General features: G+C 71.1%; 45 protein-coding genes. 27 read left to right on the top strand and 18 right to left on the bottom strand.

Annotated elements, in window-relative coordinates; genetic code table 11:
• Positions 1 to 123: 123 nt before the first annotated feature.
• From ABZ934_RS31060 to ABZ934_RS31040, 5 genes are all read right to left on the bottom strand, one after another.
• A complete protein-coding gene (locus ABZ934_RS31060) occupies positions 124 to 879 on the bottom strand; it encodes an SDR family oxidoreductase (protein WP_361319487.1) in 756 nt (251 codons plus the stop codon).
• A 10-nt stretch (positions 880 to 889) separates the two neighbouring features.
• A complete protein-coding gene (locus tag ABZ934_RS31055; RefSeq protein WP_361319485.1) occupies positions 890 to 1,678 on the bottom strand; it encodes an SURF1 family protein in 789 nt (262 codons plus the stop codon).
• Between the two features lie 51 nt (positions 1,679 to 1,729).
• Positions 1,730 to 1,987: a hypothetical protein gene (locus tag ABZ934_RS31050; protein WP_361319483.1), complete on the bottom strand. Its 258-nt coding sequence runs from the start codon at positions 1,985 to 1,987 to the stop codon at positions 1,730 to 1,732.
• A 64-nt stretch (positions 1,988 to 2,051) separates the two neighbouring features.
• On the bottom strand, positions 2,052 to 3,029 hold the full coding sequence (locus ABZ934_RS31045; RefSeq protein ID WP_361319481.1) for a DEDDh family exonuclease: 978 nt from the start codon (positions 3,027 to 3,029) through the stop codon (positions 2,052 to 2,054).
• Positions 3,030 to 3,096: 67 nt separating this feature from the next.
• A complete protein-coding gene (locus ABZ934_RS31040) occupies positions 3,097 to 3,732 on the bottom strand; it encodes a TetR family transcriptional regulator (RefSeq protein ID WP_361319479.1) in 636 nt (211 codons plus the stop codon).
• A 136-nt stretch (positions 3,733 to 3,868) separates the two neighbouring features.
• Between ABZ934_RS31040 and ABZ934_RS31035 the strand changes: the two genes are divergently transcribed.
• The 7 genes from ABZ934_RS31035 (at position 3,869) to ABZ934_RS31005 (ending at position 11,229) form a co-directional block, all read left to right on the top strand.
• Complete coding sequence (locus ABZ934_RS31035) at positions 3,869 to 4,666, top strand: acetoacetate decarboxylase family protein (RefSeq protein ID WP_361319477.1); 798 nt, start codon at positions 3,869 to 3,871, stop codon at positions 4,664 to 4,666.
• Between the two features lies 1 nt (position 4,667).
• Positions 4,668 to 5,552, top strand: coding sequence for an SDR family NAD(P)-dependent oxidoreductase (locus tag ABZ934_RS31030; protein ID WP_361319475.1), 885 nt, complete (start codon positions 4,668 to 4,670; stop codon positions 5,550 to 5,552).
• A gap of 19 nt (positions 5,553 to 5,571) precedes the next feature.
• Positions 5,572 to 6,858, top strand: a complete 1,287-nt coding sequence (locus ABZ934_RS31025) for an amidohydrolase family protein (protein ID WP_361319473.1) — start codon at positions 5,572 to 5,574, stop codon at positions 6,856 to 6,858.
• Positions 6,855 to 8,075: an amidohydrolase family protein gene (locus tag ABZ934_RS31020; RefSeq protein ID WP_361319471.1), complete on the top strand. Its 1,221-nt coding sequence runs from the start codon at positions 6,855 to 6,857 to the stop codon at positions 8,073 to 8,075. The genes ABZ934_RS31025 and ABZ934_RS31020 overlap by 4 nt, the downstream gene beginning before the upstream one ends.
• 504 nt (positions 8,076 to 8,579) lie before the next feature.
• Positions 8,580 to 9,452, top strand: coding sequence for a sterol desaturase family protein (locus tag ABZ934_RS31015; RefSeq protein ID WP_361319469.1), 873 nt, complete (start codon positions 8,580 to 8,582; stop codon positions 9,450 to 9,452).
• Entirely contained in the window at positions 9,449 to 10,156 is a 708-nt protein-coding gene (locus tag ABZ934_RS31010; protein ID WP_361319467.1) for a lysoplasmalogenase, read from the top strand. Before ABZ934_RS31015 ends, ABZ934_RS31010 begins: the two co-directional genes overlap by 4 nt.
• A gap of 29 nt (positions 10,157 to 10,185) precedes the next feature.
• Complete coding sequence (locus tag ABZ934_RS31005; protein WP_361319465.1) at positions 10,186 to 11,229, top strand: zinc-dependent alcohol dehydrogenase family protein; 1,044 nt, start codon at positions 10,186 to 10,188, stop codon at positions 11,227 to 11,229.
• A gap of 99 nt (positions 11,230 to 11,328) precedes the next feature.
• Here the strand turns inward: ABZ934_RS31005 and ABZ934_RS31000 are convergent, their stop codons facing one another.
• Complete coding sequence (locus ABZ934_RS31000; protein WP_361319463.1) at positions 11,329 to 12,882, bottom strand: S8 family serine peptidase; 1,554 nt, start codon at positions 12,880 to 12,882, stop codon at positions 11,329 to 11,331.
• 283 nt (positions 12,883 to 13,165) lie between these two features.
• On the opposite strand from ABZ934_RS31000, the gene ABZ934_RS30995 reads away from it, so the two are divergent.
• The 3 genes from ABZ934_RS30995 (at position 13,166) to moaA (ending at position 16,323) form a co-directional block, all read left to right on the top strand.
• Positions 13,166 to 13,534 (top strand): DUF485 domain-containing protein, encoded by a 369-nt coding sequence (locus ABZ934_RS30995; RefSeq protein ID WP_361319461.1) that lies wholly within the window; start codon positions 13,166 to 13,168, stop codon positions 13,532 to 13,534.
• Positions 13,531 to 15,156, top strand: coding sequence for a cation acetate symporter (locus ABZ934_RS30990; RefSeq protein WP_361319459.1), 1,626 nt, complete (start codon positions 13,531 to 13,533; stop codon positions 15,154 to 15,156). Before ABZ934_RS30995 ends, ABZ934_RS30990 begins: the two co-directional genes overlap by 4 nt.
• 177 nt (positions 15,157 to 15,333) lie before the next feature.
• Positions 15,334 to 16,323, top strand: a complete 990-nt coding sequence (gene moaA / locus ABZ934_RS30985) for a GTP 3',8-cyclase MoaA (protein ID WP_361319457.1) — start codon at positions 15,334 to 15,336, stop codon at positions 16,321 to 16,323.
• A gap of 81 nt (positions 16,324 to 16,404) precedes the next feature.
• Here the strand turns inward: moaA and ABZ934_RS30980 are convergent, their stop codons facing one another.
• Together ABZ934_RS30980 and ABZ934_RS30975 are read right to left on the bottom strand one after the other, a co-directional pair.
• Positions 16,405 to 16,677 (bottom strand): hypothetical protein, encoded by a 273-nt coding sequence (locus tag ABZ934_RS30980; protein WP_361319455.1) that lies wholly within the window; start codon positions 16,675 to 16,677, stop codon positions 16,405 to 16,407.
• Between the two features lie 138 nt (positions 16,678 to 16,815).
• A complete protein-coding gene (locus ABZ934_RS30975; protein ID WP_361319453.1) occupies positions 16,816 to 17,094 on the bottom strand; it encodes a DUF3099 domain-containing protein in 279 nt (92 codons plus the stop codon).
• 232 nt (positions 17,095 to 17,326) lie between these two features.
• Here ABZ934_RS30975 and ABZ934_RS30970 point away from each other — a divergent pair, with 232 nt between their 5' ends.
• The gene (locus tag ABZ934_RS30970) at positions 17,327 to 17,608 is read left to right on the top strand and encodes a GlsB/YeaQ/YmgE family stress response membrane protein (protein ID WP_361319451.1); all 282 of its coding nucleotides are present in this window, start codon (positions 17,327 to 17,329) and stop codon (positions 17,606 to 17,608) included.
• Between the two features lie 82 nt (positions 17,609 to 17,690).
• On the opposite strand, the gene tyrS is transcribed toward ABZ934_RS30970, so the two are convergent.
• The 3 genes from tyrS to ABZ934_RS30955 are packed head-to-tail and all read right to left on the bottom strand — an operon-like array spanning position 17,691 to position 21,930.
• Complete coding sequence (gene tyrS / locus ABZ934_RS30965; protein WP_361319449.1) at positions 17,691 to 18,956, bottom strand: tyrosine--tRNA ligase; 1,266 nt, start codon at positions 18,954 to 18,956, stop codon at positions 17,691 to 17,693.
• A gap of 50 nt (positions 18,957 to 19,006) precedes the next feature.
• On the bottom strand, positions 19,007 to 20,407 hold the full coding sequence (locus tag ABZ934_RS30960) for a metallopeptidase TldD-related protein (protein ID WP_361319447.1): 1,401 nt from the start codon (positions 20,405 to 20,407) through the stop codon (positions 19,007 to 19,009).
• Complete coding sequence (locus ABZ934_RS30955; protein WP_361319445.1) at positions 20,407 to 21,930, bottom strand: TldD/PmbA family protein; 1,524 nt, start codon at positions 21,928 to 21,930, stop codon at positions 20,407 to 20,409. The genes ABZ934_RS30960 and ABZ934_RS30955 overlap by 1 nt, the downstream gene beginning before the upstream one ends.
• Before the next feature lie 185 nt (positions 21,931 to 22,115).
• On the opposite strand from ABZ934_RS30955, the gene fabG reads away from it, so the two are divergent.
• The 3 genes from fabG (at position 22,116) to ABZ934_RS30940 (ending at position 24,332) form a co-directional block, all read left to right on the top strand.
• Positions 22,116 to 22,835, top strand: coding sequence for a 3-oxoacyl-[acyl-carrier-protein] reductase (gene fabG / locus ABZ934_RS30950; protein WP_361319443.1), 720 nt, complete (start codon positions 22,116 to 22,118; stop codon positions 22,833 to 22,835).
• Between the two features lie 5 nt (positions 22,836 to 22,840).
• Positions 22,841 to 23,611 (top strand): enoyl-ACP reductase FabI, encoded by a 771-nt coding sequence (gene fabI, locus ABZ934_RS30945; RefSeq protein ID WP_361319441.1) that lies wholly within the window; start codon positions 22,841 to 22,843, stop codon positions 23,609 to 23,611.
• Positions 23,612 to 23,882: 271 nt separating this feature from the next.
• The gene (locus tag ABZ934_RS30940; protein WP_361319439.1) at positions 23,883 to 24,332 is read left to right on the top strand and encodes a hypothetical protein; all 450 of its coding nucleotides are present in this window, start codon (positions 23,883 to 23,885) and stop codon (positions 24,330 to 24,332) included.
• Positions 24,333 to 24,339: 7 nt separating this feature from the next.
• Here ABZ934_RS30940 and ABZ934_RS30935 read toward each other — a convergent pair whose 3' ends face one another.
• Entirely contained in the window at positions 24,340 to 25,011 is a 672-nt protein-coding gene (locus ABZ934_RS30935; RefSeq protein WP_361319493.1) for a FadR/GntR family transcriptional regulator, read from the bottom strand.
• Between the two features lie 96 nt (positions 25,012 to 25,107).
• On the opposite strand from ABZ934_RS30935, the gene ABZ934_RS30930 reads away from it, so the two are divergent.
• The 4 genes from ABZ934_RS30930 (at position 25,108) to ABZ934_RS30915 (ending at position 27,526) form a co-directional block, all read left to right on the top strand.
• Positions 25,108 to 26,391 (top strand): MFS transporter, encoded by a 1,284-nt coding sequence (locus ABZ934_RS30930; protein ID WP_361319437.1) that lies wholly within the window; start codon positions 25,108 to 25,110, stop codon positions 26,389 to 26,391.
• A 5-nt stretch (positions 26,392 to 26,396) separates the two neighbouring features.
• Positions 26,397 to 26,516: an SGM_5486 family transporter-associated protein gene (locus ABZ934_RS30925; RefSeq protein ID WP_361319435.1), complete on the top strand. Its 120-nt coding sequence runs from the start codon at positions 26,397 to 26,399 to the stop codon at positions 26,514 to 26,516.
• Positions 26,517 to 26,675: 159 nt separating this feature from the next.
• The gene (locus tag ABZ934_RS30920) at positions 26,676 to 26,897 is read left to right on the top strand and encodes a hypothetical protein (protein ID WP_361319433.1); all 222 of its coding nucleotides are present in this window, start codon (positions 26,676 to 26,678) and stop codon (positions 26,895 to 26,897) included.
• A gap of 107 nt (positions 26,898 to 27,004) precedes the next feature.
• Positions 27,005 to 27,526 carry a histidine phosphatase family protein gene (locus ABZ934_RS30915; protein WP_361319431.1) on the top strand — a complete coding sequence of 174 codons (522 nt, stop codon included), beginning with the start codon at positions 27,005 to 27,007 and terminating at the stop codon, positions 27,524 to 27,526.
• A gap of 98 nt (positions 27,527 to 27,624) precedes the next feature.
• Here ABZ934_RS30915 and serB read toward each other — a convergent pair whose 3' ends face one another.
• The gene (gene serB, locus ABZ934_RS30910) at positions 27,625 to 28,824 is read right to left on the bottom strand and encodes a phosphoserine phosphatase SerB (protein ID WP_361319429.1); all 1,200 of its coding nucleotides are present in this window, start codon (positions 28,822 to 28,824) and stop codon (positions 27,625 to 27,627) included.
• Between the two features lie 313 nt (positions 28,825 to 29,137).
• Here serB and ABZ934_RS30905 point away from each other — a divergent pair, with 313 nt between their 5' ends.
• Positions 29,138 to 31,642 (top strand): FHA domain-containing protein, encoded by a 2,505-nt coding sequence (locus tag ABZ934_RS30905; protein ID WP_361319427.1) that lies wholly within the window; start codon positions 29,138 to 29,140, stop codon positions 31,640 to 31,642.
• A gap of 139 nt (positions 31,643 to 31,781) precedes the next feature.
• On the opposite strand, the gene ABZ934_RS30900 is transcribed toward ABZ934_RS30905, so the two are convergent.
• On the bottom strand, positions 31,782 to 32,447 hold the full coding sequence (locus ABZ934_RS30900) for a transglycosylase SLT domain-containing protein (RefSeq protein ID WP_361319425.1): 666 nt from the start codon (positions 32,445 to 32,447) through the stop codon (positions 31,782 to 31,784).
• A 529-nt stretch (positions 32,448 to 32,976) separates the two neighbouring features.
• On the opposite strand from ABZ934_RS30900, the gene ABZ934_RS30895 reads away from it, so the two are divergent.
• From ABZ934_RS30895 to ABZ934_RS30885, 3 genes are all read left to right on the top strand, one after another.
• Positions 32,977 to 34,155, top strand: a complete 1,179-nt coding sequence (locus tag ABZ934_RS30895; RefSeq protein WP_361319423.1) for a GAF domain-containing sensor histidine kinase — start codon at positions 32,977 to 32,979, stop codon at positions 34,153 to 34,155.
• On the top strand, positions 34,148 to 34,795 hold the full coding sequence (locus tag ABZ934_RS30890; protein ID WP_361319421.1) for a response regulator transcription factor: 648 nt from the start codon (positions 34,148 to 34,150) through the stop codon (positions 34,793 to 34,795). Before ABZ934_RS30895 ends, ABZ934_RS30890 begins: the two co-directional genes overlap by 8 nt.
• Positions 34,796 to 34,933: 138 nt before the next feature.
• Positions 34,934 to 35,179 carry a chaplin gene (locus ABZ934_RS30885; protein ID WP_361319491.1) on the top strand — a complete coding sequence of 82 codons (246 nt, stop codon included), beginning with the start codon at positions 34,934 to 34,936 and terminating at the stop codon, positions 35,177 to 35,179.
• Between the two features lie 239 nt (positions 35,180 to 35,418).
• Here ABZ934_RS30885 and ABZ934_RS30880 read toward each other — a convergent pair whose 3' ends face one another.
• Positions 35,419 to 36,201: a hypothetical protein gene (locus ABZ934_RS30880; RefSeq protein ID WP_361319419.1), complete on the bottom strand. Its 783-nt coding sequence runs from the start codon at positions 36,199 to 36,201 to the stop codon at positions 35,419 to 35,421.
• 134 nt (positions 36,202 to 36,335) lie between these two features.
• On the opposite strand from ABZ934_RS30880, the gene ABZ934_RS30875 reads away from it, so the two are divergent.
• The 4 genes from ABZ934_RS30875 (at position 36,336) to ABZ934_RS30860 (ending at position 39,557) form a co-directional block, all read left to right on the top strand.
• Positions 36,336 to 37,130 carry an ABC transporter ATP-binding protein gene (locus ABZ934_RS30875; protein WP_361319417.1) on the top strand — a complete coding sequence of 265 codons (795 nt, stop codon included), beginning with the start codon at positions 36,336 to 36,338 and terminating at the stop codon, positions 37,128 to 37,130.
• A gap of 73 nt (positions 37,131 to 37,203) precedes the next feature.
• Positions 37,204 to 37,635: an NfeD family protein gene (locus ABZ934_RS30870; protein ID WP_361319415.1), complete on the top strand. Its 432-nt coding sequence runs from the start codon at positions 37,204 to 37,206 to the stop codon at positions 37,633 to 37,635.
• A gap of 84 nt (positions 37,636 to 37,719) precedes the next feature.
• Positions 37,720 to 38,697, top strand: coding sequence for an SPFH domain-containing protein (locus ABZ934_RS30865; RefSeq protein ID WP_329194115.1), 978 nt, complete (start codon positions 37,720 to 37,722; stop codon positions 38,695 to 38,697).
• 89 nt (positions 38,698 to 38,786) lie between these two features.
• Positions 38,787 to 39,557: a sulfite exporter TauE/SafE family protein gene (locus tag ABZ934_RS30860; RefSeq protein WP_361319489.1), complete on the top strand. Its 771-nt coding sequence runs from the start codon at positions 38,787 to 38,789 to the stop codon at positions 39,555 to 39,557.
• Between the two features lie 49 nt (positions 39,558 to 39,606).
• Here ABZ934_RS30860 and ABZ934_RS30855 read toward each other — a convergent pair whose 3' ends face one another.
• The 3 genes from ABZ934_RS30855 to ABZ934_RS30845 form a co-directional block, all read right to left on the bottom strand.
• Positions 39,607 to 40,110, bottom strand: a complete 504-nt coding sequence (locus ABZ934_RS30855; RefSeq protein WP_361319412.1) for an HNH endonuclease — start codon at positions 40,108 to 40,110, stop codon at positions 39,607 to 39,609.
• A gap of 149 nt (positions 40,111 to 40,259) precedes the next feature.
• Positions 40,260 to 40,793: a YbhB/YbcL family Raf kinase inhibitor-like protein gene (locus ABZ934_RS30850; protein WP_361319410.1), complete on the bottom strand. Its 534-nt coding sequence runs from the start codon at positions 40,791 to 40,793 to the stop codon at positions 40,260 to 40,262.
• A gap of 51 nt (positions 40,794 to 40,844) precedes the next feature.
• Complete coding sequence (locus tag ABZ934_RS30845; RefSeq protein WP_361319408.1) at positions 40,845 to 41,627, bottom strand: sporulation protein; 783 nt, start codon at positions 41,625 to 41,627, stop codon at positions 40,845 to 40,847.
• 131 nt (positions 41,628 to 41,758) lie between these two features.
• On the opposite strand from ABZ934_RS30845, the gene ABZ934_RS30840 reads away from it, so the two are divergent.
• On the top strand, positions 41,759 to 42,400 hold the full coding sequence (locus ABZ934_RS30840; RefSeq protein WP_361319406.1) for a DNA-3-methyladenine glycosylase: 642 nt from the start codon (positions 41,759 to 41,761) through the stop codon (positions 42,398 to 42,400).
• The last annotated feature ends 382 nt before the right edge of the window (positions 42,401 to 42,782 follow it).

Below are 42,782 nucleotides of genomic sequence, written 5' to 3'. Positions count from 1 at the left end.
GTCGGTGGAGTTGTTGCCCCGGGTGGCGGTGTGGCGGACCTGGGCGTGGATCTCGACCGGGCGGGCGTGCTCCCGGGGGTCGACCGACCGTGGCCGGCCGGCCACGGTCGTCGGGGACCGGCGTCAGAAGCCGTGGCGGGCGCCGCCGTCGACGGGCAGCATGACGCCCGTCAGGTACGACGCCGCCGGGGAGAGGAAGAACGCCGCCGCACGGCCGAACTCCTCCGGCGTGCCGTAGCGGCGCAGCGGGATCCGCGCCTCGTTCGCCGCGCGGGAGGCGGCCGCGTCACCGGACAGGGCGTCCAGCTCCCGCACCCTGTCCGTGTCGATGCGCGAGGGCAGCAGCCCGATGACCCGGATGCCGCGCGGGCCCAGGTCCACCGACAGGGACTTCGCGAAGCCGGCGAGCCCCGGGCGCAGGCCGTTGGAGATGGTCAGGCCGGGGATCGGTTCGTGGACCGAGCCGGACAGGACGAAGCCGATGACCCCGCCCTCGCCGAGTTCGGCCGCCGCCGCCCGGGCCAGGCGGACCGCGCCCAGGAAGACCGACTCGAAGGCGGTCGTCCACTGCTGGTCCGTGTTGTCCGCCGCCGCGCCCGGGGCCGGGCCGCCGACGCTGATGAGGATGCCGTCGAGGCGGCCGAAGCGTTCCACGGCCGTCGCGACGAGCCGCGCCGCCGTCTGCGGGTCGGAGTTGTCCGCCGCGACGCCCACCGCGTCCGGGCCCAGGGAGGCGGCGGCGGCAGCCGCGCGCTCCTCGTCGCGTCCGGTGACGATCAGCTTCGCGCCCTCGGCGGCCAGTTCGCGCGCGGAGGCGTGGCCGAGGCCGCGGGTGGCCCCGGTGACGATGTAGACACGGTCCTTCAGTCCAAGATCCATGCCGGACACGCTACGCCGAGGCGGTCGCCATCTCCGAGGCGGCCTTCGCCGCCGCCTCGTCGCGGTCCCGCTTCTCCCGGCGCACCAGGATCACCCACCCCACCGGCACCGCGGCGGCGAACAGCCACCACTGAACGGCGTACGCCATGTGCGGGCCGATCGAGTCGTGGTCGGGTTCGGCGACCGGCTCCGGGCTGCCCCCGGCCGGGACCGGCGCGGTGAGCTCCAGGTACCCGCCGAGCACGGGCTTGCCCAGGCGGGCCGTCTGCTGGGCGCTGTCGATCAGCATCACCTGGCGCTCCGGCAGGCCCCTGCGGTCCTTGATGCCGCTGTCGCCGCTCGTCTCGTCGGCCTTGAGCCGCCCGGTGACCGTCACCTCGCCCGTGGGCGCCGCCGGCACCGGCGGGTAGGCGCCGGAGTCCTCGCCGCTCGCCACCCACCCGCGGTTGACCAGCACCACCCGGCCGTCGTCCAGCTCCAGCGGGGTGACGACCTGGAAGCCGACCTTGCCGTCGTTGGAGGTCCGCATCCGGACGACCACCTCGTGGGCGGAGTCGTACGTACCGGTGGCGGAGACCGCGCGCCAGTAGTCGTTCCTCGGGACGGTGTGGCCGGGGGAGGTGAGTTCGCCCACCGGGACCGGTTTCCCGTACAGGTTCCGGGCGATCAGCTCGTTCTGCGCGACCCGGTGCTCATGGCGGTGGTACTGCCAGAACCCCAGCTTGATCATCGCGGGGATGAGGGCGAGGGCGATGAGGGTGAGGCACACCCACTGCCGGGTCAGCACAAAGCGGTACACGCCCACGACGGTACCCCCACCCGCGCGGACCCCGGCGGCCGGGTGGCGTCATCACGGGGCGCCGGCCGCGCTGCCCACCTTGTCGACGATCCCGGCCTTGCCCTCCGCGCGGGCGCAGTGCGCCCCGCAGTACCAGTGGCCGTCCGCCTCGACGCCCTGTCCGATGATCTGCACGCGACAGTGCTCGCAGATGGGCGCCATCCGGTGGATGGCGCAGGAGAAGGAGTCGAACACGTGCCGCGCACCGTCCTGGGTCTCCACGTAGAACGCCAGGTCGTAATCGTTTCCGCATACTTCGCAACGGGCCATGCGCCACAGGGTGGGACCGGACGGGTGGCCCGGGGAAGAGGGCGCGTGGCGAGTCGCGCGAGGGTCACCCGTCTGCCGGAGCCACGTCCCGCAGGAGCTGGGTGAAGGCGGCCTCGTCGACCACGGGCGTTCCGAAGGACTTCGCCTTCACGGTCTTCGACGTCGCCGAGTCCGGGTCGTTGGTGACCAGGAGGCTCGTGAGCCGCGACACACTCGTCGCGACGTGCAGGCCGGCCTCGACCGCCCGGTCCTCCAGGAGCTCCCGGTCCACGGAGGTGTCGCCGGAGAAGGCGATCCGCATGCCCTGCTTGAGCGGCTTGCCGTCCTCGAACCGGCCCGGGTTGGGGTGCGGGCACGGCGGGCGCTTGCGGGAGGGCCGCCAGCTCGTCGCGCCGAAGGGGCCCTGGTAGCCGACGCGGGGCGCGGCGGGCGAGTCCGACCACTCCGTCAACGGGCGGCATTCCAGCAGGGGCAGCCGGACGCCGTCCCGGGCGGCCGCGTGCAGCGAGGGACGGAACGCCTCCGCGAGGACGCGGGCGTCATCGAGCGCGTGGTGGGCGCGCTGCTGGACGACCCCGAAGTGGGCGGCGAGCGATTCCAGCTTGTGGTTGGGCAGCGGGAGGTTCAGCTCCTTCGACAGCGCGATGGTGCACAGCCGTTGACGGACCGGCGCCGCCGCGGCGGCCCGGGCGTACTCGCGGGCGATCATCTGCCAGTCGAAGATGGCGTTGTGCGCGACCAGCACCCGGTCCGAGAGGCGGCCGGCGAACTCCTCGGCGATGTCCTCGAAGAGCGGGGCGTCCCGGAGCACGTCGCTGGTCAGGCCGTGGATCCACACGGGCCCGGGATCGCGGCGCGGGTTGACCAGGGTGTACCAGTGGTCCTCCACGTTGCCCTGCGCGTCGAGCCGGTAGACGGCGGCGGAGACTATCCGGTCGTCGCGCGCGAGCCCGGTGGTCTCCACGTCGACGACCGCGTACCCCTGGGGGTACGCGGTCGGCCACATCGTCTCTGCGGTCGTTCGGTCGTCGAGCATGGTCACAGAGGATATCGGCCCCCGCTGACACCCGTGTCCCGATGGTGGAGGGTCGGGCGGCGGAACGGGGTGGTCAGCCGCGGCCGGGCGGCTCCGGCGCCAGCAGCGCCCGCGTCAAAGCGCGTACGGAGAGCAGGAACAGCCGCTCCGGGTCGGGCGGCCGGGCCAGGGCGCGCGAGAGCGCCGGGTCGCCGGGCGCCGCGGCCGGGTCCCAGAGCTCGCCCTCGGCGGGGGACTGGGCGGGGGAACGCTCGCGATTGCGCTCCACGAGCAGGAAGCCGACGATCTGGAACTGGACGGCCCGCACCGCGTCGGCGGCCCGTGCCCCCCTCAGCCCCGCCGCGCGGACCTCGTGCACCAGCGCCTGTTGGGCGGGCAGGAACATCCGCTCGGTCAGCCCCCGTTCGTGCACCATCGCGATCAGGTGCGGCCGCTCCCGCAGTTCGCGGCGCAGCAGCCGGGCCACGGAGACGATCCGCTCGGCCGGGGTGCGGCCCGACGGTTTGACGGCGCCCATCTCGCGTACGGTCCGCTCCACGAGGGCGTCGAGCAGCGATTCCCGGTTCCCGACGTGCCAGTAGATGGAGGTCACGGCCGTCCCGAGTTCCGCGGCGAGCCCCCGCATGGTGAGCGCCGCCGGGCCGTGCCGTCTGACCATGGACGCGGCCGCGTCCAGCACCTCCTCGCGGGTCAGCGAGCTTCGCGCCATGGGTGCGCCGCCAATCTGTCGGTCCGTCAGTTCTCTTGGTCGAGGGTCTTTACCCTTCATCGTCGGCGGTGTAACTGTGTTACAGAGCCGGTGCGGTCCCGGGACGGGGACGACCCCAGAGAAGGGTGGTACACCCATGGCACGCGTACGGTACGGAGCGCGCACGGAAGCCGAGATCGCGGCGTCGCGCGAGAAGAGTTCCCGACTCCCCGACATCTGGTCGACGGGCGTGGTGGCGGTCTGGGAGAGCGACCCGGACGTGGTCGCGGCGGTCCTGCCGCCTCCGCTGAAGCCCGCCGAACGCCCCCTCGTACGGGCCAACATCAGCAAGGTCGACCTGCCCGGATATCCGCTCGGCGCCGGGTCGGTGGCCGTCGCCGCCCGTCACGGCGAAGTCGAGGGCTGGTACCCGCTCGTCATGCCGATGACCCACGAACGCGCGCTGATCGGCGGCCGGGAGGTGTTCGGCGAACCGAAGAAGCTGGGCGAGGTCACCGTCGAGCGGGAGGGCCTGGTCGTACGGGCCTCGCTCGCCCGCCACGGCATCGCCTTCGTGGAAGTGCGCGGGGCCGTCGACGGCGCCCTGCCGCTGCCCGAACCCACCACCAAGACCGACTTCTACTTCAAGTTCCTGCCCTCGGTCGACGGCGGCGGCCTCGAAGCCGACCCGGTGCTCGTGCACTGCACGCGCAACGAGAAGGTCCGCAGGCTGGAGCACCTCACCGGCGACGTGGTGCTGCGCGAGTCGATGTTCGACCCGGTGGCCGACCTCCCCGTACGCCGCATCGTGGACCTCACCATCGGCGAGAAGACCACCGACCAGAAGGGCCGCGTCGCCGAACGCGTCAGCGCCCGGGCCCTGCTCCCGTACATCCACCAGCGCTACGACGACCCGCTCCAGATCCTCGACGGGCCGCCCGAAGGGAGCGTGTGAGATGCGCCTCGAACCGGGACAGGTCGCCGTCGTCACCGGCGCGGCCAGTGGCATCGGCCTCGCCATGGCCCGCCGTTTCGCAGCCGAGGGACTGAGGGTCGTCCTCGCCGACGTGGAGGAGGGCGCCCTGCGCGAGGCGGTCGCCGAACTCTCCGCCGAGGGCGCCGAGGTACTGGCCCGAAAGGTCGACGTCAGCGAACGCGACTCGGTCATCGCCCTCGCGGACGCCGCCTACGACGCCTTCGGCGCCGTCCACGTCCTCTGCAACAACGCGGGCGTCGGCTCCGGCGCCGAGGGCCGGATGTGGGAGCACGAGCCCAACGACTGGAAATGGGCCTTCTCCGTCAATGTATGGGGCGTCTTCCACGGCATCCAGGCGTTCGTCCCCCGCATGATCGCGGCCGGCGCCCCCGGCCACGTCGTCAACACCAGCTCCGGCGACGGCGGCATCGCCCCCCTGCCCACCGCCTCCGTCTACGCCGTCACCAAAGCCGCCGTGGTCACCATGACGGAGTCGCTGTACGCCCACCTCAAGGCGGAGGGCGCCGACGTCGGCGCCTCTGTCCTCTTCCCCGGACCGCACATGCTGCGCACCGGCCTGTGGGAGTCGCACCGCAACCGGCCCGACCGCTACGCGAAGCAGCGGCCGCGCAAGACCCCGTACCGCAGCCTCGACCAGTACGAGGCCGCGATGAAGCGGGCCGGCCACCAGGTGGAGTTCACCCCCGTCGAGGACGTCGCCGCGCACGTGGTCGACGGCATCCGCGCCGACCGGTTCTGGATGCTCCCGGAGAGCGAGCACAGCGACCGGCAGATCCGCGCCCGTTCGCGGTCGATGCTGGAGCGAGCCAACCCCGCCTACCTCGAAAGCTTCATCCTCGACTGAGGAGCAGAGGAGCCCTGCCGTGAACGCGTTCGAAGACCCGTACCTGATCATCTCCTCCGACTGCCACGCGGGACTGCCGACCGAGCGCTACCGCCCGTACCTCGACTCCCGCTTCCACGCCCGGTTCGACGAGTTCCTCGGACAGCAGGGCGCCCGCCGCGAGGAGGCCACCCGCCTCGGGGTCCGCAACGAGGCCTTCGCCGAGAAGTGGTTCCACGACCACGAGGAAGGACTCAAGGGCGGCTGGGACGTCGGGCAGCGCCTCAAGGAACTCGACGGCGACGGAGTGGCCGCCGAAGTCGTCTTCCCCGACGCGGACGCCGTCGACAGCCAGACCGCGGCCCCCTTCGGGGTCGGCCTCGGCCTCTCCGGCGACCAGGACCCGGAACTCGGCATGGCCGGCGCGCAGGCCCACAACCGCTGGCTGGCCGAGTTCGTCTCCGAACACCCCGAACGGCACTGCGGGGTCGCCCTGCTGCCCATCACCGGCGAACCGGCGAAGGTCGTCGCCGAGATCCACCGGGCGAAGGAGTCCGGGCTCGGCGCGCTGATGATCCCCTCCATGTGGGTGGACCAGGCGCCCTACCACGACCGCCGCTACGACCCGATCTGGGCGGCGGCGGCCGAGACCGCCATGCCGGTCGTCACCCACTCCGGGGCCGCGCCCCGCCACGAGTACGGGGACCACCTCGGCATCTACGTCTCCGAGGTCACCTGGTGGCCGGCCCGCCCCCTCTGGTTCCTGCTCTGGTCCGGAGTGTTCGAACGCCACCCGGGGCTCAGGTTCGGGGTCGCCGAGTCCGGCTGCTGGTGGCTGCCGAACCAGCTGTGGTTCATGGACCGGCTCTACCTCGGCGCGCACGGCGGCAAGAAGCTCTCCCCGTTCGCGGAGCTGAAACGGCCCCCGAGCGAGTACCTGGACCGCCAGGTCTTCATCTGCGCCACGAACACCAAACGGCGCGAGCTGGCCCAGCGCCACGAGATCGGCGTGGACAACATCCTGTGGGGCTCGGACTTCCCACACCCCGAGGGCACCTGGCCCGACACCCGCGGCTGGCTGCGCAAGACCTTCCACGACATCCCGGTCGGCGAGACCCGCCGGATGCTGGGCCTCGCGGCGGCCGATGTCTTCGGCTTCGACACCGCGAAGCTGGCCCCGCTCGCCCGGCGGATCGGCCCGACCCCGGCGGACCTCGGACAGAGCGCCGACCAGGCGTCGGTGGAAGCCTCCTGGGCCCGCTCCCGGGAGGTGGGCCGGCACTGGCTGACCGGCCACGACTTCCCGACGCTGGGGGTCTCGTCATGACGCCGGACCGCTACACGGTCATCTCGGCCGACTGCCACGCGGGCGCGGACCTGCTCGACTACAAGCCCTACCTGGAGAAGCGCCACCACGACGAGTTCGACGCCTGGGCCGCCCACTACGTCAACCCGTACGAGGACCTCTTGGCGGACACCGCGGACCGCAATTGGAACTCCGCCCGCCGGCTGGCCGAACTCGAAGCGGACGGCATCGTCGCGGAGGTCGTCTTCCCCAACACCATCCCGCCGTTCTTCCCCAGCGCGGCCCTGATGGCGCCCGCGCCGACGGCGGCCGAATTCACCCTGCGCTGGGCGGGGCTGCGGGCCCACAACCGGTGGCTGGCGGACTTCTGCGCGGATGCCCCGGGCCGCAGGGCGGGCGTGGTCCAGATCCTGCTGAACGACGTCGAGGAGGCGGTCGAGGAGATCCGCCGCACGAAGGAGGCCGGCCTGACGGGCGGCGTCCTGCTCCCCGGCGCCCCGCCCGGCTCCGGCGTCCCGGAGCTCTACTCCGCGGCCTACGACCCGATCTGGGCGGTGTGCGACGAACTCGACGTCCCGGTCAACCACCACGGCGGCTCGGCGTCCCCGCCCCTGGGCGACGAGCCGGCCGCCCGGGCGGTGTTCATGGTGGAGACCACCTGGTTCTCCCACCGCGCCCTGTGGCACCTGATCTTCGGCGGGGCCTTCCGCCGCCACCCCGGTCTCAGGCTGGTCCTGACGGAGCAGGGCTCGGGCTGGATCCCCGGCGTGCTGGACATGCTGGACTACTACCACGCCCGGTTGGTCGCCGCCTCGGCCACGGCGGAGGCCAAGTTCGGCGCGGGCCTCGCGGAGTCGATGGGCAAGGGCCCCGGCGAAGTCTGGCGCGACAACTGCTTCGTGGGGGCCAGCTTCATGCGCCCCCACGAAGTCCCGCTGCGGGAACGGATCGGGCTCGACAAGATCATGTGGGGCAGCGACTACCCCCACGACGAGGGCACCACGCCCTTCTCCCGCGAGGGCCTGCGCATCGCCTACGCGGGTCTGCCGAGGGAGGAGGTCGCCGCCATGGTCGGCGGCAACGCGGCCCGCGTCTACGGCTTCGACCTGCCCCTGCTGGACGCGGTGGCCGCCACGTGCGGCCCCCTGGTCTCGGAGGTCGCCCGGCCGCTGAGCGAGGTCCCGCCCGAGGCCACGAGCCCGGCCTTCGCCCGCGGCGGCTCGGTGCGCGTCTGGTGACATCGACCCGCCGGAGCGGCTCAGTTGACGTAGGTGAGCCGCTCCGGCGCGATCAGCTCGGGCGCCGGTGAAGGCGGACCTGTGGTCCGTCTCGATCCGCAGGGAACGCAGGCCGGCCGGCGGAGCCAGGTCCACGACGTCGGCGCATTCGACGATCCGCAGGGCGGTTCAGCTCCGGCAGGTCCGCCAGCGGTGCCGGCCCGCCGGGGCACCCGCAGCGCAGCAGCATCGGCTCGGTCAGCCTCCGGTAAGGGGCCGGCAAGCCGAGGTCCACCGAGACGGTGTGCCGGATCTGGAGCGACGTCAGGCCGGCGAGCGGCTGCCGCACCGCGAACTGCGCGGGTCGGCGACCGCGTCCAGGGCGGTCGGGCGTTCGCGGTCGGGCAGTCCCGTGGCTGCCCCGCCCTGGCCGACCAGTATGCGCGGTACCCCCGGTAACACGGTCGGATACCGATCGGTAACAACCTCTAGCGGCGCCCCCGGAGGCGCCTTTATGGTGCGGGCATGCCGAACCTGCCCGATGTCGTGCTGTGGTCCATACCCGCCTTCGTGCTGCTCACCGTCATCGAGTTGGTGAGCTACCGGATCCATCCCGACGAGGATGCCGCCGGGTACGACACCAAGGACGCGGTCACGAGCGTCACCATGGGGCTCGGCAGCATCGGGTTCGACCTGCTGTGGAAGATCCCGGTCGTCGCGGTCTTCACGGCGGTCTACGAACTCACCCCGCTCCGCGTGCCCTTCCTGTGGTGGACCGCCCTGCTGATGCTGCTCGCCCAGGACTTCCTCTACTACTGGCAGCACCGGCTCCACCACGTCATCCGCATCCTGTGGGCCTGCCACGTGGTGCACCACAGCAGCCGCAGGTTCAACCTCACCACCGCCCTGCGCCAGCCCTGGACCAGCGCGACCACCTGGTGGTTCTACCTGCCGATGGTCGCCCTCGGCGTCCACCCGGCCGCGATCCCCTTCTGCTACGGCCTCAACCTGCTCTACCAGTTCTGGGTCCACACCGAGCGCATCGGAAAGCTGCCGCGGGCCTACGAGTACGTCTTCAACACCCCCTCCCACCACCGCGTCCACCACGCCTCCCAGGGCGGCTACCTCGACCGCAACTTCGGCGGCATCCTGATCGTCTGGGACCGGATGTTCGGGTCCTGGGTGGGGGAGACGGAACGGCCCGTCTACGGGCTCACCAAGAACATCGACACCCACAACCCGCTGCGCGTCGCCACTCACGAATACGCCGCCATCGCCCGCGACGTGCGGGCCGCCCGCACCTGGCGCGAGCGCGCCGGACGGGTCTTCCGCGGCCCCGGCTGGCAGCCCGTCCCGACCGCCGCGCCCGCCAAGTCCCCGGCGGAGCAAGCCGCGTGAGCGCCGCCGACTCCCGTACCCCCTCCTGGGCCCGCCCCGTACCGGACGACACCCGGGGACGGACGCTGCTCGCCGCCTTCGCCGCAGCCGGCGTGCTCGACCTCGCCTCACTGCTCGCCGGTTGGCACCTCGGCCACGTCCTCGCCAAGCCGCTGCTCATGCCGTTGCTCGTGGCCTACGTCTGCTCGCGGCGTCAGGGGGGCACCCGGCTGCTGGTCGCGGCCCTGCTCTTCGGGTGGGGCGGGGACCTGGCACTGCTCTTCGACGCCCCCGCCGGCTTCCTGATCGGCATGGGCTCCTTCGCCGCGGGCCACGTCTGCTACCTCCTGCTCTTCGGCCGGGGCAGGACGAGCCCCGCGCTCGGGGGCGCGTACGCCCTGGTGCTCGTCGCCGTGGTCGCGCTGCTCTGGAACGACCTCCCGGCCGGGCTGCGGGTGCCCGTCGCCGGGTACAGCCTGCTGCTCACGGCCATGGCCTGCCGCGCCGGCGTCCTCGGGACGCGCGCGGCGATCGGCGGGGCGCTGTTCCTGCTCTCCGACACCCTCATCGCCACCGGCGTCGCCGAGTGGCCGCAGCCGCCCCGCCCGGACTTCTGGATCATGGCCACCTACCTCGCGGCCCAGTACCTGCTGGTCGCGGGCGTCATGGGCACGGGCGCACCCACCTCCCGGCAGGCGTACGGTAGGTCAGTCATACAAGACTGAACCAACCCGATCCGGAGGGCTGCACCACCATGCGTGCCACCGTCATCCACGCCCCGCACGACATCCGCGTGGAGGAGGTGCCCGACGCTGCGATCCAGCGCCCCGAGGACGCCGTCGTCCGCGTCCTGCGTGCCTGCATCTGCGGCAGCGACCTGTGGGCCTACCGCGGCGAGGCCGCGCGCGAGCCCGGCCAGCGCATCGGCCACGAGTTCCTCGGCATAGTCGAGGAGACCGGCTCCGCCGTCTCCGGCCTGCGCGCCGGCGACCTCGTCGTGGCCCCCTTCATGTGGTCCGACGGCACCTGCGACTACTGCTCCGAGGGCCTCTACACCTCCTGCGTGCACGGCGGCTTCTGGGGCTCGGTCGGTCACGACGGCGGCCAGGGCGAGGCCGTCCGCGTACCGCACGCCGACGGCACCCTCGTGAAGCTGCCCGCCGACGCCGCCTCCGACGACCACCTGCTGACCGCGCTGCTGGCGCTGTCCGACGTCATGGGCACCGGCCACCACGCCGCCGTGGGCGCCGGCGTCCGCAAGGGCTCCACGGTCGCCGTCGTCGGAGACGGCGCGGTCGGCCTGTGCGGCGTCCTCGCGGCCAAGCGGCTCGGCGCCGAGCGGATCATCGCCCTGGGCCGGCACGCCGCCCGTACGGACATCGCGAAGCTGTTCGGGGCCACCGACATCGTCGCCGAGCGCGGCGAGGCCGCCGAGGCGGCCGTCCGCGAGCTCACCGGGGGTCAGGGCGCCCACTCGGTCATCGAGGCCGTCGGCACCGAGCAGTCCATGCGCACCGCCGTGAACATCACCCGCGACGGTGGGGCCATCGGCTACGTCGGCGTCCCGCACGGCAGCGGCACCGGCCTCGACCTCGGTGTGATGTTCGACCGCAACATCACCCTGCGCGGGGGCGTCGCCCCGGTGCGCGCGTACATCCCGGAGCTGCTGGAGGACGTGCTGAGCGGCGCGATCGACCCGTCGCCCGTCTTCGACCGGGCCGTCGGCCTGGACGGGGTGCCGGACGGCTACCGGGCGATGGACGACCGCAGCGCCCTCAAGGTGCTGATCACGCCCTGACACGCGGTGCACGGACCGCGGGGGCCGGCCGGGGGAAACCCCCGGCCGGCCCCCGCGCGCATTCCGCGCCGGCTCGTGGCCGAGTACCGGGCCGCTCGGTTACTTGACGGCCTTGAGCGCGTCCACCACGCCGTAGCCGTAGTAGCCGGTCTGCCCCCACTTGCTCTGGCAGGTGGTGGCGTCGATCAGCGCGCCCGCGTCGTCGTAGATCTTGTCCGGGCAGGCCGTCTTCGTGGCCTGGGCCTTCAGCATCGCCTGGAGCTGCGCCGGCGTGGCCGTCGGGTGGGCGCTCTTGAGCAGGGCCGCGACGCCGGCGACGTGCGGGCCGGCCATCGAGGTGCCCTGCTTGTAGCCGTAGCCGCCGCCCGGAAGGGTGGACAGCACGCGGCCGTTGGCGTCCGGGGTGTCCGGTATCTGCCACTTGTCGCCGCCGGGCGCCGCCACGTCGATGACGCCGAGCCCGTAGCTGGAGTAGTAGGAGCGCACGCCCTTGTCGCCGGTGGCGGAGACGGAGACCACGCCCGGCAGTTGCGTCGGCAGGTCCAGGCAGTCGTGCGGGTCGATCGTGCGTGGCCCGGGGGTCCCGTCGTCCGGGCTCGTGTCGTCGACGATCGAGTGGGACGCCAGGTCCCAGTTCTCGTTGCCGGCGGACGCCACGTTGAGGACGCCCTTGCGCTCCGCGTACTTGCTCGCCCGGCCGAGGGCCTCCACCAGCGCCTTCTGGTCGTCGTCCGACTTGCAGTTGAAGTACCAGGGGTCGACGTAGTAGCTGTTGTTGGTCACCTCGATCCCCTTCTCGGCCGCGAACATGAAGCCGCAGACCACCGCTTCGGTGTAGAAGAGGCTGGTCCCGGGCTCGCTCACCTTGATCGCGGCGACCTTCGCGCCCGGCGCGACGCCGCTGACGCCGATGCCGTTGCGCGCGGCGGCGATGGTGCCCGCCACGTGGGTGCCGTGGTCACTGCCGTTCGGGTACGGGCGCCACGCGCCGTCCGTGGTGTCGGCGACGCCGCCGACGCAGTTGGCCGACTGGCTCTTGGAGAAGTTCGGGGCGAGGTCCGGGTGGGTGTCGTCGATACCCGTGTCGATGACGCCCACGGTGACGTCCGGGCTGCCGGCGTTGATCGCCTGCGCCTGGTCGGCCTTGATCGCCCGCAGGTCCCACTGGTTGGGCTCCAGCGGCTCCTGCCCCGGCTGCGCGGTCGCCGCCGCCTTGGCCGCGTCCGCCGCGCTGAGGCGCTGCGTGGTGCCCTCCTCGGTGGTCTGCACCGTCGCGAGGGGGGCGGTGCGGGTGGCGCCGACCGACACGAACAGGCCGCGCTGGGCCCGGAGCTGCTTGGCGAAGTCCGGGTTCTGGGAGTGGGCGACGATCACCCCGATCTGCTCGTACGAGATCACCACCGTGCCGCCTGCCCGCTCGACGGCCTTTTTGGCCGCCGTCACGGTGGCGTACGTGTTCAAATTCGCCACGTACGACAGCTTGGGCCCGGTCGTGTCGGGCTTCGCGCCGGCCGCCGCGTCCGCCGTCGTCCCCAGGGGCGCGGCGGAGGCCGCGACCGAGGGCAGGAAGGCGAGCGAGGCGGTGAGGGCCAGGGCGGCCGGTACGGCGAGACGGCCGTGCCTCTTGGGGGATCGTGACCCCAGCTGAGCCATGGGTTCTCCACATCATCCGTGAAAGGGCCGTCCGCGCGCGGTCGCGCGGGACGGCGGGTTCATGACAAGCGAACCTAGTGCCGGCCGTCACCTTTGCGCCATCAGTTCGAGGAATCGGGTGGAAGAGGAGCGGCGGGGAACGGGTCGCGGAAACGGAACGCGTTGAACCGTCCCGTCGCGCGAGCCGTGCCGTTGTCAGGGGGACCGGCGTTACCGCCCCCCACACGGAGGTTGTTGTGTCCGTACCCGCCCCCTCGCACCCGCGTCACAAGGAGAGCCCCCGGTGACAACCCAAGCAGCGGCGCAGCCGCCCGGCGGCGTCGAACCACGTCCGGCGGCCCCCACGGCCGAAGCGTTCGAACGCGTCCAGCAGAGCACGGAGTTCGCCGAACTGCGCCGCTCCCACCGCTCCTTCGCCTTCCCGCTCACCGTCGCGTTCATCGCCTGGTACCTGCTGTACGTCCTGCTCTCGAACTACGCGGGCGACTTCATGGGAACCAAGCTCTTCGGCAACATCAACGTCGCCCTCGTCCTCGGCCTCGCCCAGTTCGCGACGACCTTCCTCATCGCCTGGCTCTACTCGCGCCACGCCGCCACCGCGCTCGACCCCAAGGCGGCGGCCATCAAGGCCCGGATGGAGGCCGGGGAATGAGCACACCACTGCACCTGACGGTCGCCGCCGGCGCCACCGAGCACCGTCCGCTGATCATGACCCTGTTCGGGTTGTTCGTCGTCGCCACCCTGATCATCACCATCTGGGCCGGCCGACAGACGAAGGACGCCGCCGACTTCTACGCCGGCGGACGCCAGTTCACAGGCTTCCAGAACGGCCTGGCCATCTCCGGCGACTACATGTCCGCCGCGTCCTTCCTCGGCATCGCCGGGGCCATCGCGCTCTTCGGCTACGACGGCTTCCTCTACTCCATCGGCTTCCTCGTCGCCTGGCTGGTGGCGCTGCTGCTCGTCGCCGAACCGCTGCGCAACTCCGGCCGCTACACGATGGGTGACGTCCTCGCCTACCGGATGCGCCAGCGCCCCGTCCGGACCGCCGCCGGCACCTCCACCATCGTCGTCTCGATCTTCTACCTCCTCGCCCAGATGGCGGGCGCGGGCGTACTGGTCTCACTGCTCCTGGGCATCACCAGCGACGGCGGCAAGGTCGCCGTCGTCGCCCTCGTCGGCGTCCTGATGATCCTCTACGTGACCATCGGCGGGATGAAGGGCACCACCTGGGTCCAGATGGTCAAGGCCGTCCTGCTCATCGCCGGCGCCCTGCTCGTCACCTTCCTGGTGCTGCTGAAGTTCCACTTCAACATCTCCGAACTGCTGGGCAAGGCCGCCGAGAACAGCGGTCAGGGCGCCAAGTTCCTTGAGCCCGGCCTCAAGTACGGCAAGGACGGGATCACGAAGCTCGACTTCATCTCCCTGGGCATCGCCCTCGTCCTGGGCACCGCCGGACTGCCCCACATCCTGATCCGCTTCTACACCGTGCCCACCGCCAAGGCCGCCCGCAAGTCCGTCAACTGGGCCATCGGCATCATCGGCGCCTTCTACCTGATGACGATCGCCCTCGGCTTCGGCGCCGCCGCGCTGCTCAAGCGGGCCGACATCCTCGCCTCCAACAAGGCGGGCAACACCGCGGCCCCGCTGCTCGCCCAAGAGGTCGGTGGCGGCGCGGGTACCACCGGCGGCGCCGTCCTGCTGGCCGTGATCTCCGCCGTGGCCTTCGCCACCATCCTCGCCGTGGTCGCGGGCCTCACCCTGGCCTCGTCCTCGTCCTTCGCGCACGACATCTACGTCAACGTCATCCGCAAGGGCAAGGCCACCGAGAAGGAGGAGGTCCGCGCGGCCCGCTGGTCGACCGTCGTGATCGGCGCCGTCGCCATCGGACTCGGCGCCCTCGCCCGCGACCTCAACGTCGCCGGCCTGGTCGCCCTCGCCTTCGCCGTCGCCGCCTCCGCCAACCTGCCGACGATCCTCTACAGCCTGTTCTGGAAGCGTTTCACCACCCGGGGCGCGCTGTGGTCCATCTACGGCGGCCTGGTCTCCTCCGTCGTCCTGGTGCTCTTCTCCCCGGTGGTCTCCGGCAAGCCCACCTCGATGTTCAAGGACGCCGACTTCTACTGGTTCCCGCTGGAGAACCCCGGCATCGTCTCCATCCCCCTAGGCTTCCTCCTCGGGTGGCTGGGAACCCTCCTGTCGAAGGAGGAGGCCGACCCCAGGAAGTTCGCGGAACTCGAGGTCCGCTCCCTGACGGGAACAGGCGCGCACTGAAATACTCCAGACACCCGTCGTGGCCGTGTCGTATTTCCCTACGACACGGCCACGTCGCGTCTCGTTCATTCGGGCACCACAACAAGTCACAGGCGTCGCGTAGGCTCGAAAGCAGCGCACACATGTCTCATCCGAGCTGCGCGACCTCTATGAACCGGACAGGGGAGGGGGCCCACAGTGCTTCTCGACACTTACGGCCGCGTAGCCACTGACCTGCGCGTCTCACTCACCGACCGGTGCAACCTGCGCTGCACCTACTGCATGCCCGAAGAGGGCCTGCAGTGGTTGCAGAAGACGGACCTGCTCAGCGACGACGAGATCGTCCGACTGATCCGCATCGCGGTCACCCGGCTCGGCATCACCGAAGTCCGCTTCACCGGCGGTGAACCGCTGCTGCGGCCGGGTCTCGTCGGCATCGTCGAGCGCTGCGCGGCCCTGGAGCCGCGACCCATGATGTCGCTGACCACCAACGGCATCGGCCTCAAGCGCACCGCACAGGCGCTCAAGGCCGCCGGCCTGGACCGAGTGAACGTTTCGCTGGACACCCTGCGGCCCGAGGTGTTCAAGACCCTCACCCGACGCGACCGCCACCACGACGTCATCGACGGCATGGCCGCCGCCCGCGCGGCCGGCCTCACCCCGGTGAAGGTCAACGCGGTGCTGATGCCCGGCCTCAACGACGACGAGGCCCCCGACCTGCTCGCCTGGGCCGTGGAGAACGCGTACGAGCTCCGCTTCATCGAGCAGATGCCGCTCGACGCCCAGCACGGCTGGAAGCGCGACGGGATGATCACCGCCGGTGACATCCTCGCTTCGCTGCGCACCCGCTTCACCCTCACCGAGGAAGGCGCCGACGAGCGCGGCTCCGCCCCCGCCGAACGCTGGCTCGTGGACGGCGGACCGGCCACCGTCGGGGTCATCGCCTCCGTCACCCGCCCGTTCTGCGGCGCCTGCGACCGCACCCGCCTCACGGCCGACGGCCAGGTCCGTACCTGCCTCTTCGCCACCGAGGAGTCGGACCTGCGGGCGGCCCTGCGCTCGGGCGCCCCGGACGAGGAGATCGCCCGCCTGTGGCAGGTGGCGATGTGGGGCAAGAAGGCCGGCTCCGGCCTCGACGACCCGAGCTTCCTCCAGCCCGACCGCCCGATGTCGGCGATCGGCGGCTAGCCGCCCCACGCACGGCACGAGGCCCCGTCCGGCGACCGGACGGGGCCTCGTACCGTTTTACGGCGCGGCTGTGGCGCGCTTCTAGCGCTCGCGCTCCGAGCCCTCCGGTCGGACCCAGTCCGCCAGCTTCACGACGTCCTTCAGGAACCCGCGCACGCCCAGGAACTGCGAGAGGTGCTCGCGGTGCTCCTCGCACGCCAACCACGTCTTGCGGCGCTCCGGCGTGTGCAGCTTCGGGTTGTTCCACGCCAGGACCCAGACCGCCGCGGCCCGGCAGCCCTTGGCGGAGCAGGTGGGATCGGTGCCGGGCGCGCCGGTGTCCGTATCGGGGGAGTGCGCATCAGGGGAGTTCACGGCCTCAACCCTACAAACGGAAGGGCGACGCCGAGCAGCCACGGGGGGAGCTGCCCGGCGTCGGTCCGTCGCTCCGACGGGGGATGCGGAGCGCGTAGGCAGTATGTCACGCAGGACCCGGTGCGGTGCACCGGAACTTCATGATTGATCTGAGGTTTTCTTGAGGTTTCCCGCCTCCAGTGCCGGGTGCACAGGGGCGGGCAGGAAGTGCGAGGGCAGCGAGGGCGCCGACTCGCGTCCCGCGTTGGCGATGACCACCGCGACGTAGGGCAGCAGGGCGCCCGCCACCAGGGTCACGATCGCCACATGACGCTCCACGTTCCACAGGAAAACGGTCGCCAGGACCGACAGGGTCCTGATCGTCATGGAGATCACGTACCGGCGCTGCCGGCCCCGCACGTCCTCGCTGAGGCCCATTCGCGCTCCGGTGATCCGGAAGACCTCGGCCCCGTTCCGCTTCGACCGTTCCACGTTCCACCACCCGATCCACCCGCCGGGCGCTCCCGGCCCGGACCCTTCCACCGTACGCCGCCGTCATCGGGTCGAGGAGAGGGGGTGTCCCCCGAATGGCGCCGTCGGGCATGCGACCCCCGCGGGGCGGGCCGAAACTGGCCGCACCTGCGCACAACGCGCCACGAGGAGGCTCGACATGCATTGGTTGTGGGCGATCATCGTCGGTTTGGTGCTGGGGCTGATTGCCAGGGCCATCCTGCCGGGCAAGCAACACCAGCCGATCTGGCTGACCGTGATCTTCGGCATCATCGGAGGCGTCCTGGGCAACGCCGTGGCCACGTGGATCGGTGTGCACGACACCAAGGGCATCGACTGGATCCGGCACCTGCTCCAGCTCGCCGGCGCCGTCGTCATCGTCGGACTCGGCGACATGATCTACATGTCCCTGCGGGGCGACCGACGGCGTCAGACGACCTGACCTGACCCGGCGCCTCCCGGGGCGCGACGAAGGGGCCGGCCGGATCGAAGTCCGTACCGGCCCCTTCTCGCATGCCGGGACGTCAGCCGGCGACCTCGACCGCCGCGAGGTTCTTCTTCCCGCGGCGCAGCACGAGCCAGCGACCGTGCAGCAGGTCCTCCGAGGCCGGTACCGCGTCCTCCGAGGTCACCTTCACGTTGTTCACGTAGGCGCCGCCCTCCTTCACGGTCCGGCGGCCGGCGGACTTGCTGGCCACCAGCCCCGTCTCCGCGAACAGGTCGACCACCGGGCCGAGCTCGGCGACCTTCGCGTGCGGCAGCTCCGACAGGGCAGCGGCCAGCGTCGCCGGGTCCAGGTCGGCCAGCTCGCCCTGGCCGAACAGCGCCTTCGAAGCGGCGATCACGGCGGCGCACTGGTCGGCGCCGTGCACCAGCGTCGTGAGCTCCTCCGCCAGCGCCCGCTGCGCGGCGCGCGCCTGCGGCCGCTCGGCGGTCTGCGCCTCCAACTCCTCCAGTTCCTCGCGGGACTTGAAGGACAGGATCCGCATGTAGCCCGAGATGTCCCGGTCGTCCACGTTCAGCCAGAACTGGTAGAACGCGTACGGGGTGGTCATCTCCGGGTCGAGCCAGACGGCCCCGCCCTCGGTCTTGCCGAACTTGGTGCCGTCCGCCTTGACCATCAGCGGGGTCGCCATCGCGTGCACCTGCGCGTCCGGCTCGACCCGGTGGATCAGGTCGAGGCCGGCCGTCAGGTTGCCCCACTGGTCGGAGCCGCCCTGCTGGAGCGTGCAGCCGTGACGCCGGTACAGCTCCAGGAAGTCCATCCCCTGGAGGAGCTGGTAGCTGAACTCCGTGTAGCTGATGCCCTGGTCGGACTCCAGCCGCTTGGCGACCGAGTCCTTCGTCAGCATCTTGTTGACGCGGAAGTGCTTGCCGATGTCCCGCAGGAACTCGATGGCGGACATGCCCGCCGTCCAGTCCAGGTTGTTGACCAGGACCGCCGCGTTCTCGCCTTCGAACGAGAGGAACGGCTCGATCTGCGAGCGCAGCCGGTTCACCCACTCCGCGATGACCGCCGGATCGTTCAGGGTGCGCTCGGCGGTCGGACGCGGGTCGCCGATCTGACCGGTGGCCCCGCCGACCAGCGCCAGCGGCCGGTTCCCGGCCAGCTGGAGCCGGCGCATGGTCAGCACCTGCACGAGGTGGCCGACGTGCAGCGAGGCCGCGGTGGGGTCGTAGCCGCAATAGAACGTGACGGGACCGGCCGCGAACGCCTTGCGCAGCGCTTCTTCGTCGGTGGACTGGGCGAACAGCCCGCGCCACTTCAATTCGTCGACGATGTCCGTCACGGTCTTCCGACTCCTTCGAATGATGGGATTGCCGTCTCAGTCTATGGGGGTCAGACCCCCTTGCTGACCGAGCTCATGTTGAAGTCCGGGATCCGCAGGGCCGGCATCGCGGTGCGGGTGAACCAGTCGCTCCACTCGCGCGGGAGGGTCTTCTCGGTCCGGCCGGCCTCCGTGGCCCGCGACAACAGGTCCACGGGTGACTCGTTGAACCGGAAGTTGTTGACCTCGCCGAGGACCTCGCCGTTCTCCACCAGGTACACGCCGTCCCGGGTCAGGCCCGTGAGCAGCAGCGTCGCCGGATCGACCTCACGGATGTACCAGAGGCAGGTGAGCAGCAGGCCCCGCCCCCGGTGGCCGGTGCCCGCCACCATCTCCTCCAGGGACTTCTCGCCGCCCGCGTCCAGGATCAGGTTCCCGAAGCCGGGGGAGAGCGGGAGCCCGGTCAGGGCCGCGCTGTGCCGGGTCGTGGTCAGCCGGGCGAGCTCGCCCCCGCTGATCCACTCCGTGGGCGGGACCGGCAGCCCGTTGTCGAACACCGAGGCGTCGTCGCCGGAGCTGTGCGCGATCACGAACGGCGCGGACTCCAGGCCCGGCGCGTTCGGGTCGCTGCGCAGCGTCAGCGGCAGCTCCGACAGCCTGTCGCCGATCCGGGTGCCGCCGCCGGGCTTGGAGAAGACCGTCCGGCCCTCCACCGCGTCGCGGGCCGCCGCCGACCACATCTGGTAGATCAGCAGGTCCGCCACCGCCGTCGGCGGCAGCAGGGTCTCGTACCGCCCGGCCGGCAGGTCGAAGCGGCGCTCCGCCCAGCCCAGGCGTACGGCGAGCTCCGCGTCCAGCGCGGTCGGGTCCACGTCCTTGAAGTCCCGCGTGGCGCGGCCGGCCCAGGCCGAGCGCTGACGGTCCGGCGACTTCGCGTTCAGCTCCAGCGTGCCGTTCGGCTGGTCGTGCCGCAGCCGCAGCCCGGTGGAGGTGCCGACGTAGGTGGAGACCAGCTCGTGGTTGGCGAAGCCGTACAGCTCACGGCCGCCCGCGCGGGCCCGGGCGAACGCCTCGCCGAGGGCCGGGGCGAAGTCCGCGAACACCGCGGAAGAGGTCTCGGCGGGGGCGTCGGTGAAGTCCGGCGAGGCCGGGGTGCCGCTGATCAGGGCCTGGGCGTCCTCCGCCGGCGCCGCGTTCCGCGCGGCCGCCTCGGCGGCCCGCACCAGCGGCTCCAGGTCGTCCGACGTCACGGCGGAGCGCGACACGACCCCCGAGGCCGTGCCCTCCTTGCCGTCGACCGTCGCGATGACCGTCAGGGTCCGGCCGCGGGTGACGCCGTTGGTGGTGAGCGCGTTGCCCGCCCAGCGCAGGTTGGCCGTCGACTGCTCGTCGGCGATGACGACGCATCCGTCGGCGGTGGACAGCTCCAGGGCCCGCTCGACGATCTCGTGGGGCTTGGTACGAACCGACATCAGCGCCCGGCCTCCTGGGTCGTGTTCAGGATGTTCACGTCACGGAACAGCGCGGACGGGCAACCGTGAGACACGGCCGCGACCTGTCCCGGCTGTGCCTTGCCGCAGTTGAAGGCGCCGCCCAGCACATACGTCTGAGGACCGCCGACCTTCTCCATCGAGCCCCAGAACTCGGTGGTCGTGGCCTGGTACGCCACGTCGCGGAGCTGCCCGGCCAGCCGCCCGTTCTCGATGCGGAAGAACCGCTGCCCGGTGAACTGGAAGTTGTAGCGCTGCATGTCGATCGACCAGGAGCGGTCGCCGACCACGTAGATCCCGCGCTCCACCCCGCCGATCAGGTCCTCCGTGGACAGGCCGCCGGGATCCGGCCGCAGCGATACGTTCGCCATCCGCTGCACCGGCACGTGGCCCGGCGAATCGGCGAACGCGCAGCCGTTGGAGCGCCCGAGCCCGGTCAGCTTCGCGATCCGGCGGTCCAACTGGTAACCGACCAGGGTGCCGTCCTTGACCAGGTCCCAGCTCTGCGCCTCGACGCCCTCGTCGTCGTAGCCGACGGTGGCCAGGCCGTGCTCCGCCGTGCGGTCACCGGTCACGTTCATGATCGAGGAGCCGTACTTCAACGTGCCGAGCCGGTCGAAGGTGGCGAACGAGGTCCCGGCGTACGCCGCCTCGTAGCCCAGCGCCCGGTCGAGCTCGGTGGCGTGCCCGATGGATTCGTGGATGGTGAGCCACAGGTTGGACGGGTCCACGACCAGGTCGTAGCGCCCGGCCCGCACGCTCGGCGCCCGCATCTTCTCGGCGAGCAGGCCGGGGATCTGCTCCAGCTCCGCGTCCCAGTCCCAGCCGGTGCCCGTCAGGTACTCCCAGCCGCGGCCGGCCGGCGGGGCGATGGTGCGCATCGAGTCGAACTCGCCGGTGGAGGCGTCCACGGCGACCGCAGTGAGCTGGGGGTGGATCCGCACCCGCTGCTGGGTGGTGGAGGTGCCGGAGGTGTCCGCGTAGAACTTGTTCTCGTGGACGGCGAGCAGCGAGGCGTCGACGTGCGTCACGCCCTCGGCTGCCAGCAGTCGTGCGCTCCACTCCGCCAGCAGGGCCGCCTTCTCCGTGTCCGGCACGTCGAACGGGTTCACCTCGTAGGCGGAGATCCAGGTCCGGTCCGCGTGCACCGGCTCCGCGGCCAGCTCCACCCTCTCGTCGGAACCCGCCGCCTTGAGCACCTGGGCCGACAGCTTGGCCATGGCCACGGCCTGCGAGGCCACCTTGGCGGCGCCGTCCATGGTCAGGTCCACACCGGAGGCGAAGCCCCAGCTGCCGCCGTGCACCACGCGCACCGCGTAACCGAGGTCGGTGGTGTCCGAGCTGCCGGAGGGCTTCGCGTCGCGCAGCCGCCAGGAGGCGCTGCGGATTCGCTCCAGCCGGAAGTCGGCGTGGTCGGAGCCCAGCGCGCGAGCCCGCGCGAGCGCCGCGTCGGCGAGCGCCCGCAAAGGCAGCGCGGTGAAAGCCGCGTCGATGGAATGGGGCACGGAATTCCTCCCGGGGTCGGGGCCGGTCGCCCCGATCATGTCGCGCCCGGGGCCGTTGTGCACACTTCTTTCTGTAGAGACTCCACAGACGCTGCGGCAAGGCCCTGTCGGGCCCCGATTCTCCTTATCCGGGCCGGGACCGATAGGTTTTTGCCCATCACACAGCTAAGCGAAAGGGTGATCCGTTGAGCCGCTCGGTTCTCGTCACCGGAGGAAACCGGGGCATCGGCCTCGCCATCGCCCGCGTCTTCGTGGAGGCGGGCGACAAGGTCGCGATCACGTACCGGTCCGGCGAGCCGCCGCAGGAGCTCACCTCCCTGGGCGTCCTGGCGGTCCGCTGCGACATCACCGACTCGGAGCAGGTGGAGCAGGCCTACAAGGAGATCGAGGACAAGCACGGCGCGGTCGAGGTGCTGGTGGCCAACGCCGGCATCACCAAGGACACCCTGCTCATGCGTATGTCCGAGGAGGACTTCGCGTCGGTCGTCGACACGAACCTCACCGGTACGTTCCGCGTCGTGAAGCGGGCCAACCGCGGGATGCTGCGCGCCAAGAAGGGCCGCGTCGTCATGATCTCCTCGGTCGTCGGCCTGCTCGGCGCGGCCGGTCAGGCCAACTACGCCGCCTCGAAGGCCGCCCTCGTCGGTTTCGCCCGCTCGCTCGCCCGTGAGCTCGGCTCCCGCAACATCACCTTCAACGTCGTCGCCCCCGGATTCGTGGACACCGACATGACGAAGGTGCTCACCGACGAGCAGCGCGCGGTCATCATGCAGCAGGTCCCCCTCGGCCGCTACGCGCGGCCCGAGGAGATCGCGTCGGTCGTGAGCTTTCTGGCGTCCGAGAACGCCGCGTACATCACCGGAGCCGTCATTCCCGTAGACGGCGGATTGGGCATGGGTCACTGATCACCATGAGTGGAATTCTCGAGGGCAAGCGCATCCTCATCACGGGGGTGCTGATGGAGTCGTCCATCGCCTTCCACGCCGCGAAGCTGGCCCAGGAGCAGGGCGCCGAAGTCATCCTGACCGCCTTCCCGAGGCCGACGCTGACGGAGCGCATCGCCCGCAAGCTGCCGAAGCCGGCGAAGGTGATCGAGCTCGACGTCACCAACGACGAGCACCTGGCCCGCCTGGAGCAGCTCGTCCGCGACGAGCTCGGCGGCCTGGACGGCGTCGTCCACTCCATCGGCTTCGCGCCGCAGGACGCCCTGGGCGGCAACTTCCTGAACACCCCGTTCGAGTCGGTCGCCACCGCCATGCACGTCTCGGCGTTCTCGCTGAAGTCGCTCACCATGGCCTGCAAGCCGCTGTTCCCGCACGAGGGCGCGGCCGTCGTCGGCCTGACCTTCGACGCGCAGTTCGCCTGGCCGCAGTACGACTGGATGGGTCCGGCCAAGGCCGCGCTGGAGGCCACCAGCCGTTACCTGGCCCGTGACCTGGGCAAGGAGAACATCCGCTGCAACCTGGTCTCGGCCGGCCCGATCGGCTCGATGGCCGCGAAGTCCATCCCGGGCTTCTCCGACCTGGCGGAGGTGTGGAACTCCCGCTCCATGCTGGAGTGGGACATGAACGACCCTGAGCCCACCGGCCGGGCCATCGTGGCGCTGCTGTCCGACTGGTTCCCGAAGACCACGGGCGAGATCGTCCACGTGGACGGCGGCCTGCACGCCATGGGCGCCTGACCTTCCGCGCCGGAGCCCATCGGTCCGGCCCGTCGTCCGGTCCGATGGTCAGGCCCGTTACGTCCGTACGGCGGTGGCCGCGTTTTCCTCCGGGGAGGCGCGGCCACCGCCGTTTCGGCCCGTGGCGCGCGGGGTTTCACGGGGTGCGCGCGCGGGGGTCGAGCGGACGTTCGTCGGCCGACCGGATCTTCCCGAGTCGAAAACCGGGACGTATGCCTGCAAACTGACCGGGCCGGGATCTTCCCGGGTCCTTCGGGGAGGAGGTACGGGCGTGGGCGCGAGGCCGAACCGAGCGATGTCACTGCTGGTCACCTCGGTGGCCCTGGCCGCCCTGCTGATCCCCGGAGCCGTCGCGATCCCCGGAGCCGCCGCGCAGCCCGCGAGCGGCGAACCCGTGCCCGGAGCCCCTATGAACGGGGACGTCGGCGTCGTGGACCCGGCCGAGATCCCCGCCGAGCCGCCCGCGCAGTCCGCGTCGCCCGCCCGCGAGCTGTTCGGCGCCGACTGCGACACCGTGATCGAGGCGTCACAGGTGACGGCGTACTGCCAGAACAGGTTCCCGCGGACCGACCTGGTGCGGCTGCACGTCGAATGCGACCAGTGGTGGGACATCGACGGTGACGGCGCGGCCGTCGCCGTCGGGCCCGCCGGCCGGGTCGAGCTCGACGGCCGGTGCTGGAAGGAGGTCCGCTCGGCCTGGGTGAGCCACGAGCCCGGCTGAGCGACCGCTACCGCTCGCGGCGGCAGGCGAACGGGTACCCCGCGGCCTCCGACGCGGCCGTCTCCGCGTCCCCGCGCCGGATCGCCTCGATCAACCGGGCGTGGTCCAGGTGCGTCTGCGGACTCAGCTCCGGCCCGACGTCCGTCCGCAGCCAGTCGGCCACCAGGTCGCCCAGGTCCGCGTAGAGGCCGACCAGCACCTCGTTGTGCGAGGCCGCCACCACCGCCATGTGCAGGCTCACGTCCGCCGCGACGAACAGCTCCTTGTCCCCGCTGCGCCACGCTTCCTCGCGCCGGGCCAGCAACGCGTCCAGCTGGGCGAGGTCCCGTTCGGTGCGCCGCTGCGCCGCCAACCGCGCCGCCGAGGACTCCAGCGTCGAGCGGAGCTCCGCGATGTGCCGGGGGTCGGACGCGGCGAAGCGCCGGTGCATCACCCCGGCCAGCTCGCTGGTGGCGAGCACGTACGTACCCGAACCCTGGCGGATGTCGAGGAGGCCGTTGTGGGCGAGCGCCCGGACGGCCTCCCGGACCGTGTTGCGGGCGACGCCCAGCAGCTCGACCAGCTCGGGTTCCGTCGGGATGCGCGAGCCCACCGGCCACTCACCGGAGGTGATCTGGTTCCTGAGCTGGGCGATCACCTGATCGACGAGCGCGGATCGCCGGGGCGAGGTCAGCGGCATGCGGGCGGGTCCTCTCGGGACGTTCGACGCGTCGTCCTCGGAGGCGACGGATCGGGGACTGGACAACCAATCATCCCATGATTCTATGATGGAGCAATGTCCGAGGATGAGGTCCAGACCGTGAACCGGCCCCAGGCCGCCCGCACGGCGCCCCCGCAGCCCCGCACCACCCCTGCCACCCCCGAGCCGGCGTGGCTCGGGCCGGTGCTCATCGTCGGCATCGTGCTCGCCGCCCTCAACCTGCGGCCCGCCATCACCAGCCTCGGCGCCCTCTTCGAGGAGACCCGCACCGGTCTCGGCATGAGCGGCACCGTCGCCGGACTCGTCACCTCGGTCCCCGCCCTCTGCTTCGCCGTCTTCGGCATCACCGCACCCCGCCTCTCCCGCCGCTTCGGACCGGCCGCGGTCGTCTGCGCCGGCATGGCCGCCGTCGCCGCGGGCCTCCTGATCCGGCCCTTCGCCGGCAACGCCGCCGGGTTCCTCGCAGCCAGCGCCCTGTCCCTGGCCGGCATAGCGCTGACCAACGTGCTGCTCCCGGTGATCATCAAGCGCTGGTTCCCGGACCGGGTCGGCACCATGACCGGCCTCTACTCCATGGCCCTGGCCGCCGGCACCTCCCTCGCCGCCGCCGCGACCGTCCCGCTCACCTCCGCCCTCGGGGGCGACTGGCGCACCGGCCTGCTGGTCTGGGCGGTCATCGCCATCGCCGCCGTGCTGCCCTGGCTGCCCATCGCCGCGGCGGCCCGCCGCGCCCGGGACGCCGGCCCCGCGGCGGCCCCCGGCACCGGCCCGCGCGTCGTGCGAAGCCGCACCGCCTGGGCCCTGGCCGGCTACTTCGGCCTCCAGGCCACCAGCGCCTACGTCACCATGGGCTGGCTCGCGCAGATCTTCCGTGACGCCGGGGTCTCCGCCTCCACCGCCGGCGTACTGCTCGCCGTCACCATGTTCATGGGCGTCCCGCTCGCCTTCGTGATCCCCCGCCTCGCCGGCCGGATGCGCCACCAGGGCCCCATCGCCGTCGCCCTCGGCCTCTTCGGCTTCCTCGGGTACGCCGGTCTCTGGCTCGCCCCGGCGGGCGGCGCCTGGGCCTGGGCGCTTTTGCTCGGCGTCTCCAACTGCGCCTTCCCGCTCGTCATCACCATGATCGGACTGCGCGCCAAGTCACCCGCCGGGGTCGTCAAGCTCTCCGCCTTCGCCCAGAGCACCGGCTACCTGATCTCCATCCCCGGCCCGCTGCTCATCGGCGCGCTGTACCAGCACAGCGGCGGCTGGGACCTGCCGTTGGCGCTCATGGCCGGGCTGCTGGTCCCGCAGATCGTGCTCGGCGTGCTCGCCGGGCGGGACCGCACGATCGAGGGCGAATGCGGCATGGGAGACTGAGCGGCATGTCGCCCGTACTCGAACCGAACCCCCAGAACGGCCACAAGAAGCTCGGCCTCGTGCTCGGCGCGATGCTCGTCGTGACCGTCGTCATCGCCGTCATCGCCTCCGTCGTCTCCCCCTGACGACCGCCCCCCTCGGGGCCGGGGGTAGGGACAACCCCCGTACCCCTAGGGGGTCAGGCTCAGGGTGATCTGGGGTGTGCCCCGGATGGGAGCCGCGGTGTCGAATCCCTAGATTCGACACCGCGAGCCAGTCCCACCAGCACACCCACGGAGGCGGCCATGTCGGCCCCCACGCACGCCCCGTCCGGCTCCCGCCGTCGCACCCGCACCGCCGGTACGGGCGCCGACGCCCGGCTGCACTGGTGGGCGCTGGCGCTGCCCGCGCTCGCCTTCTGCCTCCTGCTGCTGCTCCTCGCGGGATCCGGCGAGGCACACGCCGTGAGCGGCGAAGGCCCCTCCCTCGTCCACGTCACCGCACAGCTCCTGCGCGCGGTCGGCTGACCGGCGCACGCCGGGGCGCACAGGGGGCGCAAGGCGGCGCCGCACCCCGGCCGGGAACCCCTCAACACCCCGCGCCCCATGGCTCATTTCATGCGAAGCTGGGCTTCATGAGCGCCGACACACCCCGCAGGATCGTTCTCCTCCGGCACGCCAAGGCCGAATGGTCGGACGGCACAGACCACGAACGCCCGCTGGCGGAACGCGGCCGGCACGACGCCCCGGCCGCCGGCCGGAAGCTGACCCAGACCGGCATCGACTTCGACCTGGCCCTCTGCTCGACCGCCGCCCGGACCCGCGAGACCTGGAAGCTCGCCGTCCAAGAGCTCCCGCACCGGCCGAGGACCACGTACGAGGAGCGGCTCTACGACGCCTCGCCGGGCGAGCTCATCGCCCTGCTGAACGAGACCCCCGACGATGTGGCCGACCTGCTGGTCATCGGGCACAACCCGGGGATGCACGCCCTCGCCGGCGCCCTGTCCGGAACGGCCCAGGGGGACACGCTCCAGCGGATGAACCGCACCGGCTTCCCCACCTCGGCCCTCGCCGTGGTCTCCTTCGCCGGTACCTGGAAGTCCGTGGAGCACGGCGTGGGCACCCTGCTCGACTTCTGGACCCCCTCGGACCACTGACACCCCCGGCCACCCGCTGACGTCCCGACGACCCGCTGACGCCGTGAGCCCGGCCCCGTCCTGCCGGCCGGGCCCGGTGCTGGTGTCACGGAGGCCCGTCAGGCCAGGTCGGCGGCTTCCACTTCCTCACGCGTGATACCGAGCAGGTACAGCACCGCGTCCAGGAACGGCACGTTCACCGCCGTGTCCGCGGCCTCACGGACCACAGGCTTGGCGTTGAAGGCCACCCCCAGCCCGGCCGCGTTCAGCATGTCCAGGTCGTTGGCGCCGTCACCGATCGCCACGGTCTGGGCCAGCGGTACGCCGGCCTCCGCCGCGAAGCGGCGCAGCAGCCGGGCCTTGCCCGCCCGGTCCACGATCTCGCCCGTGACCTTGCCGGTCAGCTTCCCGTCGACGATCTCCAACACGTTCGCCGAGGCGAAGTCCAAGCCGAGCCGCTCCCGAAGGTCGTCCGTGACCTGCGTGAACCCGCCCGAGACCACCCCGACCTGGTAGCCGAGCATCTTGAGCGTCCGGATCAGGGTCCGGGCCCCGGGGGTGAGGCGCACCTCGGAGCGCACCTTGTCCACGACGGAGGCGTCCAACCCCGCGAGCAGCGCGACCCGTGCGTGCAACGACTGCTCGAAGTCGAGCTCACCGCGCATCGCCCGCTCGGTGACCTCGGCGACCTCGGCCTCACAGCCGGCGTGCGCCGCGAACAGCTCGATGACCTCGTCCTGGATCAGCGTCGAGTCCACGTCCATGACGACCAGGCGCTGCGCGCGGCGGTGCAGCCCCGCCGACACCACCGCCACGTCGACGCCGATCTGTGCGGCGGCGGTCGCCAGCGCGGTCCGAAGGGGCTCGGTCTCCGCACCGGAGACGGCGAATTCCACGGCCGTCACCGGATACTTCGCCAGGCGGAAGATGCGGTCGATGTTGCCGCCCGTCCCGGTGATCCGGGCCGCTATGGCCGCCGTCGACTCGGCCGTCAGCGGGTGGCCCAGCACGGTCACGTGCGAGCGACCACTGCCGCGCGGCCGGTTGTCGCCGGTCCCGGAGAGGATCTCGGCCTGCATCTTGAGCGACTCGGCCCAGCTGTGGACGGTGGCCCGCAGCTCGCCTTCGGTGCCGCCGACGGGCATGGTGACGAGGGCGCACAGGACGATGCGGCCACGGGTGACGACCTGCTCGATGTCGACCACGTCGACGGAGTAGGCGGCCAGGGTGTCGAACAGCCCGGCGGTGATCCCGGGACGGTCCTTGCCGAAGATCTTGACGAGGAGGGTGGGGACGTCGGAGGTCTGCGAAGCGCTCATGGTCCTCTCACCGTATCTTGGCCACTCCCGGACCAGGACCCCCGTCCCACCCAGCGGTCACAAGCTTCCCCGCACGTTCTCCCGCGCGCCATCCGGACGTGGCGTCGGAGTGTCCCGGCACACCGTTCCGTACGGGGCTCTCCTGGTGGCTTTCGACCGGTCTGCGCCCCTACGTGTACGCCCGGCACGGCCCCGATTCCACATGTGGGCCCGGGCCTGAAATAGTTCCCCCGGATGTTCGCCATCCCTAGACTCCCTGACGTCGGACTCCCTGACGCCAGGGGGATTCTCGGGGGACTTAAGTGGGGCTGGAGTGCCGGAACTCGTACTGGAATTGAATGGCAGGACTTGGACGCTCGATCCGTCCAGGTCGTACTCGCTGGGGCGCGATCCCCAGGGAGACATGGTGATCGATGACGCCCGGGTGTCGTGGCGGCACGCCACCATCGCCTGGAACGGCCGTGGTTGGAGCCTTGAGGACCACGGCAGCACCAACGGCACCTACGTGCACGGGAGTCGGGTCCAGCAGACCGAACTGGTGCCCGGTACGCCGGTCCACCTCGGCAACGCGACCGACGGGCCGCGGCTGAATCCGAGCGCCGCCGTCGCGGCGGCGGCCACGGCGCCCGCGTACCAGGGACAGGCCCCCGCGTACGAGGCCCCGCCCCAGCAGCCGCAGCAGCAGGCGTGGCAGCAACAGGCCCGGCCGCAGCAGCCGCAGCACTTCCCGCAGCAACAGGCCCAGCCGCACTTCCCGCAGCAGCAGGCCGGCGGCGCCCAGCCGGCGCAGGCCGCGGCCCCCGGTTACAGCGACCGCAGCCCGACGACGTTCCACCAGATCGACGTCGGCCGCGTCATGCGCATCGGTCGTGCCCTGGAGAACGAGCTCGTCGTCTCGGACCTCCAGGTCTCGCGCCACCACGCGGAGTTCCGCTCCACCGGCGGTCGCTTCGAGATCCACGACCTGGGCAGCCACAACGGCACCTACGTCAACGGCCAGCCGCTGCCCAAGTCCGGCACCGCGCTGCTCGGCCCGAACGACATCGTCGGCGTCGGCCACTCGACGTTCCGGATCGTCGGGGACCGGCTGGAGGAGTTCGTCGACACCGGCGACGTCTCCTTCTCGGCCCGCCACCTCACCGTCACCGTCGACGGCGGCAAGCAGATCCTCAAGGACGTCACCTTCGGCGTCCCGGAGAAGTCGCTCATCGGCGTCATCGGTCCCTCCGGCTCCGGCAAGTCGACCCTGCTCAAGGCGCTCACCGGCTACCGGCCTGCCAACCAGGGCGACGTCCTCTACGACAACCGCAACCTGTACAAGCAGTTCGCGGAACTCCGCCAGCGCATCGGCCTGGTCCCGCAGGACGACATCCTGCACAAGGAACTCAAGGTCAGCACGGCCCTCAAGTACGCGGCCAAGCTCCGCTTCCCCGGCGACACCGCCGAGTCCGAGCGCGCGGCCCGTATCGACGAGGTGCTGCGCGAGCTCAAGCTCGACATCCACAAGGACAAGAAGATCACCTCGCTGTCGGGTGGTCAGCGCAAGCGCGTGTCCGTCGCCCTGGAGCTGCTCACCAAGCCGTCCCTGATCTTCCTCGACGAGCCCACCTCCGGCCTCGACCCGGGCATGGACCGCGACGTCATGCAGCTCCTGCGCGGCCTCGCCGACGACGGCCGCACCGTCCTCGTCGTCACGCACTCGGTGGCCGAGCTGTCCATCTGCGACAAGCTGCTGGTCATGGCCCCGGGCGGCTCGGTCGCGTACTTCGGCCCGCCGGCCGAGGCGCTGAACTTCTTCGGCTACTCCACCTGGGCCGACGTGTTCTCCGCCTTCGAGAACTTCCGCGACTACGACTGGGCCGGCCGCTGGAAGGGCTCGCAGCACTACCAGCTCTACGCCGCCGACATCGACGCGGTGGCGCCGCAGTCGGTCGCGATGCCCTCGCAGCAGCAGATGAACCCGCCGAAGCCGCAGGGCTGGGGATCACAGCTGTGGACGCTGATCCGCCGCTACGTCTCGGTGATCGCCTCGGACAAGGGCTTCCTGGCCCTGATGGTGCTCCTTCCCGCGGTCCTCGGCATCGTCTCCGTCGTGATCCCCGCGAAGTTCGGCCTCGCCCCGCCCACGCCGCCGAGCCGATTCAACGGCGACGCGGGCACGATCATGCTGATCCTCAGCGTCGGCATGTGCTTCTCGGGAGCGGCGAACTCGGTCCGTGAACTGATCAAGGAACGGGTCATCTACGAGCGGGAACGCGCGACGGGCCTGTCCCGGTCGGCGTACCTCATGTCGAAGGTGATCGTCCTCGGCCTCATCACGGCCATCCAAGGCGTGATCATCTGCGCCATCGGCTTCATCCCCCGCAAGCTGCCGGCCGAGGGCCTGTTCATGTCCCCCGCGGTCGAGCTCTGCATCGCGGTCACCTCGCTCGGCTTCACCGCCATGATGTTCGGCCTGGTGATCTCCTCACTGGTGAAGACCGCCGAGAAGACCATGCCGCTGCTGGTCATGTTCGCGATCGTCCAGGTCGTCTTCACCGGCATCCTCTTCCAGCTCTACGACAAGATCGGCCTGGAGCAGTTCGCCTGGCTGATGCCGTCGCGTTGGGCCGTCGCCGCCGCCGGCACCACCCTGAACCTCGGCAAGTTGATGGCGCCGTGGGATCCGGAGAACCCCACCAACACCGACCCCCTGTGGGACCCGAGCGCCGGCCAGTGGTTCCTGGACATCTTCGTCCTGCTGGCCCTCGGCGTCGCCTGCGGCTTCGCGGTGGCCCGCCTGCTGCGCCGCCACGAGCCCGAGGTCATGCGCAACTAGCGCGACCCGCGCGCGAAGCACCGCGCACGAGCGCGAGCATGGGCGAACGCGAACGCCTCAGGGCGGCACCCGGAACACCGGGGGCCGCCCTGAGGCGCATGGGGGCTGCTCTGCCGCCAGGACCAGCTCGGACGGGGTCCTAGTAGGCGCTGTTGACGTTGTCCATCGAGCCGTAGCGGTCGGCCGCGTAGTTGCAGGCGGCGACGATGTTCGCGACCGGGTCGTACAGGTCGAACTTCGTGCCCTTGACGTGGTAGGTGGCGAAGGTCGGCTGGATGACCTGGAGGAGACCCTTGGACGGGATGCCGTTCTGGGCGTTGATGTCCCAGTTGTTGATCGCCCGCGGGTTGCCGCTGGACTCACGCATGATGTTGCGGTGGATGCCGGCGTAGGTGCCCGGGATGCCCTCGCGCTTCATGATGGACAGGGCTTCCTTGATCCAGCCGTCCAGGTTGTTCGCGAAGACCGGGGTGCGAATCGCGGAACGGCTGGCGGCGGCCTTCTGCTCGCGCGCCTTCTTCGCCGCGGCGGCGGCGTCGACCGCGACCTTGGCCTTCGCGTTCTTGTCGGCGATGGCGAGCTGCGTGCCGAGGTGCGCCTGCACGGTCTTCGTCTGGGCGCCGTCCACGACCTTCGTCCACGCCACGGGGGCGAGGGCGACCGTCGTCCCGCTCGTCTCGGCGGCGTTGGCCGGAACGAGGGAGAAGGCGAGCGCGGCGGCGCCGAAGGTGGCGATGCCGGCGAAGGAGAGCTTCTGGGCCTTGGTCAGACGAAGACTGTGGCCGGGGGTGCTGGTCTCGGACATGCGTGAGCAACCTCTTCGAATAGCGGGGGCCGCAGGAAAGCGCCGCGGGATCCGGGGATCCGCGGCGCTGTGCGACGTCGACATTCTTAGCGGTGGCAAAAAGGCATGGCAAAGGTGTGACGTACGATCCCGCTTAGTGGATCAGGGCCGCCCGATCACGCCCGATCCGAGCCGGCGCCACTAGGCGGAGCAGTGCTGACAGCCCCTTTAGGTACGTACTACGCGGCTTCGTAAGTGACCTGCGTCCTATGCCGGGGCTCACATCGGGCAGGTGGCGGTCTCACCGTGCGTTGCCGTTGCAATGCATTCGGTGAACGGCCTCATCCCCAGGCGGCAGGCGAAGGGCCCGAACCTCCACCCGGAGACGGAGCCGACCCCCTCGCCGGCGGTCCCACCCGCAGGCCCCCGTACCCCCGTACCCGACGCGCATGCGCCCGGACCGAACGTCTCGCGGACCACCGGGACGAGTCCCCACGACCTACGCCCGAGGACCGATCCCGCAGGTCAGGGGCGCCGGTACGGTGAGCCCATGCACCCCGACGGACCCTGCACCGGACTGGCCGCCGTCAGTACCGCGCTGCTGGCCATGAGCCGCCGCCTGGAGGTCCACGACGTCCTGCGGACGATCGTCGTCTCCGCACGCGAACTCCTGGACGCCGAATACGCGGCCCTGGGCGTCCCGGACGACCACGGCGGCTTCGCCCAGTTCGTCGTGGACGGCATCAGCGAGGAACAGTGGCGAAGGATCGGCCCACTGCCCCGCCAGCACGGCATCCTCGCCGCGATGCTCCACGACGAGGGCCCCGAGCGGCTCACCGACGTACGCCGGGACCCGCGCTTCGGCGGCTGGCCCGCCGCCCACCCCGACATGTCCGACTTCCTCGGCATGCCCATCCGGGACGGCGAGGAGACCCTCGGCGCCCTCTTCCTCACGAACAAGCACGACAAGGGCGTCAATGGCGACAACGGCGACAAGGGCGGCGCGCCCGGCGGCCGCGGGTTCACCGACGAGGACGAGGAACTCCTCTCCCTCCTCGCGCAGCACGCCGCCATCGCCCTCACCAACGCCCGCCTCCACGAACGCAGCCGCGAGCTCACCATCGCCGAGGAACGCTCCCGCCTCGCCCACGAGCTGCACGACGCCGTCAGCCAGAAGCTGTTCTCCCTGCGCCTCACCGCCCAGGCCGCCGCCGCGTTGGTGGACCGCGATCCCGCCCGGGCCAAGGACGAACTCCAGCAGGTCGCCGCCCTCGCCGCCGAAGCCGCCGACGAACTGCGCGCCGCCGTCACCGAGCTCCGCCCCGCCGCCCTGGACGAGGACGGGCTCGTCGCGACCCTGCGCGACCACGTCCGCGTCCTGGACCGCGCCCACGCCGCACACGTCACCTTCACCTGCGACGGAATACGGGCCCTCCCCGCGAGCCAGGAGGAGGCCCTCCTCCGCGTCGCCCAGGAGGCCCTCCACAACGCCCTGCGCCACTCGGGCGCCGACCGTGTCGAGGTCGCCCTGACCCGGCACGCCGCCGGCGCGCTGCTGGCCGTACGCGACAACGGCCGCGGCTTCTCGCCCCGGGCCGTGCGCACCGCCGGCCGCCACCTCGGCCTCGTCTCCATGCGGGACCGGGCCGGCGGCGTCGGAGGCCAGCTCGAAGTCCGCTCGGAGCCCGGAGCGGGCACCACGATCGAGATGGAGGTCCCCGGTGGCTGACACACCCATCCGCGTTCTGTTGGTCGACGACCACCAAGTGGTCCGGCGCGGACTGCGCACCTTCCTGGAGGTCCAAGAGGACATCGAGGTCGTCGGCGAGGCCGCGGACGGCGAGGAGGGCATCGCCCGCGCCGAGGAGCTGCGCCCCGACGTGATCCTGATGGACGTCAAGATGCCGGGCACCGACGGCATCGAGGCGCTGCGGCGGCTGCGCGACCTCGCGAACCCGGCGCGGGTCCTGGTCGTCACCAGCTTCACCGAACAGCGGACGGTGGTGCCCGCGCTGCGGGCGGGGGCCGCCGGATACGTCTACAAGGACATCGACCCCGACGCCCTGGCGGGAGCCATCCGCTCCGTCCACGCGGGGCACGTCCTGCTCCAGCCGGCGGTCGCGGAGGCCCTGCTGACCCAGGAGGACCAGCCCTCGTCCTCACCGCGCGCCGGCGCCCTGACCGACCGGGAACGGGAGGTCCTCTCCCTCATCGCGGACGGCCGCGCGAACCGGGAGATCGCCCGCGCGCTCGTCCTGTCCGAGAAGACGGTCAAGACGCACGTCTCGAACATCCTGATGAAACTGGACCTGTCCGACCGCACGCAGGCCGCCCTGTGGGCGGTCAGGCACGGGATCGTCGACGCCTGAGCCCCCGGTTCGGGCCGGTGTGAGATTCATACGGTCGGGTGTATGTCGCCCACATGGCGTATCCCGACGGAGGAGCGGCCGTTCTCCATGCATGCCGCGGCGGCCGGCCGCGGCGGACGTACTGGAGGAAAGAAGAACGTGAAGAACTTCAAGAAGGCCACTGCCGTCACCATGATCGCGGGTGGCCTCCTGGCCGCCGGCGCGGGTGTCTCCTCGGCGCACGGCGGTGCGTCGGCGGCGGGCGAGGCCCAGAACTCGCCGGGCGTGGCCTCGGGGAACCTGGTCCAGGCCCCCGTGAACGTCCCCGTCAACGTGGTGGGCAACTCGGTCAACGTGATCGGCCTGCTGAACCCCGCCTTCGGCAACACGGGCAACAACGCCTGACCCACCCGCTCCACCGACCCCGCTTCCCCTTCTCCCCGGAAGCGGGGTCTCCCCACTCTTCCGCCGCCGGCTCCCAGGCCATCCCAGCCTCGCCGGGGCTTGCCATTCCAGCCTCGCCGGCGTTTGAGGCGTGGGGTCCGGGGCGGAGCCCCGTAAAGCCCGGCGCAGCCGGTGCCGCGCCGCGCAACGGCGCCGCACCCGGCCCCCGGAGGGCCCCGCCGAACCCCCGGAGCGCCCGGTCAGCCCCGCTCCCGCTCCTCCACCGCCGCGTTGTACGCCGCGACCAGCGCCCGCCGCGCCACCCGCTCCACGGGCCGCAAGGCCTCGCCCCGCGCCGCCATCTCCGAGGCGGCCACCGCGCCGCCGTGCCCGTTCTCGTACGCCAGCGACACCATCAGGTCCACCCGCTGCGCCAGCGACAGCACCCGGACCGCCCGCGCCGGGTACCCCGGGGCCAGCACCTCCCGCCCGGCCTCCGCCCGTGCCCGGTACGCCGACAGCGCCGCCTCCGCCATCGGTCCCGACCCCGCCACGTCCAGCCGGGTCAGTACCTGCGTCGCCTCGCGCAGCGCCTCCGCCAGCTCCCGCTCCGCCTCGCCGAGCGACGGCACGTCCGCCGGCGGGGCCTCCCGTACCGGCAGACAGTGCCAGACCACCTCGACGTGCACGTCCCCGGCCGGTCCCGCCTCCGTCACCTCCGGCACCAGACCCATCGCCGCCCCCACCGCGACCACCGCCTCCTCGGCCTCCAGCGCCCGCGCGTTGAACTCCGGCGGCCCGCTGAGCCCCAGCGGGTGGCCCGGCGCCGGCAGCGCCACCCGCAGCCCGGTCACCCCCAGCGCCCGCATCCGGCCCAGCGCCAACGTGAGCCCCACCGGCCCGGACTCCCCGGGCAGCCCCGCCACCCGGTGCACGGCGTCCTCGCCCACGATCGACAGCACGGCCTCGTCGGGCGAGACCAGACCGGCCAGCAGCGCGTTCCCCCAGGCGGCCAGCCGCCCTGAACGTGGTTCGAAAAGCATCCCCCCACTTTACGGATCAGCCCGGGGGACCGGCCTGGCGCCCGGACCCCTCCGCCAGTGGCGTAGGTTTTCCCCTGGGGCTGCGCCTACCGGTGCACAGACGAACCGAGACTGCAAGGGGAGACAACACGCTCATGAGCGATGTTCTGGAGCTGGTGGACGTATCCGTGGTCCGCGAGGGCCGGGCGCTGGTGGACCAGGTCTCCTGGTCGGTGAAGGAGGGGGAGCGCTGGGTGATCCTCGGCCCCAACGGCGCCGGGAAGACCACCCTGCTCAATGTCGCCTCCAGCTACCTCTTCCCCACCACGGGCGGGGCCACCATCCTCGGCAGCACCCTCGGCAAGGTCAACGTCTTCGACCTGCGCCCCCGTATCGGAGTCGCCGGCATCGCGATGGCCGACAAGCTCCCCAAGCGGCAGACCGTCCTGGAGACCGTCCTCACCGCCGCCTACGGCATGACGGCGACCTGGCAGGAGGAGTACGAGGACATCGACGAGCAGCGCGCCCGCGCGTTCCTCGACCGCCTCGGCATGACGGACTACCTCGACCGGAAGTTCGGCACCCTCTCCGAGGGCGAACGCAAGCGCACCCTGATCGCCCGCGCGCTGATGACCGACCCCGAGCTGCTGCTCCTCGACGAGCCCGCCGCCGGTCTCGACCTCGGTGGCCGCGAGGACCTCGTACGGCGCCTCGGCCGCCTCGCCCGCGACCCCCTCGCGCCCTCCATGATCATGGTCACGCACCACGTGGAGGAGATCGCGCCCGGCTTCACGCACGTCCTGATGATCCGCCAGGGCAAGGTCGTCACCGCCGGCCCCATCGACCTGGAGCTGACCTCCCGCAACCTCTCGTTGTGCTTCGGCCTCCCGCTCGTGGTGGAGCGCAACGACAGCGACCGCTGGACCGCCCAGGGCCTCCCGCTCCGCTAGGCACCGTCGCCGGACCCGGCCGGCCCGCACCGCACCCTGTCCCGACCGCGCCCGCCAGACCTACCATGACCATGTGACCAACATCGACGCATGGGTGTGGTGGCTCATCGGCGCGGTCGGACTGGGCATCCCCCTGGTCCTCACGGCGATGCCCGAGTTCGGCATGTTCGCCGTCGGCGCGGCCCTCGCCGCCGTGACGGCCGCGCTCGGCGGGGGAGTGGTGGCCCAGGTACTGGTGTTCGTGATCGTGTCGATCGCGCTCATCGCCGTCGTCCGTCCCCTCGCCAACCGCCACCGCGACCAGCGCCCCCAACACCGAAGCGGCATCGAGGCGTTGAAGGGCAGGAGCGCCGTCGTCCTCGAACGCGTCGACGGACGCGGCGGCCGCATCAAACTCGCCGGCGAGATCTGGTCCGCCCGCACCCTCGACTCGGACACCAGTTTCGAACCCGGCCAGTCCGTCGACGTCGTCGACATCGACGGGGCGACCGCGGTCGTCATGTGACAACCACCCGACTCGCGGCCCCAGGGTCTGCGAGACTCCGATCAACGGGGCAGCACAGACAGCCGGAAGGGCACGGGGAACCGCATGCAACCGATCATCATCGTCCTGATCATTTTGGTGGTTCTGGTCTTCATCGCACTGGTCAAGACGATCCAGGTGATCCCGCAGGCCAGCGCCGCCATCGTCGAGCGGTTCGGCCGCTACACCCGCACCCTCAACGCGGGCCTGAACATCGTCGTCCCGTTCATCGACTCGATCCGCAACCGGATCGACCTCCGCGAACAGGTCGTCCCCTTCCCGCCGCAGCCCGTCATCACCCAGGACAACCTGGTCGTCAACATCGACACCGTCATCTACTACCAGGTCACCGACGCCCGGGCCGCGACGTACGAAGTGGCCAGCTACATCCAGGCCATCGAGCAGCTCACCGTCACCACCCTGCGCAACATCATCGGCGGCATGGACCTGGAGCGGACCCTCACCTCCCGCGAGGAGATCAACGCCGCCCTGCGCGGCGTCCTGGACGAGGCCACCGGCAAGTGGGGCATCCGCGTCAACCGCGTCGAACTGAAGGCGATCGAGCCGCCGACCTCCATCCAGGACTCGATGGAGAAGCAGATGCGCGCCGACCGCGACAAGCGCGCCGCGATCCTCCAGGCCGAAGGTGTCCGCCAGTCGGAGATCCTGCGCGCCGAAGGCGAGAAGCAGTCCTCCATCCTGCGCGCCGAAGGTGACGCCAAGGCGGCCGCCCTGCGCGCCGAGGGCGAGGCCCAGGCCATCCGTACGGTGTTCGAGTCCATCCACGCCGGCGACGCCGACCAGAAGCTCCTCGCCTACCAGTACCTCCAGATGCTCCCGAAGATCGCCGAGGGCGACGCCAACAAGCTCTGGATCGTGCCGAGCGAGATCGGTGACGCCCTCAAGGGCCTCTCCGGCGCCATGGGCAATTTCGGTCCCATGGGCGGCGGTTCCGGCTTCAACCCGGCGGGCTCCGGCAAGGACGGCGCGAGCGCGGCCGACAAGGCCGCCGCCGACCGCCGCGAACAGCCCCCCATCGACTGACCGCGCGCCGCTTCCTGCATGATCAGTGAGGCCCCCCGACCTTCATGGCGGGGAGGCGACCCACTCATGCGAAGGGGATGGCAATGTCCATGTCCATCTGGGAATCACTCGCGGTCTTCGCCGCAGGTGTCGGAGCCGGCACCATCAACACCATCGTCGGCTCCGGCACCCTCATCACCTTCCCCGTCCTGCTCGCCACGGGACTGCCGCCGGTCACCGCCAACGTGTCCAACACCCTCGGCCTCGTACCCGGCTCGATCAGCGGCGCCATCGGCTACCGCAAGGAACTCAAGGGGCAGCGCGCCCGCATCATGCGCCTCGGCGCCGTCTCCCTCGTCGGTGGACTCGGCGGCGCCATCCTGCTCCTCACCCTGCCGTCGGACTCCTTCAACACGATCGTGCCGGTCCTCATCGGATTGGCCCTCGTCCTCGTCGTCCTCCAGCCCCGCCTCGCCGCCGCCCTGCGCGCCCGCCAGGAAGCCGCGGGCGGCGACACCGGCCACCCCGACGGCGGCCCCGCCCTGCTGACCGGAATGCTGATTTCCAGCGCCTACGGCGGCTACTTCGGCGCCGCCCAAGGCGTGCTCTACCTGGGCCTGATGGGGCTCCTGCTCCACGAGGACCTGCAACGGATCAACGCCGTCAAGAATGTCGTCGCCGCCCTCGTCAACGGCATCGCGGCCGTCTTCTTCCTCTTCGTCGCCGATTTCGACTGGACGGCCGTGGTCCTCATCGCCGTCGGCTCCACCCTCGGCGGCCAGATCGGCGCGAAGGTCGGCCGCCGACTGCCCCCGACGGTGCTCCGCGCCGTCATCGTGGCAGTCGGCCTCATCGCCATCGTCCAACTGCTGCTCCGCTGAACTGCGTAGCGAACCTACGCAGCCCGACGAACCCGCCTACCCCGACCGGCTAGGCGGTCCGCGCCAGCCACTCCGGCAACGCCTCGCGCCCACCCGAACCCAGGGCGAGCAGCATCGCGTCCGCCGGCGACGGAACGAACGGCTTGCGCAGCAACGGCATCCCCGCCTCCTCCGGAGTACGGGCCGCCTTGCGGTGGTTGTCCTCCGCACAGGACGCCACCGTGTTCAGCCAGGTGTCCCCGCCCCCCTGGGCCCGCGGCAGCACGTGGTCCACGGTCGTCGCACGCTTCCCGCAGTACGCGCACCGGTGCTGGTCGCGGGCCAGCACCCCCCGCCGCGACCAGGGAGCATGTCTTCGGAACGGCACCCGGACGTACCGGCAGAGCCTGATCACCCGCGGCATCGGAAGCTCCATGGTGGCCGCCCGGACACGCAGCTCGGGATGCGACTGTTCGACCACGGCCTTGTCCTGGAGCACCAGCACCACAGCCCGGTTCAACGTCACCGTCGACAGCGGCTCGAAGCTCGCATTCAGCACCAGCGTGTCCCGCATCTCGCCCACCTCCCGTGTGCAGGCCCGCGACCTCCCTGGCGGCAAGGCCCGGAACCACTCTGGCCGCGCGCGCCACGCGGGACAACGCAATAAAAATGCCCGGTCCTGGCCGTCTTTAGACCAGGACCGGGCAAACGCTCGGGAAACGATCAGCCCGCCGGAGCCTCGTACTCACCGATGAGCTGAGCACGGCCCAGCGTGTGGAACCGCAGATTGAACCCGACGACCGCCGGTGAGACGTCCGAACCCGGACCGAGCTTCTCCCGGTCCACCGCGTACACGGTGAACACGTACCGGTGCCGCTCCCCGGCCGGAGGCGCGGCCCCGCCGAAGTCCTTCGACCCGTAGTCGTTGCGCACGTGCACGGCCCCGGCCGGCAGCCCCTCGAACTTCCCGCCGCCCGCACCGGCCGGCAACTCCGTCACCGAGGCCGGGATGTCGAAAAGCACCCAGTGCCAGAACCCGCTGCCCGTCGGAGCGTCCGGGTCGAAGCACGTCACCGCGAAACTCTTCGTCCCCTCCGGGAACCCCTCCCACCGCAGGTGCGGCGAGCGGTTTCCGGCCGACTGGACCTGCGCCTCTCCCAGCTCCGCGCCGGGCGCCAGGTCATCACTCACCACGGAGAACGCGGGCACATCCGGGTGGAAGTCGTGCGGAAGCGGCGCCCTGCTCTGCTCGGCCACTGCTGAACCTCCTGATCGCTGAACCAGTACCGCCCCGAGCGTAGACATTGCTCAGAACCAGTTGCGCTGCGAACCCACGGAGGCGATCCACTGGTTCAAATACGCCGCCCAGTCGGTCCCCTCGTACGACTGCAGCCCCACCTGGAAGCAGCGGTAGGTGTCGCTGCCCTCGGAGAAGAGACCGGGCTTCTTGTCCATCTCCAGGACGACGTCCATCTCCCGCCCGTCCGAGACGAACGTCAGCTCCACCTGGTTCAGCCCCCGGTACTGCGACGGCGGCAGGAACTCGATCTCCTGGTAGAAGGGCAGCGTCTGCCGCGTCCCCCGGATGTGCCCGCGCTCCATGTCCGCCGAGCGGAACGAGAACCCGAGCCGACGGAACGCGTCCAAGATCGCCTGCTGCGCCGGCACCGGATGCACGTTGATCGGGTCCAGGTCACCCGCGTCCACTGCCCGCGCGATCTCCAGCTCCGTGCTCACCCCGATGTTCATCCCCCGGAGGTGCTGCCCCTCGAAGTGGGTGATCGGCGTCTCCCACGGGATCTCCAGCCCGAACGGCACCACGTGCAGCGCCCCCGGCTGTACCTGGAACGCGCCGCCCAGCCGCTGCTTCGTGAAGACGATGTCCTGCTTGTGCTCCTGCTCGCCGCCCTCCACCTCGACCCGCGCCTGGAGCCCGACCGACAACCCCTCGATCTGCTGCTCGACGGAACCGCCCTGGATACGGACCTCGCCCTGGACGATCCCGCCCGGAACGACGTTCGGCTCGGTGATGACGGTGTCCACCGAGGCACCACCGGCACCAAGCGCCGCGAACAGCTTCCTGAACCCCATGCTCTGACTCCCCTTGAAGCTCCGTGATGTGAAGGCCCCGGACATGACCCCGGCCCTCTGGTGATTACCCCTACAAACGCGGAACCCTAGGCCCCGGTTGCAAGCGCGCGACCTCCAGTACGCTCGACCGGATGAGCGCGCGACCCGACCGTACGCCCCTGCCCCGGTCCTTCTTCGACCGCCCGGTCCTCACCGTGGCCCCCGACCTGCTCGGCCGCACGCTGGTCCGACGCACACCCGAGGGCCCCCTCGAACTACGCATCACGGAAGTGGAGGCGTACGAGGGTGAGGCCGACCCGGGTTCCCACGCCTACCGCGGCCGCACCCAGCGCAACGCGTCGATGTTCGGGCCGCCCGGACACGCGTACGTCTACTTCATCTACGGCATGTGGTTCAGCCTGAACCTGGTGTGTGGCCCGCCCGACCACGCGAGCGGTGTCCTCATCCGCGCCGGCGAGATCACCTTGGGCGCCGACCTGGCCCGCAAACGTCGACTTTCCGCCAGAAACGACAGGGAACTCGCCAAAGGTCCGGCCCGTCTGGCCACGGCCCTGGACATCGACCGGTCCCTGGACGGCACCGACCTCTGCGACGGCCCCGACTCCCCACTGTCCTTGCTCGCCGGCACGCCCACCACGCCCGACCTGGTGAGCAGTGGCCCCCGTACGGGAGTGGGCGGAGCCGGTGCGGACCATCCGTACCGCTTCTGGCTCACCCACGACCCGACGGTCAGCCCGTATCGCGCCCACGCGCCACGCCGTCGCTCAACTTGACTCGTCCCGGGCGGACGCCTAACGTAGCCCGAGCCGCCTGAACGGGCACTGCGTTCGCAGCCTCCCGGAGCGGCGAAACCCACTACCTACGACTTACCCCTGGCGGGGACGATTTCGGCATGCCCGAATTCGAATCCGGCGGCCCGATTATGAGCCCCAAGGGAAAAGCGCTAACGTAGTGGAGCGCCGAAAGGCACAGGCCCCCAACGGCCACCGAATTCAAATCCCCGCCGACTGCGACTCTTCGAGAAGCAGGGCACGGAAATGATCTGGTAGAGTTGGAAACGAAGGAAGCGCCCGGAGGAAAACCCGCGAGGGTGAGTACGAAGGAAGCGTCCGTTCCTTGAGAACTCAACAGCGTGCCAAAAATCAACGCCAGAAG

Origin of the sequence: Streptomyces sp. NPDC046557, from assembly GCF_040645975.1 — a bacterium.
Taxonomy (GTDB): Bacteria; Actinomycetota; Actinomycetes; order Streptomycetales; family Streptomycetaceae; genus Streptomyces.
Note: the sequence above shows the minus strand (reverse complement) of the source record. Positions and strands in the feature narration are given on the sequence as shown.

Bases quoted from the DNA above. Each gene is read 5' to 3' on its own strand.
- ABZ934_RS31060 (WP_361319487.1), bottom strand. From the start codon at position 879: ATGGATCTTGGACTGAAGGACCGTGTCTACATCGTCACCGGGGCCACC.
- ABZ934_RS31050 (WP_361319483.1), bottom strand. From the start codon at position 1,987: ATGGCCCGTTGCGAAGTATGCGGAAACGATTACGACCTGGCGTTCTAC.
- ABZ934_RS31040 (WP_361319479.1), bottom strand. From the start codon at position 3,732: ATGGCGCGAAGCTCGCTGACCCGCGAGGAGGTGCTGGACGCGGCCGCG.
- ABZ934_RS31035 (WP_361319477.1), top strand. From the start codon at position 3,869: ATGGCACGCGTACGGTACGGAGCGCGCACGGAAGCCGAGATCGCGGCG.
- ABZ934_RS31030 (WP_361319475.1), top strand. From the start codon at position 4,668: ATGCGCCTCGAACCGGGACAGGTCGCCGTCGTCACCGGCGCGGCCAGT.
- ABZ934_RS31020 (WP_361319471.1), top strand. From the start codon at position 6,855: ATGACGCCGGACCGCTACACGGTCATCTCGGCCGACTGCCACGCGGGC.
- ABZ934_RS31015 (WP_361319469.1), top strand. From the start codon at position 8,580: ATGCCGAACCTGCCCGATGTCGTGCTGTGGTCCATACCCGCCTTCGTG.
- ABZ934_RS31005 (WP_361319465.1), top strand. From the start codon at position 10,186: ATGCGTGCCACCGTCATCCACGCCCCGCACGACATCCGCGTGGAGGAG.
- ABZ934_RS31000 (WP_361319463.1), bottom strand. From the start codon at position 12,882: ATGGCTCAGCTGGGGTCACGATCCCCCAAGAGGCACGGCCGTCTCGCC.
- ABZ934_RS30990 (WP_361319459.1), top strand. From the start codon at position 13,531: ATGAGCACACCACTGCACCTGACGGTCGCCGCCGGCGCCACCGAGCAC.
- ABZ934_RS30975 (WP_361319453.1), bottom strand. From the start codon at position 17,094: ATGGGCCTCAGCGAGGACGTGCGGGGCCGGCAGCGCCGGTACGTGATC.
- ABZ934_RS30970 (WP_361319451.1), top strand. From the start codon at position 17,327: ATGCATTGGTTGTGGGCGATCATCGTCGGTTTGGTGCTGGGGCTGATT.
- ABZ934_RS30960 (WP_361319447.1), bottom strand. From the start codon at position 20,407: ATGTCGGTTCGTACCAAGCCCCACGAGATCGTCGAGCGGGCCCTGGAG.
- fabI (WP_361319441.1), top strand. From the start codon at position 22,841: ATGAGTGGAATTCTCGAGGGCAAGCGCATCCTCATCACGGGGGTGCTG.
- ABZ934_RS30935 (WP_361319493.1), bottom strand. From the start codon at position 25,011: ATGCCGCTGACCTCGCCCCGGCGATCCGCGCTCGTCGATCAGGTGATC.
- ABZ934_RS30930 (WP_361319437.1), top strand. From the start codon at position 25,108: ATGTCCGAGGATGAGGTCCAGACCGTGAACCGGCCCCAGGCCGCCCGC.
- ABZ934_RS30925 (WP_361319435.1), top strand. From the start codon at position 26,397: ATGTCGCCCGTACTCGAACCGAACCCCCAGAACGGCCACAAGAAGCTC.
- ABZ934_RS30920 (WP_361319433.1), top strand. From the start codon at position 26,676: ATGTCGGCCCCCACGCACGCCCCGTCCGGCTCCCGCCGTCGCACCCGC.
- ABZ934_RS30915 (WP_361319431.1), top strand. From the start codon at position 27,005: ATGAGCGCCGACACACCCCGCAGGATCGTTCTCCTCCGGCACGCCAAG.
- serB (WP_361319429.1), bottom strand. From the start codon at position 28,824: ATGAGCGCTTCGCAGACCTCCGACGTCCCCACCCTCCTCGTCAAGATC.
- ABZ934_RS30900 (WP_361319425.1), bottom strand. From the start codon at position 32,447: ATGTCCGAGACCAGCACCCCCGGCCACAGTCTTCGTCTGACCAAGGCC.
- ABZ934_RS30895 (WP_361319423.1), top strand. From the start codon at position 32,977: ATGCACCCCGACGGACCCTGCACCGGACTGGCCGCCGTCAGTACCGCG.
- ABZ934_RS30880 (WP_361319419.1), bottom strand. From the start codon at position 36,201: ATGCTTTTCGAACCACGTTCAGGGCGGCTGGCCGCCTGGGGGAACGCG.
- ABZ934_RS30875 (WP_361319417.1), top strand. From the start codon at position 36,336: ATGAGCGATGTTCTGGAGCTGGTGGACGTATCCGTGGTCCGCGAGGGC.
- ABZ934_RS30865 (WP_329194115.1), top strand. From the start codon at position 37,720: ATGCAACCGATCATCATCGTCCTGATCATTTTGGTGGTTCTGGTCTTC.
- ABZ934_RS30860 (WP_361319489.1), top strand. From the start codon at position 38,787: ATGTCCATCTGGGAATCACTCGCGGTCTTCGCCGCAGGTGTCGGAGCC.
- ABZ934_RS30855 (WP_361319412.1), bottom strand. From the start codon at position 40,110: ATGCGGGACACGCTGGTGCTGAATGCGAGCTTCGAGCCGCTGTCGACG.
- ABZ934_RS30845 (WP_361319408.1), bottom strand. From the start codon at position 41,627: ATGGGGTTCAGGAAGCTGTTCGCGGCGCTTGGTGCCGGTGGTGCCTCG.
- ABZ934_RS30840 (WP_361319406.1), top strand. From the start codon at position 41,759: ATGAGCGCGCGACCCGACCGTACGCCCCTGCCCCGGTCCTTCTTCGAC.